This is a genomic window from Thalassospira sp. UBA848 (assembly GCF_002295455.1).
Lineage (GTDB): Bacteria > Pseudomonadota > Alphaproteobacteria > Rhodospirillales > Thalassospiraceae > Thalassospira.
This window is the reverse complement of record NZ_DBGS01000037.1, coordinates 15,081-60,372: the sequence shown is the minus strand read 5'-3', so window position 1 is coordinate 60,372 and position 45,292 is coordinate 15,081. Positions and strand designations below refer to the sequence as shown.

General features: G+C 54.8%; 37 protein-coding genes, 2 tRNA genes and 1 pseudogene. 20 read left to right on the top strand and 20 right to left on the bottom strand.

All coding sequences use genetic code 11. The annotated features are described in order from the left end of the window. Positions 1-2,533: FAD-binding and (Fe-S)-binding domain-containing protein (locus tag B2R48_RS04795; protein ID WP_296998390.1), on the top strand; the 2,533-nt coding region annotated here is incomplete at its 5' end. Between the two features lie 8 nt (positions 2,534-2,541). Further along, positions 2,542-2,853: a Dabb family protein gene (locus tag B2R48_RS04790; protein ID WP_296998387.1), complete on the top strand. Its 312-nt coding sequence runs from the start codon at positions 2,542-2,544 to the stop codon at positions 2,851-2,853. A 1,302-nt stretch (positions 2,854-4,155) separates the two neighbouring features. Here B2R48_RS04790 and B2R48_RS04785 read toward each other — a convergent pair. The 6 genes from B2R48_RS04785 to B2R48_RS04760 form a co-directional block, all read right to left on the bottom strand. Beyond that, positions 4,156-4,839, bottom strand: a complete 684-nt coding sequence (locus tag B2R48_RS04785; RefSeq protein WP_296998385.1) for a hypothetical protein — start codon at positions 4,837-4,839, stop codon at positions 4,156-4,158. 713 nt (positions 4,840-5,552) lie between these two features. After that, positions 5,553-6,968, bottom strand: coding sequence for a dihydropyrimidinase (gene hydA / locus B2R48_RS04780; protein WP_296998384.1), 1,416 nt, complete (start codon positions 6,966-6,968; stop codon positions 5,553-5,555). 16 nt (positions 6,969-6,984) lie between these two features. Further along, positions 6,985-8,241 (bottom strand): cysteine desulfurase-like protein, encoded by a 1,257-nt coding sequence (locus tag B2R48_RS04775; protein WP_296998382.1) that lies wholly within the window; start codon positions 8,239-8,241, stop codon positions 6,985-6,987. Between the two features lie 33 nt (positions 8,242-8,274). Continuing rightward, on the bottom strand, positions 8,275-9,015 hold the full coding sequence (locus tag B2R48_RS04770) for an amino acid ABC transporter ATP-binding protein (RefSeq protein WP_296998380.1): 741 nt from the start codon (positions 9,013-9,015) through the stop codon (positions 8,275-8,277). Next, positions 9,015-9,686 carry an amino acid ABC transporter permease gene (locus B2R48_RS04765; protein WP_213472634.1) on the bottom strand — a complete coding sequence of 224 codons (672 nt, stop codon included), beginning with the start codon at positions 9,684-9,686 and terminating at the stop codon, positions 9,015-9,017. Before B2R48_RS04765 ends, B2R48_RS04770 begins: the two co-directional genes overlap by 1 nt. A gap of 82 nt (positions 9,687-9,768) precedes the next feature. Further along, positions 9,769-10,566, bottom strand: a complete 798-nt coding sequence (locus tag B2R48_RS04760; RefSeq protein WP_296998377.1) for an ABC transporter substrate-binding protein — start codon at positions 10,564-10,566, stop codon at positions 9,769-9,771. Between the two features lie 176 nt (positions 10,567-10,742). Here B2R48_RS04760 and B2R48_RS04755 point away from each other — a divergent pair, with 176 nt between their 5' ends. After that, positions 10,743-11,432 carry a FadR/GntR family transcriptional regulator gene (locus tag B2R48_RS04755; RefSeq protein WP_062957747.1) on the top strand — a complete coding sequence of 230 codons (690 nt, stop codon included), beginning with the start codon at positions 10,743-10,745 and terminating at the stop codon, positions 11,430-11,432. A gap of 190 nt (positions 11,433-11,622) precedes the next feature. On the opposite strand, the gene B2R48_RS04750 is transcribed toward B2R48_RS04755, so the two are convergent. Continuing rightward, on the bottom strand, positions 11,623-12,747 hold the full coding sequence (locus B2R48_RS04750; protein WP_296998375.1) for a metallophosphoesterase: 1,125 nt from the start codon (positions 12,745-12,747) through the stop codon (positions 11,623-11,625). Positions 12,748-13,084: 337 nt separating this feature from the next. Between B2R48_RS04750 and B2R48_RS04745 the strand changes: the two genes are divergently transcribed. From B2R48_RS04745 to B2R48_RS04735, 3 genes are read left to right on the top strand one after another with little or no spacing between them, the layout of a single operon-like run. After that, entirely contained in the window at positions 13,085-14,095 is a 1,011-nt protein-coding gene (locus tag B2R48_RS04745) for an HlyD family secretion protein (RefSeq protein WP_296998373.1), read from the top strand. An 11-nt stretch (positions 14,096-14,106) separates the two neighbouring features. Continuing rightward, positions 14,107-16,884, top strand: coding sequence for a ribosome-associated ATPase/putative transporter RbbA (rbbA, locus tag B2R48_RS04740; protein ID WP_296998372.1), 2,778 nt, complete (start codon positions 14,107-14,109; stop codon positions 16,882-16,884). Positions 16,885-16,888: 4 nt separating this feature from the next. Continuing rightward, a complete protein-coding gene (locus B2R48_RS04735; RefSeq protein ID WP_296998370.1) occupies positions 16,889-18,031 on the top strand; it encodes an ABC transporter permease in 1,143 nt (380 codons plus the stop codon). 51 nt (positions 18,032-18,082) lie between these two features. On the opposite strand, the gene B2R48_RS04730 is transcribed toward B2R48_RS04735, so the two are convergent. Continuing rightward, positions 18,083-18,159 (bottom strand) — tRNA-Val (locus B2R48_RS04730). A gap of 16 nt (positions 18,160-18,175) precedes the next feature. Then, positions 18,176-18,252: transfer RNA gene (locus B2R48_RS04725), tRNA-Val, on the bottom strand. A 245-nt stretch (positions 18,253-18,497) separates the two neighbouring features. On the opposite strand from B2R48_RS04725, the gene B2R48_RS04720 reads away from it, so the two are divergent. From B2R48_RS04720 to B2R48_RS04705, 4 genes are all read left to right on the top strand, one after another. Continuing rightward, on the top strand, positions 18,498-19,364 hold the full coding sequence (locus tag B2R48_RS04720) for an N-formylglutamate amidohydrolase (RefSeq protein ID WP_213472624.1): 867 nt from the start codon (positions 18,498-18,500) through the stop codon (positions 19,362-19,364). Beyond that, complete coding sequence (locus B2R48_RS04715) at positions 19,364-19,942, top strand: GNAT family N-acetyltransferase (protein ID WP_213472623.1); 579 nt, start codon at positions 19,364-19,366, stop codon at positions 19,940-19,942. Before B2R48_RS04720 ends, B2R48_RS04715 begins: the two co-directional genes overlap by 1 nt. A 115-nt stretch (positions 19,943-20,057) precedes the next feature. Continuing rightward, on the top strand, positions 20,058-20,471 hold the full coding sequence (locus tag B2R48_RS04710; protein ID WP_296998367.1) for a hypothetical protein: 414 nt from the start codon (positions 20,058-20,060) through the stop codon (positions 20,469-20,471). 345 nt (positions 20,472-20,816) lie between these two features. Beyond that, positions 20,817-21,059 carry a hypothetical protein gene (locus tag B2R48_RS04705; protein WP_296998364.1) on the top strand — a complete coding sequence of 81 codons (243 nt, stop codon included), beginning with the start codon at positions 20,817-20,819 and terminating at the stop codon, positions 21,057-21,059. Here B2R48_RS04705 and B2R48_RS04700 read toward each other — a convergent pair. The 3 genes from B2R48_RS04700 to dgcN all read right to left on the bottom strand — a co-directional run bounded on the left by B2R48_RS04700 (position 21,044) and on the right by dgcN (position 24,602). Continuing rightward, on the bottom strand, positions 21,044-22,249 hold the full coding sequence (locus B2R48_RS04700) for a GGDEF domain-containing protein (RefSeq protein WP_296998362.1): 1,206 nt from the start codon (positions 22,247-22,249) through the stop codon (positions 21,044-21,046). The genes B2R48_RS04705 and B2R48_RS04700 overlap by 16 nt on opposite strands. Positions 22,250-22,615: 366 nt before the next feature. Continuing rightward, positions 22,616-23,596: an N-acetyl-D-Glu racemase DgcA gene (gene dgcA / locus B2R48_RS04695; RefSeq protein WP_296998361.1), complete on the bottom strand. Its 981-nt coding sequence runs from the start codon at positions 23,594-23,596 to the stop codon at positions 22,616-22,618. Between the two features lies 1 nt (position 23,597). Further along, complete coding sequence (gene dgcN, locus B2R48_RS04690; protein ID WP_213472614.1) at positions 23,598-24,602, bottom strand: N-acetyltransferase DgcN; 1,005 nt, start codon at positions 24,600-24,602, stop codon at positions 23,598-23,600. A gap of 272 nt (positions 24,603-24,874) precedes the next feature. Between dgcN and B2R48_RS04685 the strand changes: the two genes are divergently transcribed. The 5 genes from B2R48_RS04685 to B2R48_RS04665 all read left to right on the top strand — a co-directional run bounded on the left by B2R48_RS04685 (position 24,875) and on the right by B2R48_RS04665 (position 30,883). Next, positions 24,875-26,224: a glutamine synthetase family protein gene (locus B2R48_RS04685; protein WP_213472612.1), complete on the top strand. Its 1,350-nt coding sequence runs from the start codon at positions 24,875-24,877 to the stop codon at positions 26,222-26,224. A gap of 225 nt (positions 26,225-26,449) precedes the next feature. Beyond that, the gene (locus tag B2R48_RS04680; RefSeq protein WP_296998359.1) at positions 26,450-27,556 is read left to right on the top strand and encodes a polyamine ABC transporter substrate-binding protein; all 1,107 of its coding nucleotides are present in this window, start codon (positions 26,450-26,452) and stop codon (positions 27,554-27,556) included. Between the two features lie 404 nt (positions 27,557-27,960). Then, complete coding sequence (locus B2R48_RS04675) at positions 27,961-29,127, top strand: ABC transporter ATP-binding protein (RefSeq protein ID WP_062957735.1); 1,167 nt, start codon at positions 27,961-27,963, stop codon at positions 29,125-29,127. Beyond that, on the top strand, positions 29,124-30,053 hold the full coding sequence (locus tag B2R48_RS04670; RefSeq protein ID WP_062957734.1) for an ABC transporter permease subunit: 930 nt from the start codon (positions 29,124-29,126) through the stop codon (positions 30,051-30,053). The genes B2R48_RS04675 and B2R48_RS04670 overlap by 4 nt, the downstream gene beginning before the upstream one ends. Further along, positions 30,050-30,883, top strand: coding sequence for an ABC transporter permease subunit (locus B2R48_RS04665; protein WP_062957733.1), 834 nt, complete (start codon positions 30,050-30,052; stop codon positions 30,881-30,883). Before B2R48_RS04670 ends, B2R48_RS04665 begins: the two co-directional genes overlap by 4 nt. A gap of 112 nt (positions 30,884-30,995) precedes the next feature. Here B2R48_RS04665 and B2R48_RS04660 read toward each other — a convergent pair whose 3' ends face one another. Next, positions 30,996-31,706 carry a TetR family transcriptional regulator gene (locus B2R48_RS04660; protein WP_296998356.1) on the bottom strand — a complete coding sequence of 237 codons (711 nt, stop codon included), beginning with the start codon at positions 31,704-31,706 and terminating at the stop codon, positions 30,996-30,998. A gap of 381 nt (positions 31,707-32,087) precedes the next feature. Here B2R48_RS04660 and B2R48_RS04655 point away from each other — a divergent pair, with 381 nt between their 5' ends. Beyond that, positions 32,088-33,410: a YjgN family protein gene (locus tag B2R48_RS04655; protein ID WP_296998353.1), complete on the top strand. Its 1,323-nt coding sequence runs from the start codon at positions 32,088-32,090 to the stop codon at positions 33,408-33,410. Positions 33,411-33,577: 167 nt separating this feature from the next. Continuing rightward, positions 33,578-34,510 (top strand): M48 family metallopeptidase, encoded by a 933-nt coding sequence (locus tag B2R48_RS04650; protein ID WP_296998351.1) that lies wholly within the window; start codon positions 33,578-33,580, stop codon positions 34,508-34,510. Positions 34,511-34,531: 21 nt separating this feature from the next. On the opposite strand, the gene B2R48_RS04645 is transcribed toward B2R48_RS04650, so the two are convergent. Next, positions 34,532-34,984 (bottom strand): Lrp/AsnC family transcriptional regulator, encoded by a 453-nt coding sequence (locus tag B2R48_RS04645; RefSeq protein ID WP_249741897.1) that lies wholly within the window; start codon positions 34,982-34,984, stop codon positions 34,532-34,534. 209 nt (positions 34,985-35,193) lie between these two features. Here B2R48_RS04645 and ald point away from each other — a divergent pair, with 209 nt between their 5' ends. Continuing rightward, positions 35,194-36,309: an alanine dehydrogenase gene (gene ald, locus B2R48_RS04640; RefSeq protein WP_062957731.1), complete on the top strand. Its 1,116-nt coding sequence runs from the start codon at positions 35,194-35,196 to the stop codon at positions 36,307-36,309. A 75-nt stretch (positions 36,310-36,384) separates the two neighbouring features. On the opposite strand, the gene ilvD is transcribed toward ald, so the two are convergent. Then, positions 36,385-38,238, bottom strand: coding sequence for a dihydroxy-acid dehydratase (ilvD, locus tag B2R48_RS04635; RefSeq protein WP_213472609.1), 1,854 nt, complete (start codon positions 38,236-38,238; stop codon positions 36,385-36,387). A gap of 586 nt (positions 38,239-38,824) precedes the next feature. On the opposite strand from ilvD, the gene B2R48_RS04630 reads away from it, so the two are divergent. Then, positions 38,825-40,897, top strand: a complete 2,073-nt coding sequence (locus tag B2R48_RS04630; protein WP_296998347.1) for a tetratricopeptide repeat protein — start codon at positions 38,825-38,827, stop codon at positions 40,895-40,897. Positions 40,898-40,920: 23 nt separating this feature from the next. Here the strand turns inward: B2R48_RS04630 and B2R48_RS04625 are convergent, their stop codons facing one another. Continuing rightward, positions 40,921-41,556, bottom strand: a complete 636-nt coding sequence (locus B2R48_RS04625; protein WP_296998346.1) for a D-glycero-alpha-D-manno-heptose-1,7-bisphosphate 7-phosphatase — start codon at positions 41,554-41,556, stop codon at positions 40,921-40,923. Between the two features lie 229 nt (positions 41,557-41,785). Between B2R48_RS04625 and B2R48_RS04620 the strand changes: the two genes are divergently transcribed. Continuing rightward, complete coding sequence (locus tag B2R48_RS04620) at positions 41,786-42,661, top strand: AEC family transporter (protein WP_062957728.1); 876 nt, start codon at positions 41,786-41,788, stop codon at positions 42,659-42,661. Between the two features lie 5 nt (positions 42,662-42,666). Here B2R48_RS04620 and B2R48_RS04615 read toward each other — a convergent pair whose 3' ends face one another. The 4 genes and pseudogenes from B2R48_RS04615 to B2R48_RS04600 form a co-directional block, all read right to left on the bottom strand. Then, positions 42,667-43,005, bottom strand: a complete 339-nt coding sequence (locus B2R48_RS04615) for a hypothetical protein (RefSeq protein WP_114129835.1) — start codon at positions 43,003-43,005, stop codon at positions 42,667-42,669. Positions 43,006-43,036: 31 nt separating this feature from the next. Continuing rightward, a complete protein-coding gene (locus tag B2R48_RS04610; RefSeq protein WP_296998343.1) occupies positions 43,037-43,579 on the bottom strand; it encodes a DinB family protein in 543 nt (180 codons plus the stop codon). Positions 43,580-43,629: 50 nt separating this feature from the next. Further along, positions 43,630-44,427: a bifunctional hydroxymethylpyrimidine kinase/phosphomethylpyrimidine kinase gene (gene thiD, locus B2R48_RS04605; RefSeq protein WP_062957725.1), complete on the bottom strand. Its 798-nt coding sequence runs from the start codon at positions 44,425-44,427 to the stop codon at positions 43,630-43,632. A 49-nt stretch (positions 44,428-44,476) separates the two neighbouring features. After that, a pseudogene (locus tag B2R48_RS04600) lies at positions 44,477-45,292 on the bottom strand (phosphoglucosamine mutase); the annotation flags it as partial.

Genomic DNA, 45,292 nt, shown 5'->3' with positions numbered 1-45,292 from the left:
TTCGGGCAAGGGATCGCGGATTTATGGCAAGACCAGCCATTACATCCATGACATGACCACGGTGCTGATCGATGGCACGGATTTCAACACCCGTGCGATGAGCGCCACGGAAGCCAAAGACACCATGGAACGCGCGGATCGTGTGGGGCAGCTTTATAAAAAGGTCCATGACGAAATCGCGCCAAGGCGGGATCAGATCAAATCAACCTTCCCGGAAATGAACCGCGGGCTTACGGGCTATAACCTTAAGGAAGCGGTATCTGACACCGGGGACATGAACCTGTCCTTCCTGATTGCCGGGGCCGAGGGCAGCCTTGGCATGGTCAAGGAAATCACCTTCCGCGTCATTCCGCTGCCGAAATTCAAGGCCGTCACGGTGGTGCGCTATGATAGCTTTGACAGTGCCCTTCGTCACGTCAAAACGCTGGTGCAGTTTGACCCGGTGGCGATTGAAAGCATCGATGACAAGGTCATGAAACTGGCCGAGCAGGATGAAAGCTGGCACATGCTGGGAAAGCTTCTTGGCACGGAAAACAGCAATACGCCGACACGCGGCTTTAACGTCGTCGAGTTCGTTGGAGAGGCGGAGGCCGAGGTTGCGGCCAAACAAGCCGAGCTTAAATCCTACCTTGAGGCCAACCCAAATGCCGACTTTGCACCCATCGGCTTTGTGCAGGCGACGGACCCTGCGCAGATCGCCGCCATCTGGTCGATCCGGGCGAAATCGGTGGGCTTGCTCGGCAATCTTGAGGGCAAACGCCGCGCCACCCCGTTTGTCGAAGATACCGCCGTGCCGCCGGAAAACCTTGCCGATTTCATTGCCGAGTTCAGGGCATTGCTGGATGCCGAGGGGCTTGATTACGGCATGTTTGGCCATGTCGATGTCGGGTGTTTGCATGTCCGCCCGCTGCTTGACATGATGGATGAAGAGGACGAGGCCCGCATCCGGCGCGTTTCGGACGCGGTGGCGGAGCTTACCAAACGCTATAACGGCCTGATCTGGGGCGAGCATGGCAAGGGGTTCCGGGGCGAATACTCCCCCGTCTATTTCGGGCCGGAGCTTTACGATGTACTGCGTCGCATCAAGGAGGCGTTCGATCCCGAAGGGCAACTTAACCCCGGCAAGATCGCCTCGCCCTACAGCAAAAACACACCGATCACCGCAATCGACGAAGCCCCTATGCGCGGCCAGTTTGACCGCCAGATCGAGGATGCGTTGCGCGATGAATACCTGAACGCGACGCGGTGTAACGGCAACGGGGCGTGCTTTAACTGGGATCTGATGGATGCCATGTGCCCGTCCTATAAGGTCACGCGATCGCGTGTGCATTCGCCCAAGGGCCGGGCCGGAATGATCCGCGAATGGATCCGCCAGCTTTCTGTTGGCACCGATCCGATGAACAAGGATCTGGCCGTCATCAATGGTCGGGATTTTTCCCATGACGTCTATGAGGCGATGGCCGGTTGCCTGTCGTGCAAGGCGTGTGCGGGGCAATGCCCGGTCAAGGTCGATATCCCGGAAATGAAATCCCGGTTCCTTGAGACCTATCACACGCGCTACAAACGCCCCATCAAGGACCATGTGATTGCATCGCTTGAAAGCATGGCACCCCTTCTGGCAAGGGCGCCGGGGCTGTTTAACGCGCTGCAATCCATCCCACCGATGCCCTGGATCTTCAAACGCTTCATCGGCCTGACAGATCTGCCGAAACTCCATCGCCAGAGCCTTAAATCAGCCTTGCGCCAACGCGGTATTGGCAAGTTCAAGCAGGCGGAGCTGGATAGCCTAAGTGCTGATGAAAAGGCCAAGTCGGTGATCCTTGTGCAGGATTGCTTTACCACGCATTACGACACCCATGTGGTGCTGGCGCATGTCGACCTGTTGCAGCGTCTTGGATATCGCGTTTTCGTGCCGCCCTATCGCCCCAATGGCAAGGCGATGCATGTGAAGGGGTTCCTTAAACGCTTTGATTATCAGGCGAAGCAAAATGACATCGTGCTGGGCAAAATCGCGCAAGTTGGAATTCCAATGATCGGGATCGAGGCCAGCGTGACGCTGACCTACCGGCAGGAATACGCCCAACGCCTTTCAAACCGCCCGGATTACCGCGTCCATCTGTTCCATGAATGGCTGGCGGGCGAGATCGAACACGGCCGCCTGACCCCGCCCAAAATTGATAACGGCGTTAACATGGGCACGACTAAGGCCCCGGCAAGCCTGTTCCCCCATTGCACGGAAAAGACGTCGCTTCCCGATGTTGGCGTGAAATGGCAGAAAATCTTTGATGCGTTTGGGCTAAAGCTCACCACGGAGAAAACCGGCTGCTGCGGCATGGCCGGTGTTTATGGCCACGAAACCCGCCACCAGGAAACCTCGCGCGAGCTCTATGACCTGAGCTGGAAAAAGAAGGTCGATGCGATGGGCCCACAAAACATGCTGGTCACCGGCTATTCCTGCCGCTGTCAGGTGGACCGCTATGAAGGGGGCAAGCCTCAGCATCCGGTCGAATACCTCGCCAAACGTGTTGCATAGGAAACCCCATGATCCGTCACATCGTTCTTACCAAATTCAAGGCCGAGGTCACCAAGGCCGAAATCGACAGCCTGTTCGCCAAACTGGCCGACATTCAAAACCACATCCCCGGCATGCGCGGCTTTGACGGCGGCGTTTCGGTCAGCCCGGAGGGGCTTGAACAAGGCTTCCGGCACGGATTTTCAATTGATTTTGACGATGCGGCGGCACGTGATGCCTATCTGGAACATCCAGAGCACAAGGCCTTGGGCGGGCAGTTGGTTGGCCTGCTTGACGGTGGTGTCGCCGGGTTGGTGGTGTTTGATCTGGTTGTTGAGTGATCTGTGTAGTCGCGACGTTTTAAGATCAACCTCCCCGCTTCCTTAATCACCTGTATGAACCGAGTATTGCAGTATGGCCGGTATCTATGGCCACGAAACCCGCTATCAGGAAACCTCGCGCGAGCCCTCTGGCATGAGTTGGAAAAAGAAGGTCGATGCGACGGGTCTTTAGAACATGCTAGTAACTGGCTATTCTTGCCGCTGCCAAGTGGGCCGCTGTGAAGGGGTGAAGCCCAGCATCCAGTCGAGTATTTGAACAATGTGGTAGGTAGAGCTTATAAAACGGTACTTGAGTTTTATAAGCTCTACCTACAACATTATTTGCCCGTTATTAATTATACTGAAACCGGCGTCAGCACCTATCCATTCGCTAACGGCTCATGGCAACCCCACTGAGTCTGCCATCCTCTCAATTGTACGGTCTATGCTTCTCTGGACATCCGTCTCGTTAACGGGTAATCGCGTTGTCTTCAACTCAACCCCAAGCGCACGGTACATCGGTAAAGAGATACTTGGGAACGGAAGAGCCACAAGTATAAGGGTTCCGAATCTATTTGGCCAAGTTGCCAACCATTTATCACCTAAGGCGTTACGTTGAATCAACGGACGTCGTGTCACCACAAGTTTTCGAATATCTGCGTTGATTTTGTGCTTATGACGCCGAAACAACTCCACTCTGTTCTGGCCCTCATCTGCAATAAATATCGGTAGGTCTTCTACCTGAATGTAGATTGCACGATTGATTCCTCCGGGCGGAGCTGCATTTAGCTTGCTGATAATTTCTAGGGGATTGCTAGGCACAGAATAGTTCTGCCACGAGCAACCGAGAACATGTTCGGGGTCTACAGGCCGATAATCTCTAGTAGCCCCGATTTCGAACTTAACGCCAGGCAGCATGTACTGAAAGTAATCAATCGCAATCGTACGAGACGACAACGTTCGATAACCAGACGAACTATTCACCGTTAAGTCAAAGATATCTTTGAAATTCCGGAACTGAAGAAATGCTCGTTGTTCTAGCATTTCGTGCCCAGGGAATTGACAGCTACTTCCCAGTTTCTCTGACAAGTTTTCAAACTCGTTTAGAATAATGCAGCGAATTTTCTGAAATGCAGATATACGTTGGGGAAGTAGAAACTCAGTATCCAACACCTTGCTCGCTTTACTGTTTATGTTTTTGCGCACAATGAGACCCAGAATCCTGAAAGCCTGATTACCTTAAAACCTTGCTCCTCTGAGACATGCTAGCTCCAAGACCAATTTGCGCTGATCATCAATCATGATTAAATTTGATCTATGAGTTCAAAACATTTCTTCGAAATCTGACGGCATCATTCTCCGCCCAGTCGTTCCCATGTGACGCTTCGGTTCCAGCCCGACCAATCGATATGCGTTATGAACTCCGGCTTCACTTTCGCTGCTAGGTAATCTCTCGATGTATACCATCGACAGTGCTGCAAGCATGCTTGTAGCCGCTTTAATGTCATTTCCACGTACCCCAGTATAGGCTTCGATTTTGTCAAAGCCTATGTGAGCCATATTCGTCTGACGCGAACGATGACATGCGAACAGCAGATAAAGCTTCAACGCGTTCAACTCTGCCTTCTTGCGAAGATAAAACTCTTTGAAGGGTTGTATTTCTCCTCCTGAGTAAAGGCGGGCAACGGGGAGCATGCAATACCCCTGTGTTGGTTCGAAGCCAACCAGTTCATAGTGTCCTCGCTTTTCCCCCGTCGCAACGATATCTCGACCAAGAAGGAGCTTAAGTCCGCTGGACACCTTTGCACGGCTTATTCCTGTAGCCGTGCAAAGCTCGTCATATGTCCTGTTCGAAACTCCGGTTTCCTGATCCGCGCCATGGACTAAAGCAATCAGAGTCATCAAAGCAGCTGTTTCATCACCACCGCCGCTTCCCCAACGAAAGCGGGTTAATTCGCGATCATGAATCCATTGAGTTGGCAGACGAACCCAGTTGTCCTTTTTCATTTTTTCACTCCGGAACCTGATAGTCGGAATACTGCGTAGATCGCAAACAAGGCTAAACAGACGACACCTAAGCTCACTAATAACGCAAGAACGGTAGGAGTTAACGTCGCTAGGGTCTGAACTAACTTAATCGCTTCGCTCATATTTTTTGCTCCATCAAGACTGTTGGGCGACTGATGAAGAAAAATTTAGCGAAGACTATTTTGTATATTTAGAAACACTATCAGCGAAAATTACGTGTATACCCCAAATTAAATTAATTATTTCAATATTTTAAAAAATCTTCTTTAGTATATATAATAACCTATTTTAGTTCATAAGACACTGTAAGTGAACTAAACGCCATTTTCCTGAGTGCATAAACAAGAATAGCATTGGAATCCTCAATGCGACTTTCAATCAAAAAAGACAGCATCTTGTTGACGTGAACAGCTAAGAGATCAGCGACTTGGGTTTAATTGAACTAGGTTGTGATAAGCCGAAATCCAGATTTCACCATAGGTGGCGCTAGCATTTTCTGAATGATAGGTGGTTTGGGACAATCTTTTGTATCGCAGCGGCGAAGGCAAGGCTGAGTTTTTCAATGCTGAGACACGCAAAAGGCAGCCCTGAATTGAGGCTGCCTTTCATTTTCGATTAGTGGGATTCTCAACCCTTGCACCTGATGTCACGTGAATGAGGGTGTGCGCTGGCGGTTGTTTGCGACCGCCTAATTAGACTGACTTGGGTGTCACGAGATTAGACTTCTGCCGGGCCAAGTAATTGCCGTCGCCCTTCTGGCCGGTGACTTTGCCGTCCTTGACCACGGTTTTGCCGCGCACGATGGTGTGGACGGGCCAGCCTTTGACTTCGAGGCCTTCATAGGGGCTGTAGTCGCAGCCCTGTTGCAGGATGTCGTTGGTGATGGTGACGTTTTTGTTGGGGTCCCAAAGGGCCAGGTCGGCGTCCGAGCCAATCGCGATGGTGCCCTTTTGCGGGTACATGCCATAGAGTTTGGCGTGGTTGGTCGCGGTAAGTGCGACAAAGCGGTTGAGGTCGATGCGGCCCTTTTGCACGCCTTCGGAAAACAGGATTGGCAGTCGGGTTGCCACACCGGGGATGCCATTGGGGATCCAGCGGAAGCTTTTCTTGCCCTTTTCATTGAGCTTGCCTTCCGGGTCGTTAAAGCGGAACGGGCAATGATCGGACGAGAACAGGTCAAACACACCGCGTTCCAGACCATCCCAACAGGCGTCCTGACTTTCCTTGTCACGTGGCGGCGGGGAGCAGACGAATTTGGCGCCTTCGAGTTCGTCCTGATCAAGGTCATCAGCGGTCAGCATGAGATATTGCGGGCAGGTTTCGCCGACGACCTTGGAGCCGCGTACACGGGCGCGTTCGATTTCTTCCATCGCCTGCTGGTTCGACACATGGACAATCACAATCGGGGTATCAACAATTTCGGCCAGTGACAGCGCACGATGGGTGGCTTCGCGCTCAGCCGCGATGGGCCGGGTCGTGGCGTGGGATTTGGCGGAGAATTCGCCGGCGGCTTCGTGCTGGCCGATCAGGAAGCGAATGGCGTCCTCGTTCTCGCAATGGACCAGAACGAGTGCGCCGGTATTGCGCGCGGCATCAAGGGTATCGAGGATTTCATCATCGCGCAGCCGCAGGTTTTCATAGGTCATGAAAACCTTGAACGAGGTATAGCCGTCCTCGACCAGGGCCGGGAGTTCCTGGCCCAGCACGGACGGGGTCGGGTCGGTGACGATCAGGTGGAAGGCCACATCAATATGGCAATTGCCATCCGCCTTGGCGTGATAGACGTCAAGCGAATGACGCAGGCTGTCGCCCTTTTCCTGCATGCAGAATGCGAGGATCGAGGTATTGCCGCCGATGGCCGCCGAACGCGTACCGCTTTCGAAATCATCGGCCATGACGATGCCATCGCCGGATGGCTGATCAATATGCACGTGGCTGTCGATCCCGCCCGGCATAACGTAAAGCCCGGTGGCATCAACGATGTCGTCCGCGCCGGTCAGGGCATCGGCGATGGCGGCGATCTTGCCATCCTTTATGCCAAGATCGGCAACATAGGTGTCGCTGGCGGTAACGATGGTGCCGTTTTTGATGATGCGGTCAAACTGCATGATGTGGCCTGCCCCCTTATTGATCGGTCGCGTCAAGCAGGCGGTCAAACGCCGCAGTCAGACGGTCCACCTGTTCAATCGTGTTGTAGTGCACCATCGACACACGCAAAACGCCAGCATTATCAGACAGGCCCATATATTCGACCAGTCGGCGTGAATGGAAATCACCAAAGCGAATGGCGATCTTTTCACGGTCAATGATCTTGCAGACCTCCTCGGCATTGCGGCCATCAAAGCGGAACGCAATGGTCGGGATGCGCGTGCCGTCGCGGTTGTCATCCTGCCCGACAATGACGCAATCATTGCGGCCCCGCAGATAGGTCAGAAGACGTTCGGTCAGGGCATTTTCCTGTGCCGCGATGGCGTCATAGGCGGCGACAATTTTATCGCGCACGGTGCCGGACTTGTCTCCCATGGCCCGCTCACCCAACTCCGTCAGGTAATCGACAATGCCGCAGACCGAATAGGCCATTTCATAGCTGGGGTTGCCGGCTTCAAGCTTTCCGGGGACTTTGTCCTTGCCGTAGAAATAATGATAGAGCGTATCAAGCTCGAGCAGCAGGTCATACTTGCCATACATCATGGCCCCATGCGGGCCGTATGTTTTATAGAGGCTGAAGACGTAATAATCGGCATCAAAGGCCTTAACATCCACCGCGCGGTGCGGCGCATAGGCGACGGCATCGATACAGATTTTCGCACCATTGGCGTGGGCATAATCGGCAAATTCGCGGATCGGGTTGATTTCGCCAATGATGTTGGACACGTGCGTGACGCAAACCAGTTTGGTGCGGTCGCTCATCGCGGCCTTGAGGCCATCAAGGCTGAGACGCCCGGTTTTGACATCGGGTTCCCAGAAACGGATGTTCACACCGAATTCCTCGAGTGCGACCCAAGGGCCGATATTGCTTTCATGGTCGCCGATGGTAACGACAATCTCGTCACCCGGTTTGAACTGGCTGCGCATGGCACGCGCGAGGTTTTGCAGCAATACCGTGGTCGAGGCGCCGAAAATGATTTCTTCGGGGCGGCTCGCATTGACCAGCTGGGCGGCAGACTTGCGCGCATCCAAAAGGGCTTCGGCCGCCTTTTGCGAGACTTCGTAGGAGCCGCCGATCTGCACATTGCGCTCGATCAGAAACGCATTGATGCGGTCCAACGCCTTGGACAGGATTTGCGATCCGCCGGCATTGTCAAAGAAGGTCCAGCCCTTGGCAAGGGCGGGAAACTGGCTGTGGACATAGTCCATATCAAGGGTACGTTGATCTGCCATTGAAGGCATCCTCCGGTTGATTTGTCTTTTATTCTAATGGTCGAGAACGGCGTGGAGGAAGTTCCTTGTGCGTTCTTCTTTGGGCGCATCGAAAATTTCGGTCGGGGTTCCGGCCTCGATAATCGCGCCGCCATCCATGAACAGGACGCGGTCGGCGACCTGACGGGCAAAGCCCATTTCATGGGTGACCACGACCATGGTGACCCCGGTCCCGGCGAGCTTTTTCATGACATCGAGAACCTCGCCGACCATTTCGGGATCAAGGGCAGATGTCGGCTCGTCAAACAGAAGCACACGCGGTTCCATGGCAAGGGCACGGGCAATCGCCACACGCTGTTGCTGCCCGCCTGAAAGCTGGGCCGGGTATTTGTCGGCCTGAACGGAAATGCCGACCTTTTCAAGCAGATCGCGGGCGCGTTTTTCGGCGTCCGCCTCTGACATTTTGCGAACCCGGATCGGAGCCAGCATGACATTGCGCAGCACGGTCATGTGCGGGAACAGGTTGAATGATTGAAACACCATGCCGACTTCGGCCCGGACCTGATCCAGATCGGGACCGGGACGCACCGGGATGCCATCAACGGTGATTTCGCTGCCGTCCTCGAACGCTTCGAGATGGTTGATGCAGCGGATCAGCGTTGATTTGCCGGACCCCGACGGGCCGACAACGCACAGCACTTCGCCCTGGGCGATTTCAAGATCGATGCCATGCAGGGCGGTGAACTGGCCATAGGTCTTGCGCAGGTTGGAAATTTTGATCAGTGGCGCTTTCATCAGCTTCTCCCGCGGCTAAAACGTTTTTCAAGATGCGCGACATAGCGCACCATCGGCAGAAGCAGGATCAGATAGATCACGGCAGCGCCAATCAGCGGCGTCGGGTTGGCGGCAAGTGCCTGTGCCTGGGTCGCCTGTTTGAGCAGGTCGGGCATGGCAACAACCGATGCCAGGGCGGTGTCTTTCAGCACATTGATGCAGTTATTGGTCAGCGGCGGAATGACGATGCGGATGGCTTGGGGCAGGATGACATCGGTCATGATGTAGCGGTTGGACAGACCGAGGGCTGCGGACGCTTCAAACTGGCCCTTGGGGATGGCTTCGATCCCGGCACGGAAAATTTCGGCTGTGTAGGCCGCAGACACCAGTGTCAGGGCTGTTACGGCCGAGAAGAAGGGCGACAGCCGAATGCCGACAAAAGGCAGCGCGTAATACACAATGATCAGCAACACCAGAAGCGGGATCGAGCGGAACACATCGATATAGCCGCGCACAAGCGCGGTTACGACCGGCCCGGCATAGAGGCGCAAGACGGCCAGAAACAGCCCGCCGATCAGACCGGCAATGATGCTGGTTGCGCCGATCCCGATGGTGACAAGCAAGCCGTTCATAAGCTGCGGAAGGCTTTGCATCAGGACGGGGATGTTAAAGAAAGTCGAAAATAAATCCATTTCACCACCAAGTCAGAGTTGCCCCACCGACGATACCGGGAGCCGTTTGGTACCGTCGGTGAGCAAGAGATGCGATATGCGCTTAGTCGATGGACGGCATATCAAGCACCTTAACCGTCGAGGTGGTGTCTTCCGGCTGAGCCCCGAACCAGGTTTCATGCAGACCAGCGATGAAGCCTTCTTTTTTCAGTTCGGTGATAACATCGTTAACTTCGATTGCGAGTGCCGCATCCTTGTTGAACATGATCGAGTATTTTTCACCAGTCGTGATGCGCTCGACCACTTTGAGGTTCGGCTTGTCCTTGACGTAATAGAGCAGTGCCGGGATGTCGCTTACGTAACCGTCAATACGGCCCGCCTGCAGGTCAAGCATGGCCGGGGACAGGCCTTCGTAACGGCGGACATCGGCAATGCCGTATTCGTCGCCATTCTTGGTCACCCACATGTCACCGGTGGATCCGGTATCAACACCAACGGCCTTGCCATCCATGTCTGCAAGACCCGAAACGCCGCCTTCTGCGGTGGCGGTCAGGGACTGGTCACTGTCATAGTAAGGCTGTGCGAAGGTGACAGACTCAAGACGCTTGTCGGTGATGGTGATCGAGGAAACCGCCATGTCGATCCGGCCCGACTGCACGGCCGGGAACAGGCCGTTGAACGGGATGTTGACGAACTCGACCGACTTGCCAAGGCGGCTTGCGATTTCATTGACGAGATCGACTTCAAAACCGACCACGGTGCCGTCAGCTTCTTCGAATTCCCACGGCACGTTGCCGATATTGGCCCCAACGGTCAGGTCTGCTGCGTTTGCGGATGCCAGTGAGGACACGGCAAGAACGCCGCCAACAACGCTGGATGTCAGAAAGTTGAGAAACTTCATTATGAATTCCTTGTGTTTTTAGCCTACCCTGAGATACTTCTGGTCTAACTGGTCTGACCAGTCAGGCCAGACAACCATATTTGGATGACACGTGCAAGATTGTTTGTGCAAAAATGAGTCAGATTTGTTTTCATACCAACAACTGAGCAAAAAATACGCAAGAAGGACCCGAGGGAATGTTCAACCGCACGCCGCTACCGCAGACGGTCGCACGCCAAATTCAGGACATGATCCAGAATGGGGAACTGACCCCGGGCGACAAAATCCCATCCCAGCGCGAATTCGCGCAGAAATTCGGCATTTCCCGGGCTTCCTTGCGCGAAGCACTTCTGACCCTTGAAACACTTGGCCTGATCAAGACAGAGGCCGGGCGCGGCACCTTTGTGACCGACCCTGAGAGTCGCAGCAAAGCCGACATGGCACCGTGGCGCTATTCGGAAAGCCACAGTGTTTTTGACGTGTTCCAGACACGCATGATCCTTGAAAGTGAAATCGCAGCCCTGGCCTGTGGCCGCCTGACCGCGACCCAGCTTGAGGCGATGGAAGATGCCACCAACCGCATGGAAAAATGCTGGGCCGAACAGGACCTGATTGCCAATGTCGAGGCCGATCTGGAATTCCACGCAACGATTGTCGAGGCCTGTTCGAACAGCATGATGCGCGAACTTTATCAGGCGGTGCGCGACAAGATCACCGAAACCCAGCGCCAGCCGATCCCGATCACCGATCCGGAACGCATGCGGGAATCCATCGGTGAGCACCGCAAAATCATCGCAGCCCTGCGCAACAATGACGCCGACGGCGCACGGCGCGAAATGCAGGCCCATGTCCGCAACACCGCGCGCTGTGCCGGCTTGCAAACCTAAGCCTGATCATCCGCCCTACCCGATCACAAACGGCGTCCGGATATCCCGGGACGCCGTTTCTGCTTTTCATGACATGAAATCCCGTCATTCCGGGCGCAGCAAAGCGCAGACCCGGAATCCATCTCCCGTACCACCGATTGAGATTCCCGCCTTCGCGGGAATGACGACGTTGTAAAAGGCTTGTTTCCGATTAGCCCTTTCGAAGTGTGATCACGGTGAGTTCGGCCGGCACGCCAACGCGGATGGCGAAGCCCGGCCATTGGGCGGTGCCGTTATTGACGTAAAGCTGCATGCCGTCAATGTCATACATGCCCGACACAAAGCCGCCATTGACCATGGCAACGATATTGTCAAAGCCCCATACCATGCCGCCATGGGTGTGACCGGAAAGTTGCAGGTCAACACCCAGCGGGGCGGCATCACGGGCCATTTTCGGTTGATGATCAAGCAGGATCACCGGCGCCCCTTCCGGGCGACCTTCAAGCGCCTTGGCGACATCGGGTTCAGGGCGGTCCGTGTTGCCGGCGCGAAGGTCGGTAACACCGGCGATGGTCAGCTGATCGCCATCGCGGTCCAGCACGATATGATCGTTTTCAAGGGTGAGCATGTTGAGCCCGCCATAATGGCGCATCCAGTTTTCATAGCCGAAATAATATTCATGGTTGCCCGGAATGGTGATGACGCCATCAGGGGCGACAAGATCATGAAGCGGCTGCACATCATCGTAGCGCAGCGGCAATTCACCATCGATCAGATCGCCGGTGATCACGATCAGGTCCGGCTCAAGCGCGTTGGTTTTTTCAACCACCTCGGCCACCCAGAGGCGTTCATAGAACTTGCTGATGTGAAGGTCGGTCAGCTGCACAAGCCGATAGCCATCAAACCGGTCCGGCAGATTGCGGATGGTGACATCCATTTCCTTGACGTCGGGCACACGCATGCTTTCTGCCACGCCAAAGCTGGCCAGTGCGATGGCGGCAAAGGACATGATGGTGCGCAGGATTTTTGGCGGGTGCTGCTTGCGGCGCAGGATCACCCAGCGCAGCAAAAGCCCGACCAGGTCATAGGCCAACTGGAACCACGCCAGAAAGAAAATCACGCCAAACGCAACATTGACCGCCACCACAACCGGCTGCGGGAATTCCGGCAAGAACATGCTGCCAAAGGCAATGCGGGAATACAGATGATGCTGGGAGCCAACCAGAAGCAACACGCCAAAGGCGACCTTTGCCCAAAGCGGCCACGCCAGATACCGCACGTGACGCATAAGAACATACAAACAGGCAAGAGCGACATTGATGTGAAAAAACAGCACCGGACAGACAATCCTTTGAAAACAAACCAATCGCAGCGCAATATAGCCGAAACGCTCGCAACAATCGCCGCCAATTTGGCGGGAAATTTTCCGAACGCCGCATACGGCCCATAAGGTCCTTGCGCCACCCATCCGTTAAACGTCTGAAACCGGCAAATGGTTTTCAAATAGATTGCGCAACATCAAAGCACTGCAAATTGCAATCACCTAGGATCATTCCAGAAAGTGTTGCGTTGCAAAGACAAGTGACTTTTGGTCAGATGGATTGACGGCGTCAACAACCCCATCCCGGCCTGCCAACGCCCTGCCTTGGTCCGCCCCGTTTTCGGAGAATGGAATGAAAAGCTTGCGTGCCGTGTTGATCGTTCTTGTGGTGATTATCGCCGCTGCTGCGGGTGGCTATGCCTATTGGCAGGCACAGCAATCAGACCTGCCTGACTATATCGCATCGGGCAATGGCCGCATTGAGGCCGAGGAAGTGCGGGTTGCCACCAAATATGCCGGGCGGGTGGAAGAAGTTCTGGTCGAGGAAGGTGATCAGGTCACGCGCGGGCAGGTATTGGCGCGCATGGATACCGCCGAACTGATGACCAGCCGTGCGCGTGCCCGTGCAGAGGTCGCGAGCGCCGAGCAAGGCATTGCCGAGGCCGAAGCCCAGATTATCCAGCGCGAAAGCGAGCTTTCCTTTGCCGAGCAGCAGCTTTCACGTGCCGAAGAGCTTGTCAAAAACAACAACATTTCCCGACAGGAAGTCGATCAGCGCCGGGCCGACCGTGACATTGCACGCGCCGCCCTGAGCGCGGCCAAGGCGCGCCTGACCAGCTCGCGCCTGAATGTCGCCGCCGCATCGGCAGCACTTGACGGCATTGAAGTCCAGATTGATGATTCGGTCCTGAGGGCACCTCGTGATGGCCGGGTGCAATACCGCCTTGCCGAACCGGGAGAGGTTCTGGCCGGTGGTGGCCCGGTGATCACCATGATCGATCTGACCGATGTTTACATGAATGTGTTCTTGCCCACCCGTCAGGCAGGGCTGGCGTTTGTCGGCAATGAAGCGCGGATTGTTCTGGATGCCGCGCCAGATTTTGTCATTCCGGCCAAGGTATCGTTTGTCGCCGATGATGCGCAATTTACCCCGCGCGAGGTCGAAACAAGGGCAGAGCGTGACAAGCTGATGTTTCGCGTCAAGGTGCGGATCGATCCGGAATTGCTTGCGGAGCATATCAAGCGGGTGAAAACCGGCCTGCCCGGCGAGGCTTATGTCATGCTGGCCGATCATGACGACTGGCCGGATGCCTTCACCCCGAATGTTCCAGATGACGCAACCCTGCGTCAGAACACGCAATAGAGCGCAACATAATGGTGGAGCACACCAACCACAGCGACGACGCATCCCGAATTGCAGTGCGCCTTGACGGGGTGACGCACTGCTATGGCAAGGTCACATCCCTTGATGACATCCGCCTTGAAATCCCGGCCGGACAGACGGTTGGCTTTATCGGCCCGGACGGGGTGGGTAAATCAAGTGCGCTGGCCCTGATATCAGGTGCGCGCAAGGTGCAGGACGGAACGGTCGAGACGCTTGGTGGATCAATGAAAGACACCCGGCACCGCAACGCGATCCTGCCGCGCATTGCCTATATGCCGCAAGGGCTTGGCAAGAACCTGTATATGGATCTGACGGTGCGCGAGAACCTTGAATTCTTTGGCCGCCTGTTTGGGCAGGGAAAGCGCGAGCGTGATGAACGCATAGCACGGCTTGTCGAGGCGACCGGGCTTGATCCGTTTACCGAGCGCCCGGCGGGAAAGCTTTCGGGCGGGATGAAACAGAAACTCGGGCTTTGTTGTGCTCTGATCCATGATCCCGATATCCTGATCCTTGATGAACCGACCACGGGTGTTGATCCGCTGTCACGTCAACAATTCTGGCAACTGATCGATGCGATCCGCCAAACCCAAAGCGAGATGACGGTTCTGGTCGCCACCGCCTATATGGATGAGGCGGCGCGCTTTGACCGGCTGATTGCGATGAATGATGGCAAGGTGCTTGCGACCGGCACCGCGGACGAGATTTTGGAGCGCACCGGGACTGAGACGCTTGAGGCCGCCTTTATCGCGCTGTTGCCCGAAGAAGAACGCAAAGGCCATCATGAGCTGACCATCCCGGAACGCACCATTCATGGCGACACGCCAGCAATCGTTGCCGAACACCTGACCAAGAAGTTTGGTGATTTTACTGCGGTCGATGATGTCAGCTTCCGCATTGAGAAAGGCGAGATTTTCGGTTTTCTCGGCTCCAACGGCTGTGGCAAGACCACGACCATGAAGATGCTGACCGGGCTTTTGAATGCGTCCGAGGGCACGGCCGAACTTTTTGGCAAGCCGGTGGACGGGAAGGATATCGCGCTTCGCAATCGGGTTGGCTATATGAGCCAGGCCTTTTCGCTGTATTCCGAATTGACCGTGATGCAGAACCTTGAACTGCATGCGCATCTGTTTCACTTGGGCCACGACAAAATCAAGCCGCGGATCGACGAGCTTTCCAAGCGGTTCGGGCTTGGTCCCTATCTTGATGATCTAAGCGAGAGGTTACCTCTTGGCGTGCGTCAGCGATTGTCATTGGCTGTCGCGATCATCCACAACCCGGAAATCCTGATTTTGGATGAGCCGACATCGGGTGTTGATCCGGTCGCACGTGACGAATTCTGGGAATTGCTGGTCGAACTTTCGCGTGATCAGGGGGTGACGATTTTTATCTCCACCCACTTCATGAACGAGGCGGAACGCTGCGATCGCATATCGCTGATGCATGCGGGCAAGGTTTTGATCAGCGACACGCCAAGCGCCATCACCAAGGGGCGCGGTTGCGACACACTGGAAGAAGCCTTTATCAGCCATCTTGAGGAAGCAGATGGCGCGGACGGGGACACCACGCCCGCCCCTGCCCCTGAGGATGCGCTGAGTTCAAGCAATGACGACCAAGCCAGCTGGAAACCGGCCCGTGCATCATTGTTCAGCTTCCGGCGGTTATGGGCCTATTCCCTGCGTGAAACCATGGAACTGGTGCGCGATCCGATCCGGCTGATGTTTGCGTTGATCGGGACCGCCATCCTGATGCCGGTATTTGGCTGGGGGATTACCTTTGATGTTGAAAACCTGACCTATGCGGTGCTTGATCGTGACCGCAGTCAGGAAAGCCGAACCTATATCGAGAACCTTTCGGGATCGCGCTATTTCGAGGAACAGGAACCGCTTGCCAGCATTGGCGATCTTGAAGCCAGGATGTTGTCGGGCGAGATCACGCTGGCGATTGAAATTCCGCCGGGCTTTGGCCGCGATGTCGGGCGTGGGGCCAGCCCGGAAATCGGGGCGTTTATTGATGGCTCCATGCCATTTCGTGCCGAGACCATTCACGGCTATGTCGAAGGCATTCATCAGCGGTATCTGAGCGAGCACCGCAAACGCGATGTTGGCACTGCAGATATGGGCCAACCGATGCGCATCGAGACGCGATACCGCTATAATCAGGATTTCAAAAGCATCTATGCCATGGTGCCATCCGTTATTGCGTTGCTTTTGATGTTTATCCCCGCGGTTTTGATGGCGGTTGGCGTGGTGCGCGAGAAGGAACTGGGATCAATCACCAACCTTTATGTGACCCCGGTTTCGAAACTTGAATTCCTGTGGGGCAAGCAATTGCCCTATATCGCGCTCGGCCTGATCAACTTTGTCTTGATGACGGCAATGGCGCTGTTCTGGTTTGAGGTGCCGTTGCAGGGCAATGGCCTGACACTTCTGGTCGGTGCGATCCTGTTTGTCACAGCGACCACGGGTCTTGGGCTTTTGATTTCATCCTTTACCAGCACACAGATCGCGGCCCTTTTTGGTACGGCGATTGCGACCATGGTGCCGTCTGTGATGTTTTCGGGGATGATGCAGCCGGTCTCTTCGCTTGAAGGGGTGCCGGTGGTGCTTTCAACCATCATTCCGACATCGCATTTCATGTCGATCAGTGTCGGCACCTTTACCAAGGCGCTTGGCTTTGCAGAGCTTTATCCCGAACTGATCACCCTTCTGATCTTTTTCCCGGCATTGACCGTGCTTTCGATGCTGCTTCTCAAAAAGCAGGAGGTGTAAGGATATGCTTGGCAGACGGATCAGCAATATCTATCGCCTTGGCATCAAGGAGCTTTTCAGCCTCAGACGTGACATGGTGCTTATGGCGCTGATTGTCTGGGCGTTTTCCTTTGCGATTTATAACGCCGCCACGGGCTTTTCGCATGATCTGCGGCGCGGCTCGATTGCGATTGCCGATCAGGATGGATCGGCCCTTTCGCTGCGCATTTCGGATGCATTTCTGGCCCCGTATTTTCAGGAGCCGGTCCGCATTGCCGAACGCGACATTGATGCGGCGATGAACAGTGGTGAATTTACCTTTGTGCTGGTCATCCCGCCGCGATTTGAGGCCGATGTGGTTTCGGGCCGCGACCCGGAAGTGCAGCTTAACATCGATGCCACGGCGATGATGCAGGCCGGGATCGGCCAGAGCTATGTCAGCAACATCATCGCACAGGAAGTCTCGACCTGGCTTGGTGGCAAGTCGGCCTGGGCCGGGCAGAACCGAACAGAAGCCGCCAGCATCGTCACCCGCTATGCCTATAACCAGAATGTCAAAAGCGAATGGTTCACCAGCACGATGGAGATCATCAATGCAATCACCATGCTGTCGATCATTCTTTCGGGCGCTGCACTTATTCGCGAACGCGAACATGGCACGATCGAGCATCTTCTGGTGATGCCGCTGAACCCGTATGAAATCATGCTGGCCAAGGTCTGGGCCAACGGGCTGGTGATTTTGATTGCCTGCATGCTGTCGCTTGTTTTCGTGGTCGAGCTGGTGCTGGGCGTGCCGATTGCCGGATCGAAGCTTTTGTTCATGGGCGGTGTGGTGATCTATCTGTTCTTTGCCACAGCCCTTGGCATTTTCCTGGCCACCATGACGCGATCCATGCCGCAATTTGGTTTGCTGTTCATTCTTGTGGTGTTGCCGTTACGCTTGCTCTCGGGCGGCAGCACGCCGCTTGAAAGCATGCCGGAAACGCTTCAGGACATCATGCAATTCTCGCCCGCGACCCATTTCGTCAAATACGCGCAGGCCATCCTGTTTCGGGGTGCTGGCATTGAGGTGGTCTGGCCAGAATTCCTGCTGGTGTTTGCGATCGGGGTTGGCTTCTTTGCCTTTAGCGCGCTTCGGTTCAGAAAGAGCATTGCGCAGATGCGATAAACTTTGGTCCGGACACACAAAACCCCGCACGGGAACCCGGCGGGGTGGGAATGGTGGGCCTAACAAGACTCGAACTTGTGACCTCTCGCATGTCAAGCGAACGCTCTAACCAACTGAGCTATAGGCCCCTATGGGTTTGAAAGATGGTGGGCCTAACAAGACTCGAACTTGTGACCTCTCGCATGTCAAGCGAACGCTCTAACCAACTGAGCTATAGGCCCGCAAATCCATCTTTCCAAAGACCAAGGCTTCGTAACCGAAAACAATGGTCTGCGCCGTTTGCGTCGGCGAGGCGGTATTTAGCCCAAGGCTGGACTTGGCGCAACCCCAGAAATGGTTTTTTGACAAAAAATGTTCATCAAATCCGTGGCAATTCCCATATGCTAGAAGATAGTATGATAACGGATCGCAAGACGGACGACGAAGCCCAAATCCGCGTCATAAGGGATGGACATTACGAAAGACAATGAACCAGTTGCCTTCGGAACTCGCCTCAACTGGCCCTGCCACCGTAATCCTACCACCCCGGCAAACCCTGCCGGTGGTGTTTGCATCCCCGCATTCCGGCCGCCAGTACCCGCAGGATCTGATTGAACGCGCACGGATTGGCGCGTTCGAGCTGCGCGCGTCCGAAGATGCCTTTGTCGATCAATTGTTCAATGCCGCCCCCAAGCTTGGCGCGCCTTTGCTGTGCGCAACATTCCCGCGGGCCTATGTTGATGTGAACCGGGCGGCGATGGAGCTTGACCCGCGCATGTTTGATGGCGACCTGCCCGAGGATGACGACATCAATTCGATGCGCGCACTTTCGGGACTGGGATCGATCCCGCGCGTGGTCAGCGGCGGGGTCGAGATCTACAAGACCCGCCTGCCCGCCGAAGAAGCACTTTCACGGATCGAGACATATTATCGGCCCTATCATCAGGCATTGCAGAAACTGATTGATCAGACGCGGGCGAATTTTGGCTACTGCATTCTGATTGATTGCCATTCGATGCCCGGAGATTCGTGCGACAGCGCAAAAAACCGCGTTGATCTGGTGCTTGGCGATTGCTATGGAAGTTCCTGCCACCCGTCATTGACGCGGTTTGTGGAAGATTGTTTCCGTGATATGGGCTTTGCGCCCGCGCACAATGATCCATATGCCGGGGGCTATTGCACACGCCATTACGGTCGCCCGCAAGAACATGTGCACAGCCTTCAGATCGAGCTTTCGCGCGCGCTTTATATGGATGAAGCAACAATCGGCCCGCATCGTGGATTTGACGTCCTGCGCGACCAGATGACCGATCTGATATCGCGCTTCCATGATCTCGACGGGAACCCGTTTTAATGACCGAAGCCACCGACACCAGCGACGTGTTGAGCGACCTGATCATCCGCGATGCCGAACCCGAAGATTTTGAACGCATCACCGAGATTTATGGCCACCATGTTTTGCATGGGCTGGCATCGTTTGAAGAACGTGCGCCTGAAATCGCGGAGCTGACATCGCGCTGGCAACATGTGCGTGAACGCGGCCTGCCTTATCTGGTGGCCGATGTGGATGGCCGGGTTGAGGGGTTTGCCTATGCCGGGGCCTATCGAACCCGCCCTGCCTATCGCTTTACGGTCGAGGACACGATTTACATTGCCCCGGAAGTCGTCGGCAAGGGGGCTGGCAGTGCGTTGCTTTCGGAACTGATCAAACGCGTCACAGCCCTTGGCTATCGCCAGATGATCGCGGTGATTGGCGACAGTGCTAATGTGGCGTCTATCGGGTTGCATGCGCGGCTGGGATTCCGGGTGGCCGGCACGTTACAGTCGGCCGGCTTTAAAATGGGCCGCTGGGTCGATAGCGTGATCATGCAGCGCGGTCTGGGCGACGGGGACAGCGACACGCCTGGCAACGATCCAACGCGCGAGAAATAGGCCGCACCAGGCATCGCCTTGGATATTCGTCAAAACCGTCAGGGGTTGTCCTGAACTTGCCCGATGTTTCTGTTTTGCGCACACTCAAGACTTGAACAGCAGCAAGGAGCGTGCAGTGCATCTTCACCGCCCACCGTTGCCCGGCAATGTTCGGGAATTTCTGCGCGGTTTTCCCACAACATGGTGGCCTGCACTGTTCGTCATCGTCATTGCGGTGGCGATCCACGACATTGACTGGTTGATAAAGAAGGGAACGGCTGAAAACGCCATGATGGAAGAAGCGCGCTGTGCCGCTTATTTCAAGTTCGAACCAACAGCTGCCAATCAACATGATAACGTGAGCATCAGGATTTCGCGTGCTGTCGAGAAAATGACAGACCAGGTTCCAAGCGTCGCAGATCAGAAAGTACGTGCCGCAATCACCGATATTGTTCAGAAACTCAATGCGGAAAGCAGCAACGAGGGTGCGCGCGCCAAGGCAATAGCGGAATTACAAGAGAGCTGTCTGAACACCCCTACCGGCAATTGATTTGCACCGCACCATTTCACCAATCCCAAAACACACCATATGTTCAAATGCTGAACATATGCTTTGAAGTCGGCATAACTGGCTGAATTCAGGCAAAAAAGAAGGCCGCCTGTGACAGCGGCCCAAGTCTAGGGAGGAAACGTCCAAGAAACGAGCGACAAGTCGCTCGCCGGAATGCACTGCGTCCTACCGCAGCGCACAAATGGAGATTACTGATTTGCCGGGGAGGACGCAATAGCTTTTCTGACTATTTTTTTGTCAAAAATATTACTGCTTATTTTTTGTGCATTATTTTGAGGCATTGCACGTCAAACGCCCGAAAATTTCACACTTCCCGGCTATTTTTTGACCACCAAAGAAAATCAAACCTCGGTCGGAACGGAGGGAATCGATGCGAATCCACAGCCAAATAGTTCGATTTCGAACGCCATGGCCATCGATTCCACACAGCAACATGGCGCCATGAGGTCACTTCGCCAGCCAAAGGGCATTGAAACAGGTTGTTTCACCGGAAAGGAAGTCAGGGAAATCCACCCGAAAGGCCCAAAGAAGAGACCCGGGCACCCCAAAGATCAGTTGATGCTGTGATCGGCCGATTGCGTATTGCCTGCCACCGCTGATTGGGAAGCCAGCGCCTGTACGGCGCTGCGTCGGCCTGAATAGCCCTGCTCCACCAGATCTTCGCGATCACGCCGTTTCTTGGCGTCATACATCCGTTGATCGGCAAGGTCGATCAGGTTGTGTGGCAGGGCAATGGCATCCTCGATCCGTTCGGACAGACCGACACTGGCCTTTTGCACCTGCCCGTCTTCAAGCTTTGCCAGACCGGGCAACATCACGCGGTCAAGAACCTCGGCCGCGCGGGCACGGTCAAGTTCGGGCAGCAATATCAAAAATTCCTCCCCACCCCAGCGCACGACAAGATCGGACCGGCGAAACCGGTGGACCAGATTGTTGCCGACTTCGCCAAGAATGCGATCACCGTAATCATGCCCATAGCGGTCATTGATCTGCTTGAAATCATCAAGATCGACAAAGGCGACGGTATAGGGCGCATTTTTACGCTGGGCCGCATCAAAACTGACCCGGATCATTTCCATGCCAAAGGCGCGGGTGTAACAGCCGGTCAACGGATCAATGGCGATTTCATGAACAGCGGCGATGGTCCGGTAAAGCTGCACCAGGGACGAAACCATTGCCAGCGGCAGCAAGAAGGCCAGCAACATTTCAAACGGCACAAAACCTGTTTCCAGGCCGCTTTGCGCGCTGATAGCCAACAACCCCAGAAACGGCACCGCAAGCAAGCCGGCCTCGGCTAATGTCAGCGGCATGATGGCGATCATCATCACCAGACCAATCAGAAGGAAGCTGTGCGCAGAGTGCATTTGATCGGTTGCGCTTAGATCGTTGGCCGCAAAAACACATAAAAGACTGGCGGCAAAGATCAGCATCAGCATGGGCAGATAGGGAAAATGGCGCCGCCAGCGTGCGCTGACCGCGCGATTTGCAAGCACGGCAATGGCAACGCCAGCCACCAGAAGACGCAGAACAAAGGTCTGCGACGACCACATTTCAACGGCAAGGGTGCCATCCCAGAATGGAACAGCCAGCATCAGAACCAGAACGAAAACAGCGGCAAAGCGGGCGGAAATCTGAATAGATTCCTTGCGCCGCAGATGCATGAGTTCTGCGTGCCGGGGCGTGTACAGGAAATCCCGATAACAGCACCGAAATGTCCTGCGCGCCAGACTGCCATTTTCAAGAGGGCGTGTATCCACCAAAACCGCTCCACCCAGATAAAACGGGCCGGTTTCGACCCTTTATTAGCAACGGTTTATCGTTCCCCTATTTGGTCGAATACACAACTATACATTAGGGTGGCGCGATACAGCATAAGGGGCAAAATGGACGTTAAAAACCCCTATACTCAACGGCAATGCGTTGAATCCTAAAGAAAAAGTTAACGGCCATATGCCCGGATGCGACGATAAAAAAAATTGGGTCCGATTTTCTACTTCAGGTCGAATATTTTGCTGGCGGGTTTCAAGTGTCGGAAAATAAAACGGCGCGCCGGTTTCCCGATGCGCCGTTCAATTATAGCCCTGCCAGACAGCAACTATGCCGCTGTATAGAACCTATCCAAATTAACCCCAGAGTTCACGATCTGGCAGCCCCATGACACCATTATTGAAGGTCAGGGCGTGATCGCGATCCTTGGCCATCCAGATCGGGCCATCGAGATCGACAATGCGTGACATCGCACCGGTGATCATCGCGGGCGCCATGGCAAGCGATGTACCGACCATGCAGCCGGTCATCAGTTGCATGCCAGCCTTTGATGCGGCCTCTGCCAGTTCAAGCGCGCCGGTGAGACCACCGGTCTTGTCGAGCTTGATATTGATCATGTCATAGAGATTGGCCAGACGCGGAATGTCGGCCAATGTATGAACAGACTCGTCAGCACACAGAAGAACCGGGCAATCGATATCGATCAGACCGTCATCCTGCCCGGCAGGCAGGGGCTGTTCGATCATTTCGACACCCAGGCCATCAAGTTCGGCCCCGATATCTTCAAGCAGATCAAGCGACCAGGCTTCGTTGGCATCAACAATGATGCGCGCCTTGGGCGAGCCTTCGCGCACGGCCCGGACCGACTCAACGACGTTTTCGCCATTGAGCTTGACCTTGAGCAGCGGCGCATGGGCGATCTTGCGGGCCGCTTCGCGCATGTTATCGGGGGTATCAATCGACAGCGTTTCAGCCGTGATCAATCCTTCCGGAGCCTTGTGCCCGATCAGTTCCCACACACGACGACCGGCCCGCTTGGCTTCCAGATCCCAATAGGCGCAGTCAACTGCGTTGCGCGCAGCGCCAGCCTTCATGGCATCCTGAAGTTCCTTGCGGGTCATGCCACGGTTCAGTGCGTCTGCCTGTGCTTCGATATCAACAATAACGCCTTCGACCGTTTCATTGTACCGGGCATAGGGAACGCATTCCCCATACCCGGTATGTGTGCCGTCACTTAAGCTGACCTTGACCACATGTGCCTCTGTCCGTGCCCCGCGCGAGATTTTGAAAACCTGCGCAAGCGGGAAGACTTCGGAAATCACACTGAGTTTTGGCAACTTAGATCTCCTGAAGTTTGTCGACCAGCGGTGCAACACCGGTACGGACCGGATCAACAGCCGGAAGACCGAATTCAGCTTCGATGTCGGCCAGAAGTTTCTTGGCCGCCGCGTCATCAAGCGCCTTGGTGTTGACCGCAAAACCGACAACCTTGCAATTCGGGTTGGTCAGCTTGGCGTGCTGAAGGTTCACTTCCATGCAGGTTTTGAGATCCGGCAGCTTATAGCCCGGCAGGCCACGCATGTGAGTACGGGTCGGCTCGTGGCAAACCACGAGTGCGTCCGGCTGGGAGCCGTGGATCAGGCCCATGGAAACACCGGCAAACGATGCGTGGAACAGGCTGCCCTGCCCTTCCATAACGTCCCAGTGATCGGCGTCATTGGCCGGTGCAATGGATTCAACAGCGCCCGAGATAAAGTCGGAAATCACGGCATCAACCGAGATGCCTTCGCCCGCAATGAAGATACCGGTCTGGCCGGTTGCACGGAAATCGGACTTGATGCCGCGCTTTTTGAATTCGGCGTCAATCGCAAGGGCGGTGTACATTTTACCAACCGAGCAATCGGTGCCAACAGCCAGAACACGCTTGCCCGAACGTTCTTCACCATTGCCGACCGGCACTTTGCCGTCGAAGTGGCGAACGTCAAACAGGCTGACACCTTTGGCCTTGGCCGCATCAACCAGTTCCGGAATGGTGGAAAGACGGGTGTGCAGACCGTTGGCGATATCCATGCCGGCATCAATAGCGGCCAGCAGGGTTTCCATCCATGCCGGGCCGATGATCCCGCCACGGTTGGCAACGCCAAGCACAAGGGTTTTAACGCCGGCAGCCTTTGCTTCGGCAATGGACATTTCCGGCAGACCGAGATCAGCCTGACAGCCCGGCAGGCTCAGCTGACCGACGCACCATTCCGGGCGCCACTGCTTGATGCCGATTGCGGTTTTTGCAGCCAGTTCGTCCGGCGCGTCACCAAGAAACATAAGATACGGATGTGCGATTTTCATAATACCTCCTTGACCAGCATCCAAACGCTGCTCTTAAATATTGTGGCGTGACTATAGCGCAATCTGGTAGGATGGTTCCAGAGATATGAAACGATATCTTCGACAATCCCACAGAAACTTCGTCTATAATTCTAAAAAACACGACAATAACGAAATTAAATACAATAGTCTTCGAAGACCAACATCCTTTCTTGTGAATTTGTTCGGGAATGGCCCGAAAAACGCAAGAAAATGCAATTTTGAAGGACTGGCGTGAAAGCGCCCGACTACACATGAGCACCGATCTCAAGACGTGGCTATCCGAGCGAAAAATCGAAGAAGTCGAATGCATTGTACCGGACATGTCCGGCGTTGCCCGCGGCAAGGTTCTTCCGACACAGAAATTCCTGAAGGGGCTGGAGGCCAAAAGCCTTGCCATCCCCGAAGCAATATTCTGCCTGACGGTAACCGGCGGCTATCCGGAGGAAACCGATGCGTTCCTTGATCCGGCCGAAAAGGACGTGGTCATGGTTCCCGACCCGCAAACCGTGCGCGTTGTCCCATGGTACGAAGAGCCAACCGCCCAGATCATCTGCGACTGCTTCCATTTTTCCGGCGAAGAAGTTTCAACGTCCCCGCGCGGCGTGCTGAAGCGCGTTCTCAAGGCATTTGAAGAACGTGGCATGAAGCCCGTGATCGCGCCGGAACTTGAATTTTATCTGGTGGCAAAAAACACCGACCCCGACAACCCGCTGGAACCGCCAATCGGCCGTTCCGGGCGGCCGGAACGCGCATCGAACGCCTTTGGCATTGATGCGATCAACGAGTTCGACCCGCTGATCGAGGACCTTTATGACTATTGCGAGGCCATGAATATCGATGCCGATACCATGAGCCACGAATCGGGTCCGGCCCAGCTTGAAATGAACTTTAACCATGGGGATCCGCTTGAACTGGCCGATCAGGCCTTCCTGTTCAAACGCACACTTCGCGAAACAGCGCTCAAGCATGGTGTCTATGGCACGTTCATGGCCAAGCCGATGGGCAATCTGCCGGGCAGCTCGATGCATATTCACCAGAGTGTTCTTGATATCAAAACCGGCAAGAACCTGTTTGCCGATGATGACGGGGAAAACTCCAAACTGTTCCTGAACTATATTGGTGGTCTGCAGCGTTACCTGCCGGCAGCCATGCCGCTTCTGGCACCGAACATGAACAGTTATCGCCGCTTGCAGCCCTGGTCCGATGCGCCGATCAACATGCACTGGTCACTTGATAACCGCACGGTCGGTCTGCGTCAGCCAAATGGCCCGCCCGCCGCGCGCCGGGTTGAAAACCGCCTGCCGGGCGCTGATGCCAACCCCTATCTGGCGATTGCGGCATCGCTTGCATGTGGCCTTTTGGGGATTCTCGAAGAGGTTGACGCCACGGCCCCGATCGAAGGTTCGGGCTATGACCGTGCCCATTCCCTGCCCCGTCACATCCACGAAGCGCTTGCGAAATTCCATCGCTGCAAACCGCTTAAGGAACTTCTGGGCGAGGAATTTGCCGCCGCGGTCATCGCGGTCAAGGAAGCAGAATGGGATGCCTATCAGACCGTGATCAGCGCCTGGGAGCGAGAGCACCTTTTGCTGAACGTTTAAAAGTCCCATATCGAATTTTGCGCCGGGGATTGACGCCCGGCGCAAGATTATTGCATCGCAAATGCACAATTATTCACATGATGCGAAAAATGCACATTTTTCCATCTTGTATTTGACAATATCCTGAAGCATTCGAAGGATATCAGGATCGTCCCCGGGCTCCGGGGGAAGAAAACAACGGAGCCATTAAACATTCAAACGCTGCCACATGGGAGGCTCAGCGAAATGAAAACTCTTCTTAAAACTTCAAGCCTTGCTGTGCTTGCAACTGCCGTTGCCGGTTTTGCAACAAGCGCAAAGGCACAGGAAGTTCTCAACATCTATAACTGGTCGGATTATATCGGCGAGGAAACGGTTGCGAACTTCGAAAAGGAATTCGGCGTCAAGGTCAACTATGACGTCTATGACAGCAACCAGCTTGTCGAAGCCAAGCTGCTGGCGGGCAATTCCGGTTATGACATTGTCGTCCCGACCCTTGCCGACGCCGAACGCCTGATCAGGGCAAAGCTTTTCCAGCCAATCGACAAATCCAAACTGTCGAACTATGACAATCTGGATCCGATCATCCTTGAACAGCAGGCCAAGTACGACCCGGACAACACCTATGCCGTGCCGTATTTCTGGGGCACCAACGGCTTTGGCTATAACGTCGCCAAGATCAAGGAAGTTCTGGGCGACGATGCACCGGTCGATAGCTGGGCAATGATCTTTGACCCGGAATATGCCGAAAAGCTGTCGTCGTGCGGCCTGTCGCTTCTGGATGATCCGGGCGAGATCGTTCCGCTTGTGAACTTCTATCTTGGCAATGTGCCGGAAGGCGAACCGACCAAGGAATCGATCGAAAGCGCCTTTGCACAGCTTGAGAAAATCCGCCCGCATGTGACGTATTTCCATAGCTCGCAATACATCAACGACCTTGCCAACGGGAACACCTGTATTTCCGTAGGCTGGTCGGGTGACGTCGGCATGGCGGCCCTTCGCGCAGAAGAAGCCGGCAACGGCAACGAGATCAAGTATGTCATCCCGAAGGAAGGCACGCTCATCTGGTTCGATGCGATGATGATCCCGGAAGATGCACCGAACCCGGAACTGGCGCACAAGTTCATCGATTATGTGCTGCGTCCGGACGTCGAAGCTGAAATCGCAAACTATGTTGCCTATGCAACGCCGAACCTTGCTGCGATGGAACTGGTTGACCCGGCACTTCTGGAAGACGAAGGCATCTATCCGCCGCAGGAAGTCAAGGAACGCCTGAAGTCCAAGGTCGAGCCGAGCGGACGTCTTCTGCGCACACGTACCCGTATGTGGACGAAGCTTAAAACCGGTCAGTAAGCAATCCTAGTTGATTGTGTTCTGATATCTTTGCGAAGGGCGCGACTTGTTTCGCGCCCTTTTGCTTTTTTGGGATGTGAAAACGCCGCGCTGGCGCGTACAGTGACTCGTGCTCAGTCGCTGCAAACAGCCACAGATCTGCGCCGGGCCTCAATTGCGAATCCGCAAAATATTGCATATTTTTTGAACACCAACCTTCGATTCCCTGCCGTTTTAGACATCAAATGGCGATTGTTGTTCAAAATATCGCACACCCCTCTTTACAGATTGCAGAAATGCTTCATCCTGTTATCAGGAAGAACCGACCTTTTCAGCAATGCCGCAACATCGAAAGATTGCGCATCAGGTCATCAGGGGCTGACGTCTGATTTAATCGGTTCATCTTGACATTGAACAAGGGGAGAATGCTGGTGTCAGAGGCGGTTTTGGAGCACGTGCACGAGGATGTGCACAAGACGCAACCTTGGAACAATCCGGATGCGGTTCCCTATATCCGTTTTGAGAATGTGACCAAGAAATTCGGCGACTTCTATGCCGTTGATGATGTTTCCCTTGATATTTATCGCCACGAATTATTTGCCCTTCTGGGCGGATCGGGCTGCGGGAAAACAACACTTCTGCGCATGCTGGCCGGGTTCGAGGAACCGACGTCGGGCAAGATTTACATTGATGGCGTCGATATGGCGGGTGTTCCGGCCTATGAGCGCCCGACCAACATGATGTTCCAGTCCTATGCCCTGTTCCCGCATATGAGCGTGGAGCAGAATGTCGCGTTCGGCCTTGTACAAGACGGTGTTTCGCGCAGCGAAATCAAGGAACTGGTCGCCGAGATGCTGGGGCTTGTTCAGATGAGCAAGTTTGCCAAACGCAAACCCCATCAGCTTTCGGGTGGCCAGCGCCAGCGTGTCGCGCTTGCACGATCGCTTGTGAAACGGCCAAAGGTGCTGTTGCTTGATGAACCGCTTGGCGCGCTTGACAAAAAGCTGCGTGAGCAGACCCAGTTCGAGCTGGTCAATATTCAGGAAAAGGTTGGCACAACCTTTGTCATGGTCACCCACGATCAGGAAGAAGCCATGACCATGGCATCACGCATCGCCGTGATGAATGAAGGGGTGATCAACCAGATCGGCACCCCGTTTGAACTGTATGAATATCCCAACAGCCGCTATACCGCGAATTTCCTGGGTCAGGTCAACCTGATCGAGGGTGTTCTGGTGGATGATGATGAAAAATACGCCGTCATCAAATCCGAGGAAGCCGGTTGCGACATTTATATTGATCACGCAGTTCAGGGCCACCAGAGCATGACGTTTTGGGTGGCACTTCGCCCGGAACGCCTGCGCATTACCAAACAAGCCCCAAGCGAAACCAAATACAATTGCGTGTCGGGCAAGGTCGAAGAGATCGGCTATCTGGGCGGTATTTCGACCTATCACGTCCGGCTTGAAAGCGGTAAACGCATCAAGGTGACCGAGCCGAACTCCACCCGCCAGATCGAGCCCCGCTATACGTGGGAAGACCCCGTCTGGGTATCGTGGGAGGCCGGTGCTGCTTCGGTTCTGAACAAATGAGCAGTGACAAGCTAACCATAAAGCAACGTTTTGATCGCTGGATGATCAAGCATGGCCGGGTGCTGGTGATCGGCATTCCGTATTTCTGGCTGTTTTTGTTCTTCCTTGTGCCGTTTCTGATCGTTCTCAAGATCAGCTTTTCGGTGGCAGAATATGCACAGCCGCCCTATACGCCGCTGTTTGAATGGATCGACGAAGGCATCGCGATCACGCTTAATTTCGGGAACTACCTGTTCCTGCTTTCTGACAGTCTGTATGCCACCGCCTATCTGAATTCGATCCGGATCGCGGCGATTTCGACCATCATCACGCTTCTGATCGGTTATCCGATGGCCTATGGCATTGCGCGTGCGCAGGGGTCCATGCGCAGTGTGTTGCTGATGCTGGTCATCCTGCCGTTCTGGACCAGTTTCCTGATCCGCGTTTATGCCTGGATCGGGATCCTTGACCGCGAAGGATTGATCAACGCGTTCCTGTTGTGGGCCGGTATCATTTCCGAACCATTGATCATGCGCCAGACCGAATTCGCGGTTTATGTCGGGATTGTCTATACCTACCTGCCCTTCATGATCCTGCCGCTGTATTCCACACTTGAAAAAATGGATGTCAGTCTGGTGGAAGCCGCCCTTGATCTGGGCTGCAAGCCCTGGCAGGCCTTTGCCAAGATCACGCTACCGCTTTCCATGCCGGGGATTTTGGCCGGGTCGCTTCTGGTGTTTATTCCGGCTGTGGGTGAATTCGTTATCCCGGAACTGCTGGGCGGTCCGAACACATTGATGATCGGTCGAACCCTTTGGAACGAGTTCTTTGCCAACCGTGACTGGCCGATTGCATCAGCCGTGGCGATTGCGATGCTGATATTCCTTGTCGTGCCGATCATGTGGTTCCAGCATATTCAGACCAAGCAGGAGGAAGGCCAGCAATGAGCAGCAAACGTTCAACCTTCCTGATTTCGGCCCTGGTGTTTGGCTTTGCCTTTCTTTATGTGCCGATCCTGCTTGTCATCATCTATTCCTTTAACGAAGGGAAGCTGGTGACCGTCTGGGCGGGCTTTTCGACCAAATGGTATGTGTCGCTGTTTTCCAATGACGGCATGATTGATGCTGCCTGGAACAGCCTGCGCATCGGTGTGATGTCGGCGACCCTCGCCCTGGCACTTGGTACGCCTGCCGGTCTGGTGATGTCACGCTTTGGCCGGTTCAAGGGACGCACCCTGTTTTCGGGGATGATCGCAGCCCCGCTGGTGATGCCAGAGGTTATTACCGGTCTGTCGCTTTTGCTGTTGTTTGTAACGCTTGAGCAAATGATCGGCTGGCCAGCCGGACGCGGGCTTTCGACCATTACCATTGCACATACGACTTTCTGTGCGGCCTATGTTGCAGTCGTCGTACAATCGCGTCTGTCGGGTATGGATACCTCGGTCGAGGAAGCGGCAATGGATCTGGGGGCAAAGCCTGCCAAGATTTTCTTTGTCATTACGCTTCCGATGATCCTGCCAGCGTTGCTGGCCGGGTGGTTGCTGTCCTTTACGCTGTCACTTGATGATCTGGTGATTGCGAGCTTTGTCGCGGGGCCGGGTTCGACCACACTGCCAATGAAGGTCTTTTCATCGGTACGTCTTGGCGTCTCGCCCGAGATCAACGCGCTGGCGACCCTGATCATTCTCGCCGTGTCGGTGATGATCATCATTGCCAGCCTGATGATCCTGCGTTCTGAACGGATGCGCAGCCGGGCCTCTGCCGACGCACAACATTGAGACTGACCCAGGACCCAGGGACCACATCACAAAAAAGCAGCGCCGGACAAACCATCCGGCGCTGCTTTTGTTTTGCGATATCGCTGCCTTGGCGTGAATGGGCCAGCGTGGCCTAGCAGTTGCCTTCGGCCGCCTTGCGCATCATTTCACGGCATTTCATGCCCGGTGCCGAAACCTGCCAGTAGGAAACAACTGCTTCCTCGGCGGCATCGGCAAAATCAATAATCAGATTATTGAGCGCATTCTGTTCCATCAGCTTCTTCACCCGATCCGGGAGCTGCGACATCTGCCACAGGCCAAGAACCAGCGCATAGGATGAACGCATCAGCTTGCTGGCATCTTCGGGTGTGATTTCATAAAGCTCGGCCAAAGCATCGGCGGTACGTTTGACCATGGATGCCAGGAAACGGCGCTGGTTGACGACCATTTCATCGTCAGAACCTGATTCCAGAACGCCTTGCGACAATGACGCGAGATAAAGGAACTTTTCGTTCTTGACCAGATATTGTACAAACTGCCGCGCAACACGGGTTGAATCGCGTTCCTCGGGCCGGCGCAATGCTTCCTGATCAATGATATCTAGATTGTTCTCAAACCACTCTTTCTGGAAGTGGCGGAGCACCTCGAGAAACAGTGCTTCCTTGCTTGAGAAATAAAGATAAAGCGTCCCTTTGGCCAAATTTGCCTTGCGTGCGACCTCTGCGGCCGAGGGCAAGGTGCCGTCACCTTCCAAGTAAAGCTTGCGGGCAGCTTCGAGAATATCAGCACGGCGTTTTAGTTTCTGCTCGTGGCTTCGAGCACGAACAAGATTATCTTGTTCCATTTGATTAGTTTCCCCCAACGTATTTTCCCCGGGCATATTATTGCATTTTAATTCACCTAAAAGTCAAATCGCGGGATTGGAATAAATGGACAAAATTCATGAGGCATTGAAAAGACAATCATTTTTCCGCTCGAACACCTGCCAGAATATATGAATTACGGTCATATACAATCAACCTGAGCAACGCACTCCGAACAATTCACCAATTTTCGTACAGTTTTTTGTTCGAGTCGTTTCATACCCCCGGAACGCCCCCTAACCTTTTGAGTGAGTGCGGCTTTGCGCAAAGACGGGTAATAGTCTTCACACTTGGGGCAATAAAAATATGAATTTGCATGACTTTCAAAATGGGAAAGTCGCTTGTTATGTACAGAGGGGCACATGACAACACATGCCTTTGGGCCGAATGAATCGGCCTCCCAAAACAATGCAGATACGCAGCCGCCAGAACAAGATGATACCAATACGCCCGACGAGGTGAGCACATCGACCGGCCCCGTGCCGGAAACAAGCGAGCCTGTGAATGAGCAAACCACTGAACCGTCAGGGATAACCTATCTTGGCAACGCGAATGCGGTTCTGAAACTGAGTTGCTGGAACACGCTTTGGACGATCCTGACACTCGGCATTTTTCGTTTCTGGGCCAAGACAAGAATGCGCCGCTATATCTGGAGCAACATCGTCGTAGACGGCGATGCGCTGGAATATACCGGACGTGGACTTGAACTTTTTTTGGGCTTTCTCATTGTTGCAGTTATCTTTGGTCCGATCCTTGCCGGATTGGGCTATGCATCAACCATGCTGCCACCGCAACTGGCGATGCTTCCCGATGCAATGATTTATGTCGTGGCAATGTTCCTGTTCTTTGTTGCCAGCTACAGGGCGACAAGATACCGGTATAGCAGGACCTATTGGCGGGGTATTCGGGCACAACTGGGTGGTTCTGCACTGAAATATGCCGTGATCGGATTTACATCATCGATCCTGACTGCGCTTAGCCTTGGTCTTCTTGCGCCCTATACGTTTGTTGCGACAACCCGCTATCAAACCGACAATACCTGGATCGGCGATACGCAAGCGAAGTTCACCGGAACGTTTGGCACCGTCTTCAGGAAATGGATCAAGAACTGGGCAATTATCGCGGTCTTCGCTGCCGTTGCAATCGGGGTTTCCGTTTATGGTGGCGCAAACGGTATCGCCTGGTTGCCCTTTGCTGTGGGCATACCGGCCTATCTGATCGCCCTTGTCATGTTCGTGAACTACCGGGTTTGGCTGTTCCGCTATCAAGCAGGGGCAACCTCGTTGGCCAACGTCACATTCGAAAGCGCGCTTTCGACGTCACAATACATCATGATCTTGCTGAAGTTTCTTGGTCTCTCGATTGTGTTGCTGGTGATCATCGGGATCTTGTTCTGGGTGTTTGGAGGTGCTTATATCCACATGGCATCCAGCCCTGCCTACACGATGGGCGAAACCGAAAGAATGGTGATGGGCATTGTACCCGCCGTCATCATCCTCTTGGTCATCACGCCGATGTTTAGCATCGCCGGGTTCGTTTTTGTGATCCATGCGATGCTTTCGGCAGATATCAACTCGCTTGATTACACCGGCGAGGTTGCAAATCTTCACGCAAATCCATCACAGCAAGCGGCACCGCGAACTGGCGAAGGATTGGCCGATGCGCTTGATATCGGGTCGATTTAATGCAAACGCAAAACGCCGAAACATTTCCCGCACGATTTTTTGACGGTAAATCATCGGCAGCGAGGAATGTCATGGTCACTCTGGGTGACCATGACATTGTCGTATTCGAGAACACATCAAAGTTAACCACACTATCGCGCCAAGAACTGGTGCTATGTGAAAAACCAATGCCCGGTCGACCAATCCGGTTACGCAAACTGCGTGATGACGGAATGCGTTTGGTGTTTGCCCAGACCAGCGAAATTTCCAACGCCCTGATTGACGGGCCATCCGGCCATAACGTCGCAGAGGGGTCGCGCAAAAACATTGTCCAGATTTCGACAGGCATTGCGGCATTCTGTGCTGTGGTTGCGCTGACCATCTGGTTTGGCGTACCGGTATTGGCCGACATCCTGACGAAGGTGTATCCGCGCAGCGCCGAAATCACACTTGGCGAGAACGCCCAGAAACAGGTTCTTTATGTCATCGAGCATCTTAATGACGATTTTGCCCGATGTGAAACCGGCCCAATGGCGCAACAGTCGGTCGAAATCATCATTGCGGCAATCAATCAAGCCCATCCCCTGACGTATGACTATGACGTCACCTTCGTGCGTAGCGACATCCCCAATGCGCTGGCGCTTCCCGGCGGCAAGATCATCTTTTTCTCCAAGCTTTTGGAAATGATGGACAGTCCCGAGGCATTTGCCGGCGTTCTGGCCCATGAAATTGCGCATAGCGAAGAACAACACAGTCTGCGGGCCATATTTTCAAACATGGCGGCAAGTCAGCTTTTGCGGATCATGGGCGGCGGCATCCCGGCCCCGGCGGAGTTCGCCTTCCAGCAAGGCTACACCCGCGAGATGGAAAGCCAGGCCGATGCGTTTGCCATTGATGTCATGACGCGAGCCAATATTGACACCAGACCAACGGCCAACCTGTTTGCCAAACTGAACAACGAACAAACCCAAGGCGGCAGGGGTTTTGAAATCCCCGAGCTGTTACGTTCCCACCCGAATATGGCGACACGCATCGAGCAGTTCGAAAACGCGACCGCAACCGGTCGCCTGCCCCTTCACAGTTCAGACTGGCAGTTCCTTAAAACCGTTTGTCTCAATTAGCGCGCCTTCGCGCAGGAGAGCCTAGACCGGCAGTTCCGTGGTGCGTTTGACTTCGCGCAGTGTGATGACTGTCTGAACCCGTTCGACTCCGGGCAATTGTGTCAGGACTTCGCTGTGGATGCGTTCATAGTCCGCCGTGTCGCTATAGACGACATGCACAAGATAGTCGCTTTGCCCGGCCAGCAGATAACATTCGACGACTTCGGGAACCTTTTGAATTTCCTTTTCAAAGGTTTCGAGTGCCTCGCGGGTTTGACGGGTGATCGCGATATTGACGAAGGCATTTCCCGGCTTGCCGATCCGTGCGGGATTGAGAAGCATGGTGTAATGATCGATGAAGCCCGCCTCTTCAAGCAGCCGCACACGCCGCAGGCAGGCAGAGGCCGAAAGGTTCACCTTTTCGGCAAGTTCCGCATTGCTGATGCGACCATCTTTCTGCAGCAAACGCAGAATCATCCGATCTCGTTCATCCATCTCCATTCGAACAATCCTCCGAAATAATCATCTATCTGTTGAATTATATAGCAATGATACCATCAAACACCCCTTGAAATGAAGATTAATTGCCCAATTTTTAGGGTATCATTCAAGAACAAGATTAAAAGAGGCGCCAACCGCCCGGGAATCCCCGGAAACACCGAGGATATCCCCCGATTACCACCTTTTTGTCGGGAGGAAACGACATGCTGATTGGTGTTCCAAAGGAAATCAAAAACCACGAATATCGCGTCGGACTGACGCCAAGCTCGGTCCGCGAACTTGTTGAACATGGCCATAAGGTTCAGGTCGAAACCATGGCCGGTGCCGGTGTCGGCTTTGCCGATGAGGACTACATTGCCGCCGGTGCAACCATTGCCGGTGCTGCGTCCGATATCTTTGCCAGTGCCGAGATGGTCATCAAGGTCAAGGAACCTCAGAAAGTTGAGTATGAGCAGCTCCGCCCCGGCCAGTTGCTGTTTACCTATCTGCATCTGGCCCCGGACCCCGATCAGACCGCCGGCCTGGTCAAATCCGGTGTGACCGCGATTGCCTATGAAACTGTGACCGACCGATCAGGTGGCCTGCCCCTGCTGGCACCGATGTCGGAAGTTGCCGGGCGCATGGCCCCGCAGGTTGGGGCGGCCGCCCTGCAAAAAGCCAATGGCGGACGGGGCATGTTGCTGGGCGGTGTGCCCGGCGTTGCACCGGCCAAGGTCGTTGTGATTGGTGGCGGTGTTGTCGGCACGAACGCCGCACGCATTGCCGCTGGCATGGGGGCGGATGTGATCATCCTTGATAAAAACGTCAAACGCCTGACGTATCTTGATGATCTTTATGGCCCGCGCATCAAGACGCAATATGCCACCATCGATGACACCGAGGCGCTTGTGCTTGAAGCCGACATGGTCGTTGGTGCGGTGCTTGTGCCCGGTGCGGCTGCGCCGAAACTGATCAAGAAAGAGCAACTGTCACGCATGAAGCCGGGTTCGGTGATTGTTGATGTTGCGATTGATCAGGGCGGTTGTTTTGAAACATCGAAGGCAACCACCCATGCCGACCCGACCTATATCGTCGATGATGTTGTGCATTATTGCGTTGCCAACATGCCCGGTGCCGTCGCGCGCACATCGACCTTTGCGCTCAATAACGCCACCCTGCCGTTCGCGCTGGCCCTTGCCAACAAGGGCTGGAAAAAAGCCTGTCAGGACGATCCGCACCTGGCAGCAGGGCTTAACGTCCATGATGGCAAGATCACCTACAAGGCCGTGGCCGATGCGCTGGGCTATGATTACCTGCCGATTGAAAGTGCCCTGGCCTAGGGCGCTTGAATGCGAGCATGAAAAAAGGGCGCCGATTGGCGCCCTTTTTGTTTGGTTTCGGTGAACGCTGGTCGATCAGAATTCGACCTGTGTCACGTCACGAACCGCGCCCTGATCGGCACTGGTTGCCATGGCGGCATAGGCACGAAGGGCTGTCGAGACCTTGCGTTTACGCGGCTTGGCCGGACGCCATGCTTCGGGGCCCTTGGCTTCCATCGCCTGACGACGGGCGGCCAGAACGGCATCATCAACCGCGATCTTGATTGAACGGTTCGGAATGTCGATTTCGATCATATCACCCGGCTCGATCAGGGCGATGTCGCCACCAGCAGCAGCTTCGGGCGAGACGTGACCAATCGACAGACCCGACGTACCGCCCGAGAAGCGACCATCGGTAATCAGTGCGCAGGCTTTGCCCAGCCCCATCGATTTGAGATAGCTGGTCGGATACAGCATTTCCTGCATGCCCGGACCACCTTTGGGGCCTTCGTAACGGATGACGACCACGTCGCCTTCCTTGACCTCGCCACCAAGAACCTTGGCAACGGCTTCGTCCTGACTTTCGCAAATTACGGCCGGGCCGGTGAATTTCAGGATGCTTTCATCGACACCGCCGGTTTTGACCACACAGCCATTGGCCGCAAGGTTGCCAAACAGAACGGCAAGACCGCCATCCTGACTGTAGGCATGGGCAACATCACGGATGCAGCCTTCTTTTTCATCAAGGTCGAGATCGTCCCAATAGCGTTCCTGACTGAACGCGGTTTGTGACGGCACCCCGCCCGGCATGGCACGGAAGAACTTGTGCACGGCCTCGTTGGTGGTGCGTTTGATGTCCCATTTTTCAAGGGCATCCGCCATGGTCTTGGAATGCACCGTGGAGACATCGGTATGCAGCAGGCCTGCGCGATCAAGTTCGCCCAGAATACGCATGATGCCACCGGCACGATGGACGTCTTCCATGTGGAACATCGGATGGTTCGGCGCGACTTTTGACAGATACGGGATCTTGCGCGACAGGCGATCCATATCGGTCATGGTGAAGTCGACTTCGGCTTCCTTGGCAATCGCAAGCAAATGCAGAACCGTGTTGGTCGAACCGCCCATGGCGATATCAAGCGCCATGGCGTTTTCAAAGGCATCAAAGGTTGCAATGCCGCGCGGGGTCGCACCGATGTCTTCTTCTTCGTAATAACGACGTGCGAGCTTCACCGAGGTCCGGGCCGCTTCGAGGAAGAGCTCCTTGCGGGCCGCGTGGGTTGCCAGCACAGAACCATTGCCCGGCAGCGCAAGACCAAGTGCCTCGGCCAGACAGTTCATCGAGTTGGCGGTAAACATGCCAGAGCACGACCCACAGGTCGGGCAGGCAGAACGTTCGACTTCGGTAACCTGTTCGTCGGAGATGTTCGGATCAGCGGCCTGCACCATGGCATCGACCAGATCAAGGTGATGTTCCTTGCCCTCGATGGTGACCTTGCCGGCCTCCATCGGGCCACCGGATACGAACACGCACGGGACATTAAGGCGCATCGCCGCCATCAACATGCCCGGGGTAATTTTATCGCAGTTGGAAATGCAGACCATCGCATCGGCGCAATGGGCATTGACCATGTATTCAACGGAATCAGCAATGATTTCGCGTGACGGCAGGCTGTAGAGCATGCCGTCATGGCCCATCGCAATGCCGTCATCCACTGCAATGGTGTTGAATTCCTTGGCAACACCGCCGGATGCCTCGATCTCGCGTGCGACCATCTGACCGAGGTCCTTGAGATGCACGTGACCGGGCACGAACTGGGTGAAGCTGTTGACGACCGCAATGATCGGCTTGTCGAAATCTTCGTCTTTCATGCCAGTGGCGCGCCAAAGGCCGCGCGCACCAGCCATGTTGCGGCCGTGTGTTGTTGTACGGGACCGATATTCCGGCATGGAAGGAACCTCTCTTCAAATCGCTAGTGGCGTTTCTTTCGGACCATGGATCGTGGTCCAAAGCCCTCTATATATGGGTGCGTTCTAGCACAGTCTTCGCGCATTTTGACAGTTTTTTGCCTGAAAATTTCGCCAAATTCCGTGATTGGGTACGAATGCTACGAACATGAAATTTTACACCCGTTTTTCAAGGGGCATTTAGATGACTGTTTCTACACTCAGAGTTTGCGTAAAAATCGTCCCGTACCAGTGCATGAACGCAAAATTGTGATCAAGTTCACAATGTTTATACAAATTTAGACCCGCACCTATCCCAAATACCCTCAGACCTACTCCATTGCATAGGCGACCTTTAGCCAAACAATACATATCGTACTAGGTGATTATCGCCGCCAGGCGATTCTCCCACTCCCATTCGCCCCGGACCCTCATACAGGTTCGGGGTTCTTTTTTGCCCATATTTCATGCCGCAATCGCCAAACTGGTAATTGCGCGCTTTAAAGGATGTCGCGAACCCTTTAATGTCTGGCAAGAACCGCTTGGGTCCGAGCCCAGTCAAAACCATCAGGTGGAGATCCGCACATCCATGTCCGACCAACTCAAGACACTGTTGCGTCGCGGCCTGACTGCGCATGAGGGCAATCGCACGGAAGAAGCCGAAAAGACATATCGCGCGGCACTTGCCATGTCCCCGGGGAATGCCGAAGCAGAGCATCTTCTGGCTACCCTGTTGACCGGCCTGGGCCGCCATGGCGAGGCGCTTGAGCTTTTTGAAAGCTGCCTTGGCAGTTTTGCGGCCAACCCGGCGGTGCGATGCAACTATGCCATTGCGCTGGAAAGTTCCGGACAGATCGACAATGCGATTGACCAGTTCAAGCAAGCCCTGAGTTATCACGGGGACTTCCCCACCGCCCTTTATCATCTGGCGCGCCTTGAAATTCCGCGTGGTCATCTGGGTCAGGCAATGGACCTTTTGGGGCGGTTGCTTGGCCTGAAACCGAACCATTATGAGGGGTTGCTGCTGTTCGGGCAGACGTTGCATGATCTGGGACAGGAAGAAGCCGCGCTTAAATCACTGGACCATGCGGCAGAGGCCGCCGGCATTTCACCGGAACTGATTTGCCGTGTGGGATCGGCCTTTTTGCGGCTTGGCTATCCGGAACTGGCGCAGAACCTTTATCAACGTGCGCTGAGCATCGATGCGAAATATGTTCCGGGCCTGCGCGGACTTGGGCAATCACTGGCCCATCAGGGGCAGTATTCCAAGGCCATCGCGATTTTAAAGACCGCACGCCGCCTGACCAAGGAAACCGATGATATTGACCTTGTTCTGGCCGATATCACGTTGCGCTGCGGTGATGTTGACGCGACGATTGCAACGCTTGAAGCCCTGATCAAGGCATCACCGGACAATGCCACGGCAGAAGCACTTTTGATCCGGGCGCGCGCCAAGCTTGGCAGTACCGATGGCACGGCACATGCCAAGGCGGCGAAGGCGTGGGCCAAGCATCATATGCCGATTGCCGCCAAGCCCGCCTTTGGCAATAGCCGCCAGTCCGACAAGCGATTGCGCATCGGCTGGATTTCACCGTTTTTCTGTCAGCACCCGTCCTTTGGGCTGTTGAGTGCCCTTGCACGTAACCTTAATCGCCACGAGATCGAACTGTTTTTGTATTCTGCCACACCACGCCCTGACGACGTTACACGGCAATGGCAGGTGATGGCGGATGGCTGGCGCGAGGTTTGCGGGCAGGACCCGATGCGCATTGCCGACCGCATTCGCAAGGACAAGATCGATATCCTGATTGATGTGTGCGGCATTCATCCGACCCAGCCGATTGATGTTTTTGCGATCAAGGCCGCACCGGTTCAGGCCAGCTTGTCTGCGATCACCACCGGCATCGCGGAAATGGATTACCTGATCGGACACAAGGATGTGTTTGGTGGCAGCCTGGCGGAAAACAAAATGTTCTCCGAGCGCCCCTATCCGTTGGCAATTGGCCCGTATCTTCCGGCAGACCTTGACGATGCGTTGCCACTTACCCCGCTTCCGGCAGCGGTTGGCGAGGAAATCATCCGGTTTGGTTGTATTGAACGGCTGGCCAATATCAGTAACGAAACGCTTAATTGCTTTGCGCGGATATTAAACAAGATCAGCAACAGCCGTATCGTCATTCAGGATGACGTGCTTGAAGATTCCTATGCCGCCAAGACGTTTCTGGACCGCGCACGACAAGCCGGGATCAAGCGTGACCGCCTTGATCTGGCTGGCAAGATAAAGCCACAGGACCGCGCGGCCCTGTATGCCCAGATTGATATCGGGCTGGCACCGTTTCCCGCCATCAGCCTTGAGACCTATTACGAGATGCTGTGGTTTGGCATTCCGTTCGTGTCGCTGGCCGATGATCGACCGGGATCACGGCTTGGCCTTGCTGTTTTGGGGGATATCGGGCTTGGCGCGCTGTGTGCCGAAACCGAAAAGGGTTATGTCGATAAATGCATCATGCTGGCATCCGACCTTAAGGCGCTGGCCAGTATCCGCGAAAACATGCGTGAACGTATCAGGGGCAGCCGCGCCTTCCATGGCCCGGCCGTGGCGGCCGAGTTCGAGGAAGCCTGTCGCGAGATGTGGCAGAACTGGTGTCGCGGCAACCAATAGCCCCAGACACACACACAGGATTCCTACCCCATATCAGTCAGGATGTGATCAACGGCAGCGGCCAGATCATCAGCGATGAAATCGGCTTCTTGTGCCTCGGGCAGGATGGCTTCCTTGGTCCCGTGGCCGGTTCTGACCATGATGGTGCGTGTGCCCGCCGCGCGCCCGGCACGGATATCATTAATACGGTCGCCGACCAGAATGCTGTCTGAAAGGTTGATGGCAAATTCGTCGCTTGCTGCCAAAAGCATACCCGGTTCGGGTTTGCGGCATGTGCTGTTGCGACGATAGTCACCCTTCCCGTCGGGATGATATGGCGAATAGTAAATTCCCTGCACAGAGGCCTTCTTGTCGGCAAGCATGGCGACCAACGCCTTGTGGATTTCAAGAAGCTGGTCTTCGCTGATATAGCCGCGCGCCACACCGGACTGGTTGGTCACGACAATGACCGCAAGACCTGCGTCATTCAGGCGTTTGATCGCATCAGCCGCACCGTTGATCATCTTGAGATCGGCAACATCTGACAGATAGTGGACTTCTTCGTTGATCACCCCGTCCCGATCCAGAAAAACAGCCGGCACCGGATGGCGCTGATCGCGAAAGCGCGGGGCCGGATCGATCAGGTGACGTTTGACAGTTTCGGTGGCGGAGCCGGTCATTGATGGCCTTTTGCGTGGTCGGATTTAGGGGCTGATCGCAACCAACAATGGCGCAAAGGTGTTTGGAAAAGCAAGACTTCACACACTGCGATCCCCGTTTGCACGGTTTTGCACAGTACGGAAAAGAAATTGGTATTACCATTATTCACTTGCAGAGCAACCGGAAGACGTGAGAATTTCGGTTCAAATTACGTCCCGCGATCACACGCCCCACAAGGAAAGTCGCCTTATGTTTGCCGATATTTTTGCGATTCTGGCCCCGGTTTTTATCACCACCGGACTGGGATATTTCTGGGCCCGTGCCGGCAAACATTTTGACACCAACCTTGTCACATCCATCGTTACCTATTTCGCAACGCCGTGCCTGACCTTTGCCGCACTTGCAACCGTGGAGCTTGGCGGCGATACGCTGGTTCTGATGGGAACGGCGGCCCTTGCCGCCAATGTGATCTTTGCGCTGATCGGCTGGCCGGTGCTTAAGGTCTTTAACCTGTCACCGCGCACCTATTTGCAATCGCTGACCTGGCCAAATGTTGGCAACGTTGGCTTGCCGCTTTGTCTGCTGGCCTATGGGCAGGAAGGACTTGCGCTTTCGGTGGCGTTCTTTGCGGCCTATGTCGTGATCCAGCTGACCATCGGTGTTGCGTTCGTATCGGGCAGTTTTTCCATCAAGTCGCTGGCCAAGATGCCAATTATTCCGGCAACCCTGATTGCCACGGGCTTCCTTGCCACCGACACCGCGGTGCCAGAATGGCTTTACAACACCACCAACCTGATTGGGCAGCTCACCATTCCGTTGATGCTGTTTACCCTTGGTGTATCGCTGGCAAAACTCCGTCCGGTAAGCCTTGCGCGCAGCACGGCGCTTAGCTTCTTGCGTCTTGGCATGGGTTTCGGCGTTGGCTTGGGTCTTTCAGAAGTCATGGGACTGACCGGCATGGAACGCGGTGTGGTGATCTTGCAATGTTCGATGCCGGTTGCTGTGTTCTGCTACCTGTTTGCGCAGCTTTATAACCGCGAACCGGAAGAAGTTGCTGGCGTTGTCATCAGTTCAAGCTTCCTTGCCGCCATCGCCCTGCCCGCCCTTCTTTGGTACGTGCTTTAAACGGTTTACTTGATGATCAGGCGGTACTCGCCGCCTGTGCCATCGTCCTTGTCTGCATAAAATCCGATGGCGCATTCAAACCGGCCCTTTTGAAGATCCGGATCACCGTGTTCGGCGGCTTGCGCCATGACGTGGCTTTGGCAGGCATCAAGATTGTCAAAGGCGGCCTCGGATATCTTGATCCGGGTGGGTTGGCTGACATCAGGGACATAGACAGCGGTCACCTGTTCCCAGGGCGCGGCATCATTCGGCCAGAAAAGATCGGCGATATGACGGTGCGGGTTTCCGAAACTGACCACCGCCAGAACCGCAATACCGGCTGCCAGAATTGCGCGCCGTAGCATTCGTGTATTCATTTGTATCCCTTAGGCACTTCTAGGCCCCTTTTCGTCCCAAAGCGGAAAAATCGATCCCCGGGAAGGGTGTATCATATTCAAGATGATAGTCATCAAGGGGTGGCGCTGCCTGACTGGTGACGGCCAGAAGAGCATGGACCTGCCCGCGCTGATGGGTTTGATAGACAAACAGATGTGACAGGATATCGCCCACGGTATCATGCGTCTTGCTGGCATCTTCGCGGACCAGTTCGACGCTGCGAATGGCGTCCTTGTCGTTGAGTTGCTCGCAAAAAGCCATCAGCCGCATATCCGTATCCCGCTGGGCTGCGGCCAGTTTATCAATGGCCGCAAACGGCATTTCATCGGCAAAGCATCTCCGCCCGCGCCCGCCGTCAACCAGCGCATCAAGATAATACCAGTCATTGGTCAGGATGTGGTTCAGAGTCTGCAGAATGGAGGATGAAAACGGTGTTCGCTTGGTGTCGAGTTCCTGATCCGTCAATTTCTGACAGACACCATACAAACGGTGATTTGACCAGGCGTTGTTACGCGCCTGATGGAAAAACGATGTGCCCGGCATACCTCAAGTGTCCCAACTTTCAGCGTCCTGTCACATTCGTGTTGAGAGACTCAACCGGTCACAGGATGCGCATGGTTTAGCGGACCGTTTCCTTTGCCAAAGTCTGGCGCGGTTCGGATGGCTTCACGCACGAAATCCCGTGCGCGGGCCACAGAGTCACTTAACCCCATGCCCTGTGCCAGCCCGGTTGCAATGGCGCTTGCAAGCGAGCAGCCCGTGCCATGATTATTTTCAGACGGAATGCGCGTGCCTTCATAGCCTTCGACATCACCATCCCGGCGCCACAAGATATCGACGATTTTATCCCCGTCTGCGTGACCACCTTTTATCAGGACAGCCTCAGCACCGAGATCACCAATTTTGTGCGCTGCAGCAATCATATCACCTTCGCTGGTGATTTTCATACCTGATAGTACTTCTGCCTCGGGAATATTTGGTGTCAGGACGGTTGCCAGCGGCACCATATGCGTTATCAGGGCTTCGACCGCGTCTTCCTGCAGCAGGCGCGAACCGCTTTGCGAAACCATCACAGGGTCAACAACGACCGGAATACCTGCAGCCTTTGATTTGATAAATTCCGCCACGGCAGTAATCACCGGGACCGAATGCAGCATGCCGGTTTTAAGCGCATCGGCGCCGATATCATCAATCGTCACGGTGGCCTGATGAACGATCATGTCAGGATCAATGCCCAGGACATCGAAGACTCCGGTGGTATTTTGCACCGTAAGCGCCGTGATCGCAGTTGCCGCATAGCCGCCAAGGGCGGTCACCGATTTGATATCGGCCTGAATACCGGCCCCACCGGAACAATCCGATCCGGCTATGATCAAGACGCGACCTTTCATGAAACCCTTCCTTATCCTGCAAAAATCAGGTTTGACGCACGATGTTCACTTAACCGGCAACGGCGGTGATTTCAGCAACGATACCATCGACGATCTGTTCGACCTTAAGCGCATCGTCCCCTTCGGCCATGACACGGATCAACGGTTCGGTGCCCGATTTACGGATCAGGACACGGCCATCGCCGTTAAAGGCACGCTCCGCCGAGGAAATGGCCTCTATCACGCTGCTTTGCGACAGCGGATCGGAACCCGCACTATAGCGCACGTTTTTCAGGATCTGTGGCAGCGGATCGAACACACGGCTAAGTTCGGAAACGGGGCCTTCGCGGCTGGCAAGTACCGCAAGCACCTGAAGACCGGCCAGCAGGCCATCACCGGTTGATGCGAAGTCCGACAGCACGATATGGCCGGACTGTTCACCACCAACATTGCAATCAAGGGCACGCATCTGTTCAACGACATAGCGATCCCCCACCTTGGTACGGATCAGACGCACATCGTTTCTTTCAAGATAGCGTTCAAGACCAAGGTTGGACATGACGGTCGCGACCAGTGCATTGCCGCGCAGCTGACCGGTGCGCTTCCAATGGGTTGCGACAAGCCCCATCAACTGATCACCATCAATCAAATGGCCTTTTTCATCACACATCTGAACGCGGTCAGCATCGCCATCAAGGGCAATTCCGACATCCGCCTTTTCGGCCAGCACGCGGTCACACATGGTTTTGGTATAGGTCGAACCACACTGATCATTGATGTTCATGCCATTCGGGCTGGTGCCAATTTCAATCACATCCGCACCCAGTTCACGCAGGACCTTGGGCGCGACGGAATATCCAGCACCATGGGCGCAATCAAGCACGAT

What these genes read in the sequence shown, in the direction of transcription:
- B2R48_RS04790 (WP_296998387.1), top strand. Translation starts at nt 2,542, where the DNA reads ATGATCCGTCACATCGTTCTTACCAAATTCAAGGCCGAGGTCACCAAG.
- B2R48_RS04785 (WP_296998385.1), bottom strand. Translation starts at nt 4,839, where the DNA reads ATGAAAAAGGACAACTGGGTTCGTCTGCCAACTCAATGGATTCATGAT.
- hydA (WP_296998384.1), bottom strand. Translation starts at nt 6,968, where the DNA reads ATGCAGTTTGACCGCATCATCAAAAACGGCACCATCGTTACCGCCAGC.
- B2R48_RS04775 (WP_296998382.1), bottom strand. Translation starts at nt 8,241, where the DNA reads ATGGCAGATCAACGTACCCTTGATATGGACTATGTCCACAGCCAGTTT.
- B2R48_RS04770 (WP_296998380.1), bottom strand. Translation starts at nt 9,015, where the DNA reads ATGAAAGCGCCACTGATCAAAATTTCCAACCTGCGCAAGACCTATGGC.
- B2R48_RS04765 (WP_213472634.1), bottom strand. Translation starts at nt 9,686, where the DNA reads ATGGATTTATTTTCGACTTTCTTTAACATCCCCGTCCTGATGCAAAGC.
- B2R48_RS04760 (WP_296998377.1), bottom strand. Translation starts at nt 10,566, where the DNA reads ATGAAGTTTCTCAACTTTCTGACATCCAGCGTTGTTGGCGGCGTTCTT.
- B2R48_RS04755 (WP_062957747.1), top strand. Translation starts at nt 10,743, where the DNA reads ATGTTCAACCGCACGCCGCTACCGCAGACGGTCGCACGCCAAATTCAG.
- B2R48_RS04745 (WP_296998373.1), top strand. Translation starts at nt 13,085, where the DNA reads ATGAAAAGCTTGCGTGCCGTGTTGATCGTTCTTGTGGTGATTATCGCC.
- rbbA (WP_296998372.1), top strand. Translation starts at nt 14,107, where the DNA reads ATGGTGGAGCACACCAACCACAGCGACGACGCATCCCGAATTGCAGTG.
- B2R48_RS04735 (WP_296998370.1), top strand. Translation starts at nt 16,889, where the DNA reads ATGCTTGGCAGACGGATCAGCAATATCTATCGCCTTGGCATCAAGGAG.
- B2R48_RS04720 (WP_213472624.1), top strand. Translation starts at nt 18,498, where the DNA reads ATGAACCAGTTGCCTTCGGAACTCGCCTCAACTGGCCCTGCCACCGTA.
- B2R48_RS04715 (WP_213472623.1), top strand. Translation starts at nt 19,364, where the DNA reads ATGACCGAAGCCACCGACACCAGCGACGTGTTGAGCGACCTGATCATC.
- dgcN (WP_213472614.1), bottom strand. Translation starts at nt 24,602, where the DNA reads ATGAAAATCGCACATCCGTATCTTATGTTTCTTGGTGACGCGCCGGAC.
- B2R48_RS04685 (WP_213472612.1), top strand. Translation starts at nt 24,875, where the DNA reads ATGAGCACCGATCTCAAGACGTGGCTATCCGAGCGAAAAATCGAAGAA.
- B2R48_RS04680 (WP_296998359.1), top strand. Translation starts at nt 26,450, where the DNA reads ATGAAAACTCTTCTTAAAACTTCAAGCCTTGCTGTGCTTGCAACTGCC.
- B2R48_RS04675 (WP_062957735.1), top strand. Translation starts at nt 27,961, where the DNA reads ATGCTGGTGTCAGAGGCGGTTTTGGAGCACGTGCACGAGGATGTGCAC.
- B2R48_RS04670 (WP_062957734.1), top strand. Translation starts at nt 29,124, where the DNA reads ATGAGCAGTGACAAGCTAACCATAAAGCAACGTTTTGATCGCTGGATG.
- B2R48_RS04665 (WP_062957733.1), top strand. Translation starts at nt 30,050, where the DNA reads ATGAGCAGCAAACGTTCAACCTTCCTGATTTCGGCCCTGGTGTTTGGC.
- B2R48_RS04660 (WP_296998356.1), bottom strand. Translation starts at nt 31,706, where the DNA reads ATGGAACAAGATAATCTTGTTCGTGCTCGAAGCCACGAGCAGAAACTA.
- B2R48_RS04655 (WP_296998353.1), top strand. Translation starts at nt 32,088, where the DNA reads ATGACAACACATGCCTTTGGGCCGAATGAATCGGCCTCCCAAAACAAT.
- B2R48_RS04650 (WP_296998351.1), top strand. Translation starts at nt 33,578, where the DNA reads ATGCCCGGTCGACCAATCCGGTTACGCAAACTGCGTGATGACGGAATG.
- B2R48_RS04645 (WP_249741897.1), bottom strand. Translation starts at nt 34,984, where the DNA reads ATGGATGAACGAGATCGGATGATTCTGCGTTTGCTGCAGAAAGATGGT.
- ald (WP_062957731.1), top strand. Translation starts at nt 35,194, where the DNA reads ATGCTGATTGGTGTTCCAAAGGAAATCAAAAACCACGAATATCGCGTC.
- ilvD (WP_213472609.1), bottom strand. Translation starts at nt 38,238, where the DNA reads ATGCCGGAATATCGGTCCCGTACAACAACACACGGCCGCAACATGGCT.
- B2R48_RS04630 (WP_296998347.1), top strand. Translation starts at nt 38,825, where the DNA reads ATGTCCGACCAACTCAAGACACTGTTGCGTCGCGGCCTGACTGCGCAT.
- B2R48_RS04625 (WP_296998346.1), bottom strand. Translation starts at nt 41,556, where the DNA reads ATGACCGGCTCCGCCACCGAAACTGTCAAACGTCACCTGATCGATCCG.
- B2R48_RS04620 (WP_062957728.1), top strand. Translation starts at nt 41,786, where the DNA reads ATGTTTGCCGATATTTTTGCGATTCTGGCCCCGGTTTTTATCACCACC.
- B2R48_RS04615 (WP_114129835.1), bottom strand. Translation starts at nt 43,005, where the DNA reads ATGCTACGGCGCGCAATTCTGGCAGCCGGTATTGCGGTTCTGGCGGTG.
- B2R48_RS04610 (WP_296998343.1), bottom strand. Translation starts at nt 43,579, where the DNA reads ATGCCGGGCACATCGTTTTTCCATCAGGCGCGTAACAACGCCTGGTCA.
- thiD (WP_062957725.1), bottom strand. Translation starts at nt 44,427, where the DNA reads ATGAAAGGTCGCGTCTTGATCATAGCCGGATCGGATTGTTCCGGTGGG.